Source organism: Nostoc sp. UIC 10630 (assembly GCF_010747425.1).
GTDB lineage: Bacteria > Cyanobacteriota > Cyanobacteriia > Cyanobacteriales > Nostocaceae > Nostoc.
On sequence record NZ_JAAGOG010000052.1, the window covers coordinates 1 to 42329 of the forward strand.

At 44.8% G+C, this 42329-nt stretch carries 19 protein-coding genes and 2 pseudogenes; 14 read left to right on the forward strand and 7 right to left on the reverse strand.

Features of this window, described 5'->3' with window-relative positions; genetic code table 11:
• Nucleotides 1–188: 188 nt before the first annotated feature.
• On the reverse strand, nt 189–458 hold the full coding sequence (locus G1O98_RS14755) for a hypothetical protein (protein WP_163929489.1): 270 nt from the start codon (nt 456–458) through the stop codon (nt 189–191).
• Nucleotides 455–1039 carry a TnsA endonuclease N-terminal domain-containing protein gene (locus G1O98_RS14760; RefSeq protein WP_345940556.1) on the reverse strand — a complete coding sequence of 195 codons (585 nt, stop codon included), beginning with the start codon at nt 1037–1039 and terminating at the stop codon, nt 455–457. The genes G1O98_RS14755 and G1O98_RS14760 overlap by 4 nt, the downstream gene beginning before the upstream one ends.
• Before the next feature lie 1067 nt (nt 1040–2106).
• On the opposite strand from G1O98_RS14760, the gene G1O98_RS14765 reads away from it, so the two are divergent.
• The 7 genes from G1O98_RS14765 (at nt 2107) to G1O98_RS14795 (ending at nt 31689) form a co-directional block, all read left to right on the forward strand.
• Nucleotides 2107–2916, forward strand: coding sequence for a peptidylprolyl isomerase (locus G1O98_RS14765; RefSeq protein WP_163929491.1), 810 nt, complete (start codon nt 2107–2109; stop codon nt 2914–2916).
• A gap of 315 nt (nt 2917–3231) precedes the next feature.
• On the forward strand, nt 3232–27228 hold the full coding sequence (locus tag G1O98_RS14770; protein ID WP_163929492.1) for a DUF4347 domain-containing protein: 23997 nt from the start codon (nt 3232–3234) through the stop codon (nt 27226–27228).
• Nucleotides 27229–27256: 28 nt separating this feature from the next.
• Nucleotides 27257–27976: a SapC family protein gene (locus G1O98_RS14775; RefSeq protein ID WP_163929493.1), complete on the forward strand. Its 720-nt coding sequence runs from the start codon at nt 27257–27259 to the stop codon at nt 27974–27976.
• The gene (locus tag G1O98_RS14780; protein WP_163929494.1) at nt 27973–29010 is read left to right on the forward strand and encodes a methyltransferase; all 1038 of its coding nucleotides are present in this window, start codon (nt 27973–27975) and stop codon (nt 29008–29010) included. The genes G1O98_RS14775 and G1O98_RS14780 overlap by 4 nt, the downstream gene beginning before the upstream one ends.
• Before the next feature lie 54 nt (nt 29011–29064).
• On the forward strand, nt 29065–29982 hold the full coding sequence (locus G1O98_RS14785) for a radical SAM protein (RefSeq protein ID WP_163929495.1): 918 nt from the start codon (nt 29065–29067) through the stop codon (nt 29980–29982).
• A gap of 7 nt (nt 29983–29989) precedes the next feature.
• On the forward strand, nt 29990–30811 hold the full coding sequence (locus G1O98_RS14790; RefSeq protein WP_163929496.1) for a hypothetical protein: 822 nt from the start codon (nt 29990–29992) through the stop codon (nt 30809–30811).
• Nucleotides 30808–31689, forward strand: a complete 882-nt coding sequence (locus G1O98_RS14795; protein WP_163929497.1) for a hypothetical protein — start codon at nt 30808–30810, stop codon at nt 31687–31689. Before G1O98_RS14790 ends, G1O98_RS14795 begins: the two co-directional genes overlap by 4 nt.
• 340 nt (nt 31690–32029) lie before the next feature.
• On the opposite strand, the gene G1O98_RS14800 is transcribed toward G1O98_RS14795, so the two are convergent.
• From G1O98_RS14800 to G1O98_RS14815, 4 genes and pseudogenes are all read right to left on the reverse strand, one after another.
• Entirely contained in the window at nt 32030–32509 is a 480-nt protein-coding gene (locus G1O98_RS14800; RefSeq protein ID WP_345940554.1) for a transposase, read from the reverse strand.
• A 98-nt stretch (nt 32510–32607) separates the two neighbouring features.
• Entirely contained in the window at nt 32608–32871 is a 264-nt protein-coding gene (locus tag G1O98_RS41130) for a winged helix-turn-helix domain-containing protein (RefSeq protein WP_345940555.1), read from the reverse strand.
• Between the two features lie 517 nt (nt 32872–33388).
• Nucleotides 33389–33564: pseudogene (locus G1O98_RS39990) on the reverse strand (glycosyltransferase family 4 protein); the annotation flags it as partial.
• Nucleotides 33565–33694: 130 nt separating this feature from the next.
• Nucleotides 33695–34807 carry a HAMP domain-containing sensor histidine kinase gene (locus G1O98_RS14815; RefSeq protein ID WP_163929498.1) on the reverse strand — a complete coding sequence of 371 codons (1113 nt, stop codon included), beginning with the start codon at nt 34805–34807 and terminating at the stop codon, nt 33695–33697.
• Nucleotides 34808–35440: 633 nt separating this feature from the next.
• On the opposite strand from G1O98_RS14815, the gene G1O98_RS14820 reads away from it, so the two are divergent.
• From G1O98_RS14820 to G1O98_RS14850, 7 genes and pseudogenes are all read left to right on the forward strand, one after another.
• Nucleotides 35441–35911: a hypothetical protein gene (locus G1O98_RS14820; protein WP_163929499.1), complete on the forward strand. Its 471-nt coding sequence runs from the start codon at nt 35441–35443 to the stop codon at nt 35909–35911.
• A gap of 728 nt (nt 35912–36639) precedes the next feature.
• The gene (locus tag G1O98_RS14825; RefSeq protein WP_163929500.1) at nt 36640–37509 is read left to right on the forward strand and encodes a hypothetical protein; all 870 of its coding nucleotides are present in this window, start codon (nt 36640–36642) and stop codon (nt 37507–37509) included.
• Between the two features lie 742 nt (nt 37510–38251).
• Nucleotides 38252–39100 carry a DUF6544 family protein gene (locus G1O98_RS14830; protein ID WP_163929501.1) on the forward strand — a complete coding sequence of 283 codons (849 nt, stop codon included), beginning with the start codon at nt 38252–38254 and terminating at the stop codon, nt 39098–39100.
• A 94-nt stretch (nt 39101–39194) separates the two neighbouring features.
• A complete protein-coding gene (locus tag G1O98_RS14835; protein ID WP_163929502.1) occupies nt 39195–39701 on the forward strand; it encodes a hypothetical protein in 507 nt (168 codons plus the stop codon).
• Nucleotides 39702–39820: 119 nt separating this feature from the next.
• Nucleotides 39821–40768 (forward strand): DnaJ C-terminal domain-containing protein, encoded by a 948-nt coding sequence (locus G1O98_RS14840; RefSeq protein WP_163929503.1) that lies wholly within the window; start codon nt 39821–39823, stop codon nt 40766–40768.
• Nucleotides 40765–41076 (forward strand): chaperone modulator CbpM, encoded by a 312-nt coding sequence (locus G1O98_RS14845; RefSeq protein ID WP_163929504.1) that lies wholly within the window; start codon nt 40765–40767, stop codon nt 41074–41076. Before G1O98_RS14840 ends, G1O98_RS14845 begins: the two co-directional genes overlap by 4 nt.
• Nucleotides 41073–41371 (forward strand): annotated as a pseudogene (locus G1O98_RS14850) (hypothetical protein); the annotation flags it as partial. The gene G1O98_RS14845 and the pseudogene G1O98_RS14850, both read left to right, overlap by 4 nt.
• 422 nt (nt 41372–41793) lie before the next feature.
• Here G1O98_RS14850 and G1O98_RS14855 read toward each other — a convergent pair.
• Entirely contained in the window at nt 41794–41997 is a 204-nt protein-coding gene (locus G1O98_RS14855; RefSeq protein WP_163929505.1) for a hypothetical protein, read from the reverse strand.
• Nucleotides 41998–42329 lie beyond the last annotated feature (332 nt).

Genomic DNA, 42329 nt, shown 5'->3' on the forward strand with positions numbered 1-42329 from the left:
CATTCAAAATACTACTTTTGATTTTCCGTCTCTTCAGATGTACGGAGCTTTTTCAAAAATCAAATACTAATCCTATATGAAGGGGGATGTTTATCTTCAATTTTTTCGGCAACTTGCTGGATAACTGGTGTCAGGGAAGCAGAAGTATATGTTGATATTTTTTGTTCTAAAATTGTTAAAACATATTTTTATTTGCGTTGAGCTTCCGCTTTCAGATGTTCAGGAATTTCCGAAAAATCTACTGCTTGCCAGGAATTAACAGTTTCAGTTTCGTCCGAATTTTGAAAAGTTAACTGACCAGTGAAGAAGTATTGGACTAATTCTTTTTCACTTAGCGAATTAATTTGACTAGTGGATTTTTCAAGTAACTTAAATTGGTTGCCTGCTTTCTCTTGGATAATGTACTCACGATTATGCAGCCACAAGTGAATTCCTTTTTGGAATCTGACTCTAGTCATTTTCCTTGCCTCCCCGCGAGATAGGCTTGTGAGGATAAATAAATAGGACTATTATCCTTTAGTTGAACCAATAAATCAGTTTTTAAAAATCCCCAAAAAATTAATTTCAATAAAATGGGTTTATCAATCCCTTGAGGCTGTAGATCCTTTATAGCTGTCGCTAGAGTAATTGCTGATTTTGAATAAAAATATTGATGACAAATAATCAGGTGTTGAAGTGTTAAAAGGATATTGGCATATCGATAGAGAAGTTTAACGTTATTTAACAGAGAGCCTCTGCTCATCATTTCATCAGTGATCATGGCAAATTCCCACCCACGAGACTTCAAAGTAGAAGCTATTACTGGAAATTTTTTGACATTTTTTTCATCATCAAGCCAAGTTGCTGGCTTAATTTCTACAATTTGTTGTTTTAACTGCCTTTGCACTAAAAAATCCGGGGTGTACCGCCGTACTTTGTCATCTAAAATGTAAGAAATTTTGAAGGGTTGAGTTTTGTAGGAGACGACATCTGGGTCAATTTCCAGAAGATACATATAATTTCTTTCATTCAGAGATTCGTACCAAACCAAAGAGCGCATCTTGAAGCTGAAGAATCTACCTATGTTTTTCTTCGTGCCTGTATTGGTAATTTTTCTTGCCAAGCTAGTCAAGTTGCGTTCCTAGGGGATTTTCAGTATTCCTGATGTTGAATGTTCCTAATTTCACATAAAGTCCAGTTAATTTCTGTGATTAGTTACACCATTTCACTTTATGTGCGAATTCGCTAGCTGCCTCAAACGCTTACCCCACAATCGATTTCACTTTATGCGCGAATCTCGGTGCCTGGAACCCCTATAACTTCGTTGTTCACATTTCATCTTATCTGCGAACCCACAAATTAGTCTGCGAACCGACAAATGTAAGCATAAGTTTGCCGGGGTGGCACGTTTATGGTTTCAAATGGACTTACGACAGCTTGAATTTTTGGGGTTTTTAAAAGACAATCTTGCTAGTTCAGGTATTTGAGAGTGCATAAGCTCCAAACTTTCGGCATGTTTATGCTTGATTTTTAGACTTTCGGCAACTTTATGGTTTCAAAACCAAATGCTTTGACTGCGTTAGCGAAGCTTAACGAAGTTATCGCGGAACGTTAAATCAAGCTTTGCGCTTGTCCTGCGGCAAGGTTATGCTTTCAAATGGACTTACGACAGTTGAAAGTTTTGGGGTTTTGAAAGGTTAGGCTTGTTATTTTAAGCATTTGAGAGTGCATAAGCTTTTATACAAATACAGAACTGCAAAATATGTTGCTGGTGGTTCAACTGCGATCGCATCAATTTCTGTCCCATTGTTCTCATTCTGGATTCGGCGACGGTAAAATGAGCGCTCTAACTTAGCTATGTTAGTTTTTGGATTTCAATTGCTGGCGATCGCCCAAATATGCTTGAAAAATCTACCTTTTATTTAGGGTTTTCTGCCAATATGCAAGTACTAGCTTGATCAAGCTATAAGTATTTTTTAATCTTCAGTCCTAAGTAATATTAAGTACAATATTTATTTTTACTGATGACCATGATATTCTAAATCTAATATAGAATTTTGCAGATATTAAAACCCAACAATATGCAATAACCTATGGACATACTTTGAGTAAATTGCGTGAGACTGAATGACAAACTTCGATGCTATCTGCTTTTTGACTGTAGACAGCCAACCTATGTCCTTGGGGCAAGTCTTCGGATATTTACAATTATTTGGCCGCCTACAACCTTTTGTTCAGGAATGTTTGCGCTACCGAGTGATATATCAAGAAATTCAGGCACGAGAAGAGTTGAGAGTCACTGTTTCTGACTTGGCACAAGCAGCGATCGATTTCCGACTGAGAAGCGGATTAACCGAACCTGAAAGTTTTGGACAGTGGTTGAAGAGTCAGGGGATTGATTACCCCACCTTTGAAAATCAACTAACCATCAGCTTGAAACTGGAAAAGTTAAAAGATCGACTATTTGAGTCAGAGAAACAGACTTATTTTAACGAACGCCGGCAAGATCTGGAGCAAAGCGATTTGTACTACATTGTCATCAAGGAAGAACACTTAGCTCACGATCTGAAAGAGCAAATCAAGTCAGGAAAAACTTTTGAGCAAATCGCACGAGAATATCCCTTAAATTCCGAGCAGAAAGTGCTGGTGAAGCGAGATGTACTACGGCGGGAAAAAATTCGGCAAGAAATCAAGACTGCCCTGGAAACAGCAACCCCAAAAGAGGTAGTTGGTCCGATTGTTATGGGCAAACGCTGGTGTATCTTTCAAATAGAACAAATTTTGCCTGCTGTTTTAGACGAGGATATTGCCAAAGAGCTACGGGAGGAGTTGTTTGAGCGATGGCTGGAAAGGAGACTACAACAACTCAAAGTAGAACCCGCCGACATTCCAAAAGATGACAAAGACGGAGTATTAGAACCCGTCTCAACCATTTAAAAATAAGTACTTAGACAGAATTAATTACACATATCGTTTTTCTGTTCCCTGTTTTCTGTTAGTTATATATATCGTTTTTCTGTTCCCTGTTTTCTGTTAGTTATATATATCGTTTTTCTGTTCCCTGTTTTCTGTTCCCTGTTCCCTATCTCTACGAAATGAATTTAATTTCGTCCAATTACTTAATTAGGGCGAAATACTTACACACAAATAGTTTCAAAAAATTTAAACAGCCAAACTCTCCTCACTCCTCCATCTTTAATTAAAGAAAAGATAGGAAATTGGGGAATTTAATCTTCAAGGAGAACAAAAACAATGGATGATACTCATGGTGGCATTGATTTAACACTTTCAAATCAATTACAGAATACTGGTGTAAATTTACCACCTGCTCCCTATGGACTGGAAGCAACGTCAAGCCTTCCTGGAGGAACATCTATTGTCGGAGTTGAATTACCTCCGGTTCTCCTTGAGCCTCAGGTAGATGCGATCGCCTTTAGTACTTTAGATAATTCAGCTTTAGTAGGTAATGACATCCTCACTGGCGCAAACAGTTCTCATGCCTTGTTAGTAGGCGGTGATTGGGAAAGCACGCCATTGAGTGTAGGTAAGCAGATTGTTTTTATCGATCCGAGTGTAGAAGATTATCAGAATTTGCTGGCTGGTGTGGCTGCGAATATCGAGATCGTCCTCTTGGATGGAAATCAAGACGGGGTTAGCCAGATGGGAGAATTTCTGGCGCAGCAGAATAATGTCTCAGCCGTTCATGTTGTCACTCATGGCCAACCTGGAATTGTACAATTGGGGACAACCCAGTTAAGTAGTGACAATTTAGCAGAGTATGGAAGTCAATTACAAGGATGGGCAGATGCTTTAGCTGAGGATGCAGACATTCTTTTCTATGGCTGTAACCTAGCTCAAGGTGCCCAAGGGAAAGCTTTTGTAGACGAATTGAGTTGGTTAACGGGGGCTGATGTTGCAGCATCAAACGATCTAACGGGTGCTGCATCCCGCGGAGGGGATTGGGATTTAGAAATCAACGAGGGAGAGATTGGAGCTCCAGTCGTTTTCGATAGCGCAACTTTGCAGACTTATGATGGATTATTGGCAGTAAGTGTCAGTCTGACAGGCAATACGGCGACGTTTACGGGAGATGGCAACAACGATTCCCTTTATCTGCGAGTTAATGCAAATAACCAGTTAGAGTTTAGTACCAATGGAACTAGCTTTTCCAACGATTTGAGTTCGTCTGGAGGCATTCAGCCTCTAGTTATCTCCTCCAATAGTCTAATCAATGTCAACTTAGCAGATGGTGCGGATAGCTTATATATCGATACATCTTTAAATAATGCCCTGACCAATTTTAACGCCAGCCTCAGCTTTATTGACACTCAGGGAAATGACAGCCTTTTCGGTTCAAACACTAACAACACTTGGACAATTACCAATCCCACGAACGCTATTGGTAATCTCAACAATGTCATCAATTTTTCTGGAATTGAAAATCTCTTGGGTGGTAGCGCGATCGATACTGTAATTACAGATGCTTTTAATACAGCCTGGAACAGAGTGAGTGGATCGCTAACTAACGCCTATAATATTGTTAGCACCGATATCAATAATGCTACGGGTATTGTCATTGATGAAATTGAGAGTGCGATCGGCGTTACAGGCAATGTCATCAATGACATTGAGACGTTCTTAAACAATCTGAGTAACGATTTAGTCAGTATTGGCTCTGATTTAACAGATTTTATTAATAACGGGATTGCTACTTTTGAGGGCTTACTGAACGGGATTGTCAATGCTTTCCTTACAGGTGCAAACTATGCCGAAGTTCTGTATACCAGTACCATTGAAGCAGCTAATCTGTTTATTGAGAATGTAATCACTAAGGCTAATAATGATTTTCTCTTCAGTAGCATCAATTCCGCCAATGTGACAATTCAAGCTAGTCCGATTCTGTCTGACGATCTGATTTTAGAAAGAATTGAACCGGGCGAGTTAAGAGTCAGAACGGTTACAAACAGCGACATTATTGACTTTAAAGACCCGACTGAATCTTTAACGATTAATCTCGGCTTAGGTGACGATAAAATAACCATTTCGCCGAACACTCCCCTGGAACTGAATGCTTCTTTAACCATTAACGGCGGATTCGGATTCGATCCCACTCTTCCCTTCGTCGATTATCTAGATGGCAACGATACAGTTATTTTCTCCGGCGACTTAAACCTTCCAGGCAAAAATTTGACCGTGCTGACGGAAAACATTACCGTTGACACAGGAGTAACCATCTCTACTCAGATAGCAGAAAAAGATTCTGGCATTATTGACTTGACGGGTACGATAGTTAACATTTCCTCGAATGCCAAACTCTTCACTAAGGCGATCACTGACAATAAAACCTCTGGCAAGATTTCTATAGCTGCCAATGTTAAGGACTTTTCCGGCGGAATTTCCCCCATTGATGTCTTCCCCAGCGAAGATGTGAGCGTTAATATCGCCTCGGGAGTACAGATCGAAGGCGGTGAGATTAGCATTACAGCTTCCAAGGAAAGCCAAACAGGTACTCTGCCGATCCTAATCGTCGCTGTCCAGTCGAAAGAAGCCAAGATTAATATTCAAGGAGCGACCATTAAAGGCGATTCCGTCAGCATTAATGCCAATGCCGCCGATGGCAATATCCTCAAAGACGATGCCACCTTAGTTAATAACTTAGCGATTCAACCAGCACTCAACCTATTAGATGTGGCGGGATTACTCTTAACGGCAATTGGCGCACCTGCGGTACTATCTGCTGTCTCCGTGTCGATACGTAAGTCTGAGGCATTGGTAAGCCTTACCGACACGCAAATTATCAGTGACGGCGATGTCAGTATCGGGACGGAAAACACTGTTAGTAGTGTTGCCTCCGCCGGAGGAGGATTAGAACCAGCTAAAAAAGGCAAGTATAAACCCAATGTCGATTCTTTCCCCTTCAGTGCCGGTTACAGTAAAGCAGAAGGTTCAGCACAAACCCTGCTGAGTGGGACAACCTCGATCCAAGCAGGCGGCAATGTGGAAATAGCATCTGCCGCCGAAACCACCGCCGAAGTAGGTGCTAGCACCGCCGTCAATTCCTCTCTCAAGGCAAAAGGCACAACAACGATTAAAAACCCTACTCAAGCTTTTGGGGTTAGCGTTGCTGTAACAGAGTCGAGTACCACTTCTAAAGCAATTATTGGCGAAAATGTCTCAATTATTGCCGATGGCAATGTGAAAGTGGGGGCGACGGGAGAATCTAACCTCAAATCAAAATCGGGAGTAGCCGTTTTTATTGATGGTAGTGGGGCGCTGGGAGTAGCTGTTGGTTCTGATAAAGTAGATATTCAATCGATCGTCAATGGCAAAATTACTGCTGGATCGGTACAACAACAAGGCGTAGATTTAACTACTAACGTTAATACTGCCAACGACACGATTACCCTTGCTAATCACGGGCTGCAAACTGGGGATGAATTGTTGTATATCGCCGCCGATCCCAAAAATCCTGATACCTCTTTAAGTGCGATCGGCGGACTGGTAAGCGGGCAAACCTATAAGGTAATTGTCATCGATGAAAATACTCTGAAGTTAACTCAAGGCGATACCATTCCCCTCAATGCCAGTCGTTCTGTTGGTGTCAATCCCGACGCAACCCAAACTCTAAATCGTCGCAATATCGTCAGTTTTGACCCCGCAACTAATGTTAATGCTGCTACTAACACCATTACCATTGCCGGACATCAATTTACTAACGGTCAAGAAGTGGATTATTGGCTTGGTAACGAAGATGCGGAACAGATTTCGGGATTGTCTAACCAAGATACCTACGCAGTCGTTAATGTTAACGGAAATTCCTTCCAGCTAGCCGTTTTGGACGATACCCTACCAGGCGCAACCAACCAAACCGTCATCCTGAATGGGAAAACCTACTACATTCTTGATTTAGAACTACCCAGTAAAACTAACAGCGTCTTTAGCTTCGATCCTACGGGAACGACGCTGGTTCCTGCCAACACTACCATCGACTCCACTACCGATGAAATTATCTTCAGCAGTGCTAACAGTTTCTCCACGGGACAAAAGGTAAGATATTCCAATGGCGGCGGTAGTAATATTGGTGGTTTGAGCAATAATACTGATTATTACGTCATCCGCGTCTCTGGATCTAACGATCGCATTAAACTAGCCACCAGCTACGAAAATGCGATTAATGGCGTATTTATTAATAACCTGAGTGGTACGGGCGTAACGGGAACTTCCCACAGCTTTACAGGACAGCATCAACACATCTTGGCGTTTGAAGAAACTGCCCTTTCCTTCAAACCTAGCGAAGCCGTAAATAACGACGATGGCACGATTACCTTTAACCAAGATCACGGTTGGCAGACAGGGGATGCAGTAGTTTATCGCACCGATTCCACAGTTAAAAAAGAAGCAGGGATGACGCGGTTCTCCAACTTTGCCCTAGCCGATGCCACCCTTAGCTTCGACCCCACCAGCAGCGTTGAAGAAGAACCCAGTATTGATGTTGCCAATAATCTGATTTTCTTCAATGAAATCCACAATTTTGTCACCGGACAAGGGGTGAGATACTCCAACGGTGGCGGTAGTAATCTTGGCGGGTTGAGCAATAATACCGACTATTTCGTTATTAATTCTGGCGATAATAACATTCAACTGGCAACAACCCGCGCTAATGCCTTAGCCGGAGTAGCGATCGACCTTACTAGTGCTGGAACCGGGACATCCCACAGTTTCCTTACCAACGCCGTCGATCTCGCTGATAATCTTTTTGTTGTTGAAAATCACGACTTCCAAACAGGGCAGAAAGTCACCTACGTCACCGATGGCGGTAATGCAGTTAGCGGTTTAACTAACCAAACCGAATACTATGTCATCCGCATTAACGAAAACATCTTTAAACTGGCAACTTCTCGTGCCAATGCCTCGGCGGGAGTAGCGATCGACCTGACTGGTGTTGGTACGGGTACTTCCCACACCTTCAAGACGGATGTATTTGTCTCTCTATTTGACGCATCCCGCACTGTACCTGTTGTTGATACAGTCCAAGATACCCTAGAACTGAAGAATCACGGACTGACTAATGGCGAACGAGTTACCTACTACAGTAGCGATGGCGATCCCATTCCCGGATTGACCGATAGTAGCGAATATATCGTTATTGTCGTTGATGCTAACCACATTCAATTTGCCGATACCGATCCTAATACTCCTCTAGCAGCTTTACAGCTAGGTAACGGCTCATCCACTGGTATCAGTCTGCAATATTTAACCACCGAGAGTAAGACTATCGAGTTCGATCCTTCTATCGTTCCCGTCCTCGAAGGTACTACCGACACCACGATTTTGATGTACCAACATGGATTTAAGACAGGCGATCGCATTAGCTATCTTACAGGTGGAGGTACATCTGTCGGTGGCTTAATCGATGGTAAAGAATACATTGTTAACCGCGTTGATGACGATAATTTCCAACTTGCCGACCCCAATAGTCCCAATACGCCGATCGCCATGACGGCAGGAGTAGCTACGGGGGAAAATCACGGTTTCGAGCGAGTTTCGCGGGTAACCAAAGGCGATTTGCCCCTAGATGGTTTAACCAGTAATGATATTTACTATGTCGTGAAAGTAGACGATCGCACCATTCGCCTCACCGACTCCCCCATAACAGCGCAAGCGGCTTTACCCATCGATCTCACTTTAGCTGCTGGACAAACAGGAATTCATACCTTCGCCGTACCTGGTGAATCTCCCGGCATTTCAATTGTAGCGGAATTAGAATCTGATAACCGTACTATTACTGAATCAACTATTGGCGGCATTCCTACCCTCACCGATTACCTGGCAGGAACCGTCGCTCCCGAACCCAAAGCCGTTAAAGGACTAATCGCGGGAGCAAGTGCCTATCTCAAACCGGCGAAGGGTTCTACTTTTAGTATTAACGCTGCCGTTGCTGTCAATTCCTTTGACCATAACGTAATAGCACAAGCTGGCTCGACTGCCGTTTTAAAATCAGATGCCGACATTAACATCACAGCTTCAGCAGAACAGGGAGTACAAACCAATGCCCAAGGTGGGGTTTCTAATGAAGTTCCAGGCACTGGCGGTAAGGTAGTCTCTGGTTCAGTGGCAATTGCAGTCGGAAACTACGATACGACCGTCAAAGCGATAGTGGAGAGTGGAGCCAAGCTAGATGCCAGCAAAGCCATCTCAGTGACTTCGGATATCAGCTATCCTCTGTTGGTCGATTCTCTGCCCTTTAGTAGCGATCGCTTTGACCCTGGCGATCCTGACGACGGCAGCATTCAAGACGAACTCGCCAATCTTTTCAATGGCAGATTCGGACTCGATAACATGATGAACACTTGGGCTGTCACCAAAAATAAAGCCGCCGCAGGACAGGCCGCCAAATTCAGCATTGCGGGTTCGATCGGTGTCTCTAGCTATCTCAATCGCTCAGAAGCAATTATTAAGTCGGGTGCATTAATCAATCAAGATACCCTGTTCCAAAATGGCGACCAATCCGTCGAAGTTGCTGCTAATACGACGATGGAATTAATTAACATCGCCGGGATTATCCAATTCGATGTCAAACCCGAACCAGGTGCGATCGCCCTAGCAATTAAAGCCAAGAGTTCCCCCTTCTCCCTGTTCGGCAATGAAGCAGGGCTAGCAGGAGTCGGCGGCTCACTTTTAATTCAAACCCTAGAGAATCATACGATCGCCCTGATTGGAGATGGGGCTAAGATTTTTACTGGCGACGACGGATTGACTGTCAGTGCGACGGAAAATGTATTCTCCGTAGATTTATCACAAACAGGTGGCAATTCCGGTCAATTTGGTATCAGTGGCAGTCTATCCTTTGCCAACCAAAATAGCGAAACCATCGCCCAAATTGACAGTGGTGCGACAGTAGTAGGTGGGGATATCTCGGTAACTGCGACAAGTACTGCCGACCATTACAACATCGTCGGTGCAGTGCAGTTAGCCAAGAGTGTCGGTATTGGAGTCAGTATCGGTAGTACCGCCGTCACGCGGGATACAGCAGCCATTATCGGCAAACGCCGCACCGACAGCGACCAAAGTGTAGGAACGAACGGCACTAACTTTAATGTCTCTAGTATTGATGTAAAAGCAACTAATACAGGCAAAATCTGGGGTATTGGGGTCGCTGGAGCAGTTGTTTCCGATATTCCCGTACTATCTATTCCTTCACAACCAGCCCTTCCCTCCACTATCGGAGTAGGGATTTCTGGGGTAATTGCCTTCAACCGCATTACCGACAGTACCCAGGCATACATCAACGATAGCGGACTGTTTAATGTTAATGGCGGAAAGATTGCCGTCAAGAGCGAAGATCGTACAGGAATTTTCTCCATTAGTGGTGCAGCCACCCTGGTCAAAGCAGGAACAATCTCAGCCGGGATTGCTGGCTCTTTCAGTGTCAATGAACTGAACATGAAGACAGAAGCCTCGATTACTGGTGCAACCATTCAACAAGCCAATGACCTAACAGTAGAAGCCTTGCGCGATGGCAGTGTCTTTGCCTTCACTATCGGTGTTGCCGTTGCTGCCGCCGTGCCGACAACGGGTGGTTTAGCTGGGGCGGGAACGGTTGCCCTATCGCTATCGGACAATAAGATTACTAGCACAACCCGCAGCTACTTAAATGGCGTTGATGTTACCGTACCTGGAGAGATTACCCTCACTGCTCAAGATATTTCCGTCATTGAAGCGATCGCAGTAGGCGGTGCGGGTTCCGGTGCGGCTGGTGTAGGCGGTGCATCAGGCGCACTAGCTGTGGCAGGAGGAGTCACCACCAATACCATCGATAACACCGTCGAATCATTTATTAAAGATAGTGGCGGTAGTAAGAAGGTTCAGGCGACTTTAGTCGCCCTAACTGCTAGCGATGATTCGACCATTCGAGCAGTAGCAGGCGGCTTTGCCATTGCCATCGCTACGGGTGCAGGCGGTGCCAAGGGAGCAGGTGCAATCGGTTTAGGCATTGCCAACAACAAGATTGGCAAAGGAAACGGTCACGCTGTTAGAGCCTATATCGATAATTCCGTTGTCATCGCCGAAGAAGATGTAATTCTGAAGGCCATTTCCACGGCAACGATTGAAGCCCTCGCAATGGGCGGTGCAGGAGCAGGTGCTGGCGGTGCGGGTGGTGGAGTTACAGGCGCACTGGCGGGTGCGGGTGCGGGGACGGAGAATGTCATTCAAATTGCCATCGAAGCCAGTATTAAAAATAACAGTACTGTCACAGCAAATAATGGTGATGTTTCCCTCACAGCAACCGATAGTTCTATCATTAAAGCCGATGCTGGTGGTATAGCAATTGCGATCGCAGCCAGTTTGGGTGCCGGTGCGAAGGGAGCAGCATCCATCGGGGCAGCAGTTGCTACGAATACAGTTAATAACAGCGTTAAGGCTCTGATAGACGGCTCGACAGTAACAGCCCAAAGCGATGTAATTCTGAGTGCTACCTCGACAGCCGCGATCGACGCTCTCGCCCTTGGTGGTGCTGGTGCTGGTGCTGGCGGTGCGGGTGCAGGACTTACAGGCGCGTTGGCAGGTGCAGGCGCGGGCACGATTAATAACATTAACCTCAGTATCGAAGCCAGCATTAAAAATAACAGTACCGTCACGGCAAACAACGGCGATGTTACCCTGACGGCAAACGATAATTCTAAGATTAAAGCCGATGCGGGTGGTGTGGCAGTTGCGATTGCTGCTAATTTAGGTGGCGGGGCGACGGGATCGGGTGCGATCGGGGCAGCAGTCTCTACTAATACAGTCAATAACAGTATTAAGGCTCTGATCGACGACTCGACAGTAACAGCCCAAAGCGATGTAATTCTGAATGCTACCTCGACAGCCGAGATCGACGCTTTCGCCCTTGGAGGTGCGGGCGCAGGTGCTGGCAGTGCGGGTGCGGGACTGACAGGTGCGTTGGCGGGCGCAGGCGCGGGTACGATTAATACCATTAACCTGGAAATCGAAGCCAGTATTAAGAATACCAGTACGGTAGATGCAGATACAGGTATCGTTACTCTCACTGCCCTCGATACTTCTCAGATTAAAGCCGATGCAGGCGGTGTCGCGGTGGCGATCGCCGCAAGTGCAGGTGCTGGTGCGGCTGGATCGGGTGCGATCGGTGCGGCACTGGCTAATAATACCGTCAGTAATACGGTAGTTGCCTTTGTTGATAATTCTTTAGTCACGGCGGCGGGAGATGTCAATCTGACGGCTACGGCTAAATCGCAAACCGATGAGACCTTCGATTTTGCCACGGCTGCCGTTAATGCCACGAATAATACGATTACCTACACGAATCATGGACTGAAGACAGGCGATCGCGTTATTTATCGCAATCTCGGCAATGCGGGGCAACAATTGGGCGGACTGGAAGACGGCCAAAGCTATTTTGTCATTAAAGTTGATGACAACACGATTAAGTTGATGGCAACTAATGCCGAAACAACCGCCAGCGAGCCAGCCGCGATCGATCTGACAACTGGTACGGCAGGAACGAATCACCGCTTAGAAACCCTCAAACCGAGAATTCAGGCATTAGCGATCGCTGGAGCCGCAGCCGGGGCGGGAACAGCCACAGGAGCAGGTTTAGCAGGTTCGGGAGCGGGAGCGCAAGCGGATAATACGATTAACAACATCGTTGAGGCATATATTAAGGGCAGTGAAAATGTCACTGCGGGTGATTCCGTTAACGTCATAGCCAGCGATGACTCTACGATTCAAGCAGATTCAGGCGGCTTTGCTGTAGCAATTGGGGCAACGGCGACGGGCGCGGCGGGTGCACTCTCGATTGGGGCTTCTTTGTCCGATAACACCATTGGGGATTCTGGGATTAAGCTGGCCAATCACGGCTATAACACGGGCGATGCCGTCGTTTATAACGGCACTGACGATGCGATCGGCGGTTTGGTTAAAGGACAGACTTACTACGTTATTAAACTGGATGATAACCGCATTCAACTCGCCACGACGCAAAACGAAGCCACAGGTAGCGATAACGGCACGCCGAACGATACTAGCGACGATATTTTAGTCAAACCGATTATCCTCGATCGCACCGTAGCCGGAGCCAGCCATAGCTTCACCAAAGGCGGCGCAGTCAAGAATTTTGCCCAAGAAGATGTCTTCCAAAGCTTAGTTCGAGCCACAATTACCGATTCAACTGTCACAGCAGCCAATGATGTGATTCTCAGTGCGATTTCAGCAGCACAAATTGATGCCCTAGCGATAGGGGGTGCAGCATCAGGAGCAGGCACAGGGGCAGGATTAGCTGGAGCTTTAGCGGGTGCAGGGGCTGGTTCTGCTAATACCATCGCTCAGGTGATTATTGCCAGCATTGAAAATAACAGCGATGTCACAGCAAACAACGGCGATGTTGACCTACTGTCAGTAGATACTTCCAGAATCAAAGCTGATGCGGGCGGTGTGGCGATATCCGTTGCAGTTAGTCTAGCAGGTGCAGCAGGTGCCGCATCAATAGGACTTGCCATCAGTGAGAACAACATTGGCAATACTACCAAAGCGTTTATTGATCGCTCCACAGTAGATGCCCAAAGCGATGTCGATCTCGATGCCAACTCTACGGCGGAAATTAATGCCTTTACCTTTGGGGGAGCAGGCGCTCTCAGTGTCAGTGGGGCAGGAGTTGCGGGTGCGGCTTCGGGAGCCGGTGCTGGTTCAACTAACACCATTGCCAATGCGATCGAGGCTTATATCCTCGATAGTCCTAGTGTCACAGCCAATCTAGGTTCAATCAGCCTGAGTGCTACCGACAAGTCTGAGATTACCGCAACTGCCCACGGTGGTAGCGTAGCCTTGTCCGGCAGTGGCACTGCCAGCGTTTCCGTTAGTATCGCCGCAGTTGATGCTAATAATACCCTCAGCAACCAAGTCCGCAGCTTGATTGACAATTCCACTGTTGAAGCACTCAAAGGTACTGTTGAGATCCTCGCCAAGAGTGATGCCAACATTGACTCCGAAGCCGTTGCTGCCTCCGTTGGCGGTGCAATTTCTCTATTTAGCGGCGGTTTTTCAGGTGCGGGAGCAGGTGCTACCAACATCATTAGCAATACGATTGAAGCGGCAATTAAAGACAATAGTAATGTAAGAACCCTTAACACTCTGCGGGTAGCGGCTACCGATAATTCAGCTATCTCCTCCGATGTCGGTGCTGGTTCTTTAGCCTTTGGTGCTGTTGGCGGATCGATCGGCGTTTCTTTGACCGATAACACTATTAATAATAATGTCAGGGCATTTGTCGATGGTTTGGTGACGGTAACTAACGGCAATGTCGAGATTACGGCTGATTCCACCGCCACTGCCAACAGTTTTGCCATTGCCACCTCGATCGCGGCTAGTGTTGGCGGGGGCTTTGCCGGGGCAGGTAGCGATGCCCAGACGACTATCGGCGGTACAGTGGAAGCTTATTTAGGTACGGCGGGAAGGTTAAACCTCAGTGCTATTGCTGGTGATGCGATCGTCAAGGCAACCTCCAACCAAACTACCGAAACTAAAGCCATCGGAGTTGCCGTCAGTACTGGTTTTGTCGGTGCTGCCGTTGGTGTTACCTTAGCTGATACCACCTTCAATGGGACTACCAGAGCTTACAGCCAAGGCAATGTCCCGATAGCCAACGATCTAACAGTAGAGGCGAAGAATATTGGTACTGCCAAGACAGAAACCTTTGCCCTTTCCGCCGCCCTCGGCTTCATCTTTAATGTCAGCGGTACAGGTACAACAGCCTCAGCAAATATTACCCCCACAGTAACGGCTTATGTAGTCGTTCCTACTGCTGGGACAATGCTGACAGGCGATCTCAGCGTTAAAGCTGTGTCGGAGTTAGCAGCTGATGCTAAAGCTCAAGGTGTTGCCGCCTCTACTGGCGCGGGAATTGGTTCTTCTCAAGCAACTGTGACAGTGGCTGCCAATCTCGATGCCTACGTGGGCGGTAAGATTAATGCCAGAAATTTGGCGATTATCGCTAATTTACAGGGAGAAAAAGCTCAAGCCTTTGCCTCTGGCTCGTCGGGCGGACTATTGTTAGGTGTAGATTCTACTAGCACCAGTGTTATCAATAACAGCAGCACTCAAAGCTACGTTCTCGATAACGCCAACCTGAATATTAATAACGCCACCAATGTCACGGCAATTAGTACGACTAACCAAAAAGCTGAATCTAATAGTGCTGCTGGCGGCATTATTGCCGTAGGAGTCAGTAAGTCTAACGTCTTAACTAACACCAATACTGAAGCCTATTTCGGCTCGGGAGTCAGACTGATTGGGGGAACATTGAATATTTCGGCGGTGGGAGCAGATACCAATTTAGCCCTGACCACAGCTGGTAGCGGTGGTATTGCGGCGGGAACGAGTGCCAGTGCCGCCACTTCCAATGCCAGTACCACGATCGCCAAGATTAAAGACGATTCATCGGGCAATAGCAGCAACACCATCGACATCGATTTGAGTAGTCGAGGCGAGGGAACTCTGACGATAGGGGCAAAACACACCGCCAACTTCGATAACCAACTAAAAACAGGCGCAGGTGGCGTAATCGCTGGTAGCGGCGCGACAAATAATAATCAAGTTATCTCCGCCGTTGAATCAGGAGTTGGCAATAATGTCAACATTAAGGCAAAAGATATCGCAATCGATGCCATCAATCGAGTCAGGAAGAACTTGGTAGGTGGTGCGGAAAATCTTAAGGGAACGACGGGCGGTTTAGCGAGTGGTGCGGGTGCTGATAGCGAGACTACTCTCAGCTTAAGTACCTTAACCAACGTGGGTAATAACGCCGTTCTGACAGTAGTAGGCAATACCGCAAGTAACGATACCATCACCTTGCGATCGCTCAACGATATTAATATCACCGATAAAGTCACCCTAACTACAGGTGGAGCGGTATCGGGTGCGGATGCGTCGGCTACAGTTCGCAGCTTAAGCGACCTAGCTAAGGTAGCAGTGGGTACAGGTGCGACCCTGCAAAGCACGGGCGGTATCGATATCTCCGCCAGAGGACAGGGCGATGTCAAGCTTCAGGTGAATGCAGAAACCTATGGTATTGGTACGGTAGCGATCGCCAATTCCAAAATCGATCTCAAACCTACCAACGAGATTGCGATCGGCAGTAATGCCAAGATCCGCGCAGGTGGCAACCTTAACTTATCGGCAGGAACAGATACAAACTTTAACCGCGATTCCTATACCCTCGAATCCCGCACCGATACCTTTGCTGGTAGTGCCATTCCCATCGCATCCATCAATGCCGAAGCCTACTTACTACAGGAGAATAAGATTACCGTTGCGTCAGGAGCCATCTTAGAAACTGCACGGGATGCCAAACTCCATGCCGAACGAGACGGATTTGCCAATTTGATTGCCCAAGCTAAAGCGGTGAACTGGCTCAACGCTTTGGGGAATGCCATTGATAAATTAACAGGCGGTGGCGGTGTCGAGCAGTATGAAGGATTCTCCAAGAGTGAGGCTCATGGTACTGTGCAAGTCGATGGTACGGTACGGACAGGCATTAACCGCAATCTCACCCTAGAACTCAACGCTTGGGATCGCAATAGTGGTACGATTACCAACTTTACTAAGAGCGATGGTATCGACTTTAGCGTCACCCTAGAAAAAGTTCAGTCCAATCTCGAAAAAGCTTTAGAACAAGCCAAAGCTGAATTAATTAAGTACGGGGATACTAACGCCACCCTCAAGACCTTCTATGAGAGTGAAATTGCCCGCATTCAAGCAGCATTGCAAGCAGAAGGGCTATTACAAACAGGCGGCCCCAACGGTCTAATCAATCGAGTAGAACAATATGCGATTACCGTCACCGTCGATCCGATCTTGGCTCAGGCAGGGACGATTGATATTCGTAGCGACCAACTCCAAGGCAACGGTGTCTTTGATGCTCCCGGCGATGCCAGCGTTAATATTCTCAACCATACACCCGCTTTCATTAAGATTCTCGGTATTACTATCCCAGAACAGAATGGCGGTCTATTCCTGAATGGTGTTGAGGTATCGGCAGTTGGTTCTTTAAGTGCTATTAAAGGCGAAATTAATGCCGAAAACAGCCGCAATGCAACCAAAGATAACCAAAGCAATCTTAGCGGTGAATCCTTAGTGGTGGCGGGAGTTGCTGCCTTCTCCAGCATTACGGGTGGTGGTTCTGCCAATGAACCCCTCATCCAAGTCATCAACGATTTCGATGTCACTTCCATTACTAACGATATTTATCCTTGGCCCGATATTACAGTACTGGGAGATATTGAGAATTTAGGTGGTGATTTGGTTCTAAGAACCCTTGCTAGTGGACAAGGAGACATTACCGTTAAAGGTCGCATCCGCGTAAAAGATTCAACCATCGAAGCGGGTGGTAGCGCTACGTTCGATCTCCCTGGAGAAGGTACATCCTTCCCCGTTGCGGGTGAAGACTATGCAAAATGGCTGTCGGTGACTGGTGGGGCTAAACCGCCTGGAAATGGAGGGATAACACAAGCGAATCAAGCAGGAATTGAAAGCATTCTTAACCAAATTCCTACTAATGTGAGTTTGTATGGCGATCGCATCTTTATTAATGCCGAATATGTCAACATTAACGGCATTATTCAAAGTGGTAAGTCCGATTACGAACTCACTTTAAGTGCGGCGACGATTCAAGAAATTGATGATCTTCTCAAAGCTGGCACAACAGGCATTGTCACCCTCAAGACCATTACCAATAAAGACTTCTTGGTTCGTTACGATGTGGGCAATAACCAAATCATCTTAGAAGAACTGCGGGTGAGTGGTGGTTCAATTGATATTACAGGACACATTCTTAACTCCGCTAACGGCGAAATCAAGCTCCTTGGTGGCTACGGTAAAATCAACGTCACTAATAACACACCTTATGACCTAGTAATTAAGCGTCTAGATGTTTCTCAACGCGGGGCTGGAACCTTAGTTCTCAAAGATAAGGCTAAGGGAACGAGTGCTAATCCCTTCGTTACTATTTATCAGAAGACCGCCAATGGCGTAACCATTACTACGGATAATGGCTCAGGGCCAGTTGTTTCCCAAGGCAGCAATAATTCAACCTACAACCCCGCCTCTGGCTGGCGTTATGGTTGGTCAATTGGCGAAGAAACCCGCACGCGGACGACGACAACTTATGGCAATTCCTCTTGGCTCGGTATCGATGCCCTAGCTGCCGATCCTGCTAACGTTGTAGGTACGCCCGAAGTCGAAAACATCACTGAGCCTGAGCTACTACCAGAAGGGTCTTATTACTTCTTAGATGTTAACAATACGACCCGCTATGACTTTGTAACCCAAACAAAACAGATTGCCCAAAGAACCTATACCGGAGACAGTTGGACAGAAAGTACTTGGTACGGGACGAAAACCTACTATCAACAGGTTATTAGCGAAACTAGAAATCAAAACGTTTATACTCACACCATCGAAGCCGATCGCGCCATTAAGATTAACTTTATCGGCTATGACGAAGGGGCTATCTCAGTACAGTCTCAAGGAAATATTCTCCTTGATGGCCCGATCCTTAACCCCACTGGCACAACTAGCCTTTCTTCCGATAAATCCATCAAGCAGGGCAGCGATAATGGCTATGTTGGCGGTCGTCGTGTCGAACTGACTGCGGACACAGGAATAGGCTCTGAGCAAGCGATTCAGACGGATGTTGCTAATGGAGCTGCCGCTAGTTTAAAAGCAACAACGAGCGATGGTACAATCCAACTCTCGGAAATAGTTGGCGATTTGGCAGTCGATCAAATTACCGCCGGCGGTGGCAAGGATGTCACGGTAACGGCGCAAGGAGGAATTAACAAAGTTAATCAAGGACTGATTAGCGGCGGCTCGATTACCCTCAACGCTCTCGGTGGCAACATTGGCGCGAGTGGTCAATCCATCGTCCTCGAATCCGGTACAACCCTGAAAGATAAAGTGAATATCACCGCCACAGGCGATATTTTCTTGAAAGAGCAAACGGGCGATCTACGGGTTGAGAAGATTGAGACGATTGGTAATGTCACCGTTGAAGTCAATCAGGGTAGCATCGTCGATGTCAATCAAGAAGCACAAAGGGACGATCGCACCATTAACGAACTCAGAGCAGGCATTTGGACTGATTTACAACTGACCGCCGGAACGGGAGCGCAGGCGAAGATTGACGAGACAATTAATGCCTTTGCCGCAAGTAAAGAGCAGGAATATAACACCTACTGGCAATACCGCAATACCCAAGCTAACCCCTCGGTTTACGACAGCAACCACCAAGTCACGCTGACGGATGTAGAAGAAACATTCTATAAAAACTTCTACCATAACGAGGGAAGTGGACAAGGGTTAAGTGATGATGCGGCACTCGATCAGTTCGTCCTGAATGCCATTACCACCCTAGAAAATTCCCGCACTCTCCAATACCATACCCTTCATGCTCAGTACGGACAGTTTGGTAATACCTTTAATGACAACTTCACCTATACCTTAACGGCAGAAGAAGATGCAGCCTTGAGGGGCAGTATTAAGGTCTGGACGGAAGAAGAGTTGATCTACACGCTCAGTGCGGGTTTACTCAAAGCTGTATCCGATACTCAGGTCAGCATCGAAGACCCCAATATCATTGGCAACAATGTCACCCTAATTACCTCCGGAGGGGTTGGTAAGAGCGATGGTCAAACCGTCATCGATCTCACAGTTCAACCCGTGCAACTGACAAGCGACGATCGCATTAAGTTGGCAGCAGCAGAACGAGACGATCTCGTTTACCTGGGTGGAGATCCGGTGACAACAACGGTTAACTTTACCAATAATGACTCGGCAGATACTATTACCCGTACAGATACTGGGAGTTGGATTACTGATGGTTTCCAAGCGGGGATGTATATCTTCATCGAAGGCAACTCTACCAATGCCACCGATGACGAGCAATATTACCAGATTGCTAGTGTCACCGCTACTATTATCACTTTAACTGCCTCTGCTAGTCTCCGTACTGAGTTCAGCGTGAGTGTAACCATTGCTCCAGTTGTCTTAGACCCATCGGCGGCGGGTGCTGTGGTAACAGCAGTCATCATTAAAGAGCGCGAGGATATTGATGTTGATGCGCTGGGAGATATTAATGTTACGGCTCAAAAGGATGTCTTCTTAGGCTCGGAACTCAATATTAACCTCAATCAAATCCAAGCACAGGAACAGGTGCGGATTAAGACCAGACAAAGTATTGTTAATGGCGGTTCTGCCGACCTGATTAATGTCATCAGCAGCGAACTGATCCTAGAAGCAGGACAAGGTTCAATTGGTACAGCAAGCGATCGCCTTGACATCAATCTCACTCCCACCGGAACGCTTACTGCTCGTGCCAATAGTGACGTTTACATCTCGGAAACGTCAGGCAATATGAACTTAGAAGGCGTATTCTCGAAGACAGGTGGCGTATATCTAGAGGCACAGGGTTCAATTCTTGATGCGCTCAACCACGACTTTACCAAGATCCAGGCGAATCGCGTCGAACTTACCGCAGGCGCAGCGATCGGGGAAAATGGCGATAATTTGGAAATTGATGTCGTCGGTACGGGAACTTTAACAGCGACGGCGCAAAACAATATTTGGATTGCGGAAACCTTTGGCGATCTCAATATTCGTAACGTTCTCTCTCGCGCTGGAGATGTAAATTTACAAGCGCAACTCTCGATTTTGGATGCCGTTGACTTGAATAATCCTCTCGATCCTAATTTGGGAGACGATACCACTGTCCCTGCAAGCAAGCCAAAAGCCGATATTATCGCTAATAACATTTCCCTAACAGCAGTTTTCGGCGGTATTGGTTTGAGTGGTAACGACCTCGATATTAATAGTGCCTTCTCTGCTGCGGGAACGCTAACAGCATCCAGTGGATTCGCCAATATCTACATCATTGAAACCGCAGGCGACCTCAGTCTCAATCAGGTAGGCACGGGTGCGGGTGCAACTGCCTTTATCACTGTACCGGGTGGCAGCATCCTTGACGGTAATTCAGACCCGAATGGCTTTAATGTCATCTCTGGTAAGACCTTCCTCGTCGCCTCTCAGAATATTGGGGCAGCAAATCGGGCAATTACAACTGAAATTGGCAATATTGAAGCTAAATCAACCGCAGGCAGCACTTGGGTAAGTAATACGGGTGCGCTGACCATAGGTGGAGTTGTAGATTCAACCGACCCAGGTATGGTCGCAGGTGGATCGATTAACTTGACTGCTTCTAGTCCGATTACTGTAACCGAAAATCAACAAGCAGGTGCAGAGATTATAGTCTGGGCTACAGATGATAATAACGATAGCGATGTCGATGGAACTGCTACACCCGCAGATGACGATGCTGATTTCTTAATTGTCAAGAGTGGTATCACCATTGAAAGCACGGGTTCCTACGTCAGGTTACTAGCAGGTGACGATCTCACCGTTGAAGAAGGAGCAATTGTTAAAGCAGCCGATTATGTAGAGTTGTACGGCGACTACCAAGGTGCTGTGGATGCTTCTGGCAGTAAGATTCAGGTACTAGGTACAGTTGAAGCTAACACGCGCATTGACTTCTACGGTGATGCAAATAGCGATCGCTTCCTGTTAGACGGCAGTCTCATTGCTCCGGTGGTTAATCTTAATGCTGGTGCAGCAGACGATGAAATTGTGACATTAAGTACGATTACGGCTACAAACAGTATCAATTTCTTTGGTCAAGCAGGTGAAGACGAGATTAAACTGTGGGCCAATCTCAGTGCAACCGAAATAACTATTGATGCGGGTTCAGAAAACGATATAATTCTGCTCAATCCAGAGAATACTGAAGGAAATGCCCTAACTTTAACAGGTCATACCCGTGTCTTAGGTGGCACTGGTACAGACTTTATCCAAGTCTTCGAGTTACCATCCTTAGATAAAGCAAGTCGCATTCTCCCTGGTCGCAATACCCCCGGTCGTGACACCCTTGATTTAGACGGACAAGGCGACGCAGACGCATACGAAGTTCATATTACGGGTACTGACACTGATTACATCATCAACGTCTTTGATACAGGCGTTACGGGTGCAGATACCCTAACGATTTTTGGTACTGAGACGGCAGATAATTTACTCATGCGTGCCAGCGATCGCGAATTTGTTGATGGCGGTGTCGCTTTTGTCGCAGCACTGCATGGCGATCCGACAACGGATGTCGAACGGATTAACTACAACAAGAATCTCGAACAGTTAACCGTTGATACTCAAGGTGGCGATGACCAAATTACCTTAGATGATAACTGGACTCAAACTACGGTCAAGGGCGGTTTGGGCAATGATAGCTTCCAAGTTGGTCAAGTCTTCAAGACGGAACGGGATGCCGGCAATGCTAATTTAGCCTTTGAAGACGAATTTGCTACTACCCAGACTACTCGCGGTTTCCTCAGTAATGGAGTTAGCTTTGCTACCACTATTAAAGGGGAAGCAGGTGAAGATACCTTTGTCGTCTTCCGTAATACAGCCACCCTGGATCTCTTTGGCGGTGAAGATGACGACCTATTCGTAATTCGCTCCTTTGCCGAAGAAGGTTCTAGCGATAGTGCTGTCGATACGGGAGCAGGTGCGGATACCGTAGAATACGTGATGAATGCAGCGCTCAATATTAGTGGCGGTGCTGGTATTGATACCCTGCGAGTTATTGGTACGGAGTTTGGCGATAATTTCCTAGTTACCGCAAACGGTATCTTCGGTGCGGGTCGCAGCATCACTTACAATGAGATTGAAATTCTCGAAATCGATGGTGCTGAAGGCGATGACAAGTTCTTCGTCCTCTCCACTAGCAATCTAGTGACAACCAAACTCTTCGGCGGTTTAGGTAGCGATAGCTTTAGCATCGGCGGTGACAGTGCGGCAGTAGTAGGTGCAGATGGGGCGTTAGTTGCTCAAGCAGGAACCCACAAACTAGATAGCATTGCTGGTGCCTTATTTATTGATGGATTCTCTGGTCAAGGTTCTGCGGGTGGTTTAGGCGATCCTGTGATTCTACCTGGTGAAACTAATCAACGGCCAGCAACGGGCAATGTCCTCGCTTATAATGGCACGGGAGCAGCTTCGGCAATTGATAACCTCACGGTAGAAACGAGCGATCTGCAAGCATTTATCGCTGCTAATCCGGCGATCGCAGATATATCTGCTTTGGTCGGTCGCACCCTGGAAATTAGTAAGGGTAAAGGTATTAATCGCTTCTGGTTAATAGTTGGTGTTGCAGCAGGTTCTCTCCCCGGTCAAACTGTACTCACCTTACAAAACGCCAGCTTACCCGCATCTGAGTGGGAATTGCCCGACAGTAATAGCGAGTTTGCCATTACTAATCTCTCGCCGAACTTCTTTGTCAATGAGAACAACAGTCGCGATACCGTTACTGTATTTAACGATGGCAGCACAGCTAATGGAGTGGGAACGCTGAGTGCTTCAACCCTAACCGGATTTGGCATGAATCCTGATGGTATTAATTATGGCGGTTTAGAAGTTGTCGAATTGTTATTAGGACAGGGAGACGAAGAACTAACGGTTACAGGCACAGCAGATGGCGCGATTACCTCCGTACATGGAGGCGGTGGCAATGACAAGATTACCGTAAGCGATCGCGGCGGCACAGATGCACGAGGATTAGATGCGCCCTTAGCGATCTTTGGCGATACCTCCGCAGATGGTAGTCGTTATTCAGGCACAGGAACCACAATTCAACCTGGACTTGCTTGGAACTTCAACAACCCAGGCAACGATACCATTGATGCTTCCCTTTCTTCTGATAACGTGGTTATCTACGGTGGTGCAGGGAATGATAGTATTCGCGGTTCTCAAGCAGGCGACCAAATCGCTGGCGGTTCTGGCAACGATAACATTCAAGGGGAAGCCGGAAACGATATTATTTACGGCGATTCTGGTTTCAATGTTGACCTAGTTGGACGCACTCTCAGCATTCCTACAACTGAAACGGCTGGTCAAGATGCGATCGCTGGCAATGCAGGCCATGATATCATCTTTGGCGACCACGGAATCGTAACTCAGACTGCCGCAACACCCAAACTTCTCAGCACCGATAACGTCCAACGCATCGAAACCACGAATGCGTCTGGTGCTGCAAACGACAATATTCAGGGTAATACAGGCAACGATCGGATTCTCGGCGGTGCTGGTGCTGACAATATTACTGGGGATGATAACGCAGATATTCTGATTGGGGATAATGGGGTAATCGACTTTGTGATTAACGATAGCAATCTCGCTACCGTCGATATCATCCAAACCACTAACGCAACCATAGGAAGTGCTGATGTAATTTCTGGTAATGCAGGAGATGACACCATCTTAGGTGGTGCTTTGGGCGATAGCATTGATGGCGGTACTGAAAATAACCTCATCTTGGGCGATAACGGGGCAATTACTTGTACTAACGGCGCAGTCAGCCAAATTGCCTCCACTGATTTCGCTCTAGGTGGCGATGACTCAATTACTACTACCACAGGTGCAGACATAATTGTTGGTGGTATTGGCAGTGATGTGATTAGCGCCGCAGACGGCAATAATATTGTTCTGGGAGACAATGGCACTATCTCGATTGCGGCTAACGCACTTTCCCTCATTGATACCACAGCCCCAGAAGTCGGTGGCAATGATGTAATTAGCACTGGTGCAAATAACGATATCGTACTAGCGGGTAATGGTAATGATACCGTTACGGCAGGTGATGGACAAAACCTAGTCATTGGCGATAACGGCACTGCCACCTACGCAGCAGGTGTGTTACAGCGTCTGGAAACCACCGATCCTACTCTTGGCGGTAATGACAGCATTACTACAGGCGAGGGTGAAGACATCGTTTTAGCTGGTATAGGTGGCGACACGGTTACTACTAACAGCGCAAACGATATTGTCCTGGGTGATAACGGTATCGTAGATTATGTAGGAACTGATGGCAATGCAGCCGATATTGACATAATTACCACCACTAACCCGAATAATGGCGGGAACGATAATATCTCAACGGGTGCTGGCAATGACTTTGTACTAGCAGGAACGGGTGCTGATACAGTCTCTAGCGGTACTGGTAACGATCTGATCTTCGGCGATCATGGTGAAGTCAGGGGCGATATTAATGCCAACGCACTGCCCTTAAATACCGCCAGCGATCCGTTTACCTTTACCTCCCTTAACACCCAAAATAGCGAAGCTGGTGGTAATGACAGCCTAGTAGGAGATGGTGGTGAAGATATCATTCTGGGCGGACAAGGCAATGACACTATCACAGGCAACGAAGGCGATGACGACATTTGGGGCGGTCACAACGTTGCTGGCGGTCAGGATGGCGATGATGTCATTGACGGTGGTGCGGGTAACGACGCGATCGCAGGTGACAATGCTAAGATTCTCCGCAAGGGTAACTCAATCAGCTCGCGCATCCGCACCCTCAGCAATGCCACTATTTACGATAGCAATGGCAACCCGTTAGTAACTCCCACCTCCCAAACTAATCCCACAGGGGTTAGCGAACGGGAAATCGTCCTTTACGACCACAGCGATACTCCACTACCGCAAACATCCGGCAATGATATGATTGCGGGTGGTGCTGATGATGATGTCATCTTCGGGCAGCTTGGGAATGATGCCATTCAGGGCGATGGTTCTACCTCCATCAATGTTTTAACAACAAGTCAATCAGTGGAAGACTTTGGTGGCGCAGGGACTGATGGCGATGACTATATCGAAGGCAATGGTGGCAATGACTCGATCTTTGGTAATCTCGGTCAGGACGATATCATTGGCGATAGTTCCAGTCTATTTGGTCTAATTAATCCTAGCGATCGCCCGACAGGAGTAGATATCATCTTTGGTGGTGCAGGAACACAAACTGCACGCAACCATCTAGGCAACTTATCGAGTCAAGGTCATGCCCTGGATGCAGATGTTATTTTGGGTGATAACGGCATAATTTATCGTCTAGTTGGCACAAATGGTAGAGCTACAGGTAACTTCATCACCTTTACCTACGATAACTACGACCCAACTCTCAAAATTATCCCCAGGGCAGTCCGCTTGCTAGATTATACTCCTGGTGACACTGGCACAAGTGATCGCGGTTTTGCTGACATCATCTCTGGTGAAGGTGGTGACGATCAAATTCACGGAATGGCGGGCAACGATGTCTTGTTCGGTAACGGTCAAGACGACGATATCTTTGGTGAAGATGGCGCAGATCGTCTCTATGGTGGTGCTGGGGAAGATGGGATAGTCGGCGATAATGGCATGATTCGTACTAGCCGCAACGGTTCGACCGAAACACTTTACGGATTAACAACCCCGAATCTCCAAGTGACCTTCTCGGCCTCCAACGAAGTTGGTGCAGTTGAGTACATTACGGGCCGCTTGACTAAGGCATTTGTTTCCCTCGCCTGGACACAGGGTGGTAATGATGTTATATATGGCGGATTAGGAGATGACTTTATTCACGGTGGTGCTGGTGATGATGCCATATCGGGTGCAGAGGCTTTAGCCGCCTTCCATAACGCCGATCCAGTCACTAATCTCAACCCACTGGGCTACAATGCTACCACTCGCAAGTTAGCCGCCTATGATGCGAATAACCCCTTTGCTAAGATTAATGGTTTCCTGCTGAATTTCGAGGCTACTGATAATGCAGGTGTCAAGATTGAAGATGGAAAAGACCGTATATTTGGCGATCTGGGTAACGACTGGCTGGTTGGTGGTACAGGTAAAGACCGTCTCTTTGGTGGTTTAGGAGACGACTTAATGAACGCTGATGATAACTTAGATACCAATGGTGGGCTGAACAACCAACCAGATGCGCCAGCCTATGCTGACCCCGATTTCATCTATGGTGGCGGTGGATTAGATGTCTTGATTGGCAACACTGGAGGCGATCGCTTAATTGACTGGAATGGTGAATTTAACAGTTACTTCGTTCCCTTCAGTCAATTTGGTGAGCCGACAGTGAATCGGATACCTAATAATAATTGGAAGAACTTTGTCACCAATCTTGGTCGAACCAGTGGCGCAGACCAATCCCTGACAGAACCTAATGGCGAAGTAGGAGTTGTTGATACTGACACTGGCTCACCCCGCGATCCTCAACCCGGTACTCAATCAGGTAATATCGATACTAATGGAAGTAAAGAAAATGATACAGGTATTCTACCGAATAATGCCGGAAGTACTCCTGGGGCGTAAATCTGACAAAAAGCAAAGGACTTGAAAAGTGAACAAGCAACTACTAATCTACGAACAGACAACGCCCATTACCCAGGAAAGACATGGCAACTGGTCAGTCAAAACAGGCACAGACTACAGTTTTGCACGACAGATCAATTCAGTCCCCTTAATGGCGGTGGAGTTTCCCAAAGCAGTGACAGAATATGCCATTGTGTTTACGGAGACAGAAACATCGGTGATGGCAGTGGCTATCTTGGGAATTAAAGAGCAGGAAAACCTTTACCTCACAGAAAAAGGAGATTGGCAAGCAAAATATATTCCCGCTTTTATCCGACGTTATCCGTTTGTATTTTCTAGTAATGACGAGGGAAATACTTTTACACTTTGCATTGATGAAGGGTTTGCTGGGTGTAATCAAGAAGGACGTGGCGAGCGACTTTTTGATACCGAAGGAGCACAAACCCAATATCTAGAAAGTGTTCTGGCATTTCTCAAAGAATTCCAGATGCAACATCAGCGCACACAACTCTTTTGCAATAAGCTCAAAGCACTAGATTTGCTCGAACCAATGAGGGCCAAGTTTACCCTAGATACAGGCGAGCAATCATCTTTAGCAGGTTTTATGGCAGTTAACCGCAATCGCTTAAATCAGCTTTCGGGGGAGCAGCTTGTAGACCTTTTACAGACAAATGAACTGGAATTGCTCTACTTACATCTACAATCAATGCGTAATTTCAACACAATGGTGGAACGAATTGCACAATGAATACCCAAAATGCACTCGCCTACCTCTGCGTTGATGATTTTATTAATACATTCGTCAAGGCGCAAGTACTAAAAAGTGCTTTTGAAATCGGAGCAATCGACTATTTACAGCAAAATCAACCTTGTACGCTGGATACTCTCGAACGCAAACTTCTAAGCGATCGCACGGGAATAGCCTTATTGCTCGATTTACTCAAGATCAATGGGGCAATCGAAGAAGACAACGGTCAGATCCAACTCAGTTCCCAATTTGCGATCGCTTTACAGTATCGCGATTTGCTGCAAGTTAAACTTGACTTCGCCAATTGGATTGCGCCTGACTTTGCCAACCACTTCACCTTATTACTGGAAAATTCACGCCAATTCATGGAGCGATCGCGCCTCTTCGATCTGTTTGGCTATCACCGATGTTTTGAACCAACTTCTGAAAACTATGAATTAACAAAGCGTTGGCTGCGAATCACCACAACCCTAACCAAGTATGAGGCACAGGTATGTTTGCAATATCATGACTTTAGCCAGTACAAACGCATTCTGGATATTGGCGGTAATAGTGGTGAATTTGTCCTACAAATCTGCAAGCAACACCCAAAGCTACTAGCAACGGTGATTGATTTACCTCTGGTTTGCGATCTCGGTCAAGCTCACATAGCACAAGAACCAGAAGCTAACAGAATCAACTTTATCAAAGGAAATGCCTTAGTAGATTCTTTGTCCACAGAATTTAATCTAATTACTTTTAAATCCATACTTCACGATTGGCCAGAAGAAGCATCTGAGCAATTCATTGCCAATGCCAGTAAATCCCTAGCACCTGGCGGCACATTACTGATCTTTGAAAGAGGGAAAATAGAATTGACAGATAAACCCTTGCCTTATTCTTTACTTCCTATGCTCCTCTTATTTCGTTATTTTCGTTCTCCCTTAGTTTACCAAAGACAATTAAAGGCTCAAGGGTTTGAGGAGATCACTATCCAATCAATTAACCTGGAAATGCCATTCTTTCTCATCGTCGCCAAGAAAAGCAAAGTTTAATCAAAACATAAAACATTATAATCTTTTATCTCAAAACTATTAATCTGGAAACTTATGGGATATTTTGACCCCAAACAATATGTCGAATTCACCATGCACTTTCGCTGCAACCTCAAATGCGAACATTGCATGATTGAAGGGACAATGGATTGGCTCAAACCGGAATCGATGGAACGCTTTCAGGAAATCCTGAGCTATAATCAGCAACACCGATGCTGGAAGGGTGCAATCTTTACAGGCTCGGAAATTACCCTCAGTTCAAACTTACCAGATTTAGCTCGCATGGCTCGCCAGAACGGATTCGAGCATGTTCGCATCCAAACTAACGGCATCCGTCTAGCAGACGAGAATTATTGCCGGGAATTAGTAGAGGCGGGTATCGATGAATACTTTGTTAGTGTCATGGCAGCAGATGCCGAAACCCACGATGCGATCGCACTTGTTAGGGGAGCTTTTGCGAAGATGATGCGCGGATTAGAAAATTTAGATGCCTATGAGAATGTATTCCTATTAACAAATACAGTCATAACCAAGCGTAGTTACCGTGACTTGCCTAGAATAGTAGATTGTTTAGCACACCTACGCAGATTGGTACAAATGGATTTTTGGAATTACTGGCCGATGAATGAAACGGATGAAAAAGACCTGATAGTTCCGTATACAGAGATACTTCCTTTTCTCAAGGAAGCGATCGCCAAAGCTTGGCAAAAAGGTCTGGCGATAGAAGTCAAAAACTTTCCAGAGTGTCTTTTAGGAGAGTATAGCAAAGCTTTAAACAACGATCAACCCAAGCTTTTTATTGATGATGCTTTTTGGACAGAGTTCATGCGTAACGGTTTTTTTCAGTGTATTCACCGAGAAAAATGTGGTTCTCGTCAGTGTCTTGGACTGAATACAGCCTACATCAAAAAGTTCGGCTGGCAGGAAGATATTCTCTCTCCTCTGCCAATACAAACTCCATTCCTAGCCTAAAAGGACAGTGCATTTTCCCAATCCCCATACAGAATCAACAGTTGCATCGGCGCAAAAGCTTTTAGAACTGATTACGAATCTCAAAGTTCCCTACGGCTATGAGCAATCATTGAGAATTTGTCAGCAAACCCTGCTTGCAGATCGCTTCCTCTTGAGTATCAGCAAACGATCGCTGGGAGATAACCCTCATGGAAGACTTCTAGATTTATGTTCTGATTTGGCTATGCCTGAGGAGTTTCTAGCGTCAAGCAAACAGCATTTAGACTTGACAAAATTTGTCCATTTTGGCTTTGAGGAAAATCACAACAAAAGTCTCTACAAAGTTTATCTAGAATTGGACAATCATGAGGATACTAATAATCGCGATCGCATGCTTTTGCATTTAAGCTTTAAGTGGAATCCTTTAAAGAAATCTGACAAGATTATTACTAAATACTACCGATATCCTGCTCTATCAGTCCAGGATATTGTTAACAAGCTCTCACAGATCTATCCGGATAATGCACATTCAGAATCCCTTGCTATTAGTAATATTATTCTCGAAATTGCTGCTAACCGTTCAGGTGATAATGGACTAAGTTATCTAGAAATAATAGAAGAAAATAACTCTAGAAAATCCTACGATCTCAACATTTATCCAGCAAAACTCCGAGTGCGGGAAATACAACAGATTCTCGTCAGAATGTTCCGTTACTATTCCATTTCCGAAAATTTGTTTTTGCCTCATTATACTCAAATTAAAGACAAGTTCTTGGGACATATCGCCGGTGGAATACACCGTGATGGTCAGAATTTCTTCAACATTTATTATGGACTTGAAGGCAGATGATGTTAAGAAAGCTAGATGAGGATGACTTTGAGTATACGACTGCTCAAGATAAATATTTTAATTACTGTTTATGGCCATATATGCCAGTAGCTACAGTAGAAAATAAGTTACGCCCCGTCAATTTACTGTTTCATTCCTTTCAAATCGTAGGAGTTGACGAGCGGGCTTTTCAAATTGTTCAATCTATTCGTGAGGCAATTGGACTATTTCAAACAGTCTGGGGTATCAAATGGCTAGGAAATCGCTTGGTTTGGGAATTTTATTTCTACGATTATCAAAGACGAGAAAGAAATATCTCGATGCAGCGAGTTTTAGAGGTGATCGCTCCGTACATTGATTGCGATGTTTCACCAAGGGATAGTTTTCCCTATTTCATGTTTTCCCTAGATATTGACCAAGAACTTGTTTCTGGTACTCGTAAACTAGAAACAATTAATATGTATATTGGCAACCCAGGGAGTACAGTTTCTTCAGGAATTGCCTATGCGATCGGCGATCGCCAAACCCAGTTGGAAAACTTCTACTTTTTTTTCAATGCAGCGCAACAACTCTCCGATGTCGCATCAAAAATCTGTTGTTCTGCTCATATTGACTGTCAGCAAATCGATATCCACCAGATTCTCTGGCCAGAACTACAAAACTGCCAAACAATCTGTCTAGCAAACAAGCAACAATGCGACACAGTTTATTTCTCTGGTATTAATGTAGATCAGTTGCTCATCTTTTTGACAAAACTGGGCTATCCGACTAAAATCATCGAGTTTGTCAAGATTAACAGGGCAAAGCTCAGTCATTTACTGTATGATGTGGGCTTCGACTATAGGGCAGAAAAAGAAAATATTGTAATTCTTAAAAGTGGTTACTACGGTATATTTTGATGCTTATGGAATTTGACTTGAATGTACAATGCAACTATAACTTTGACTTGGTGCAAAGATAGTTTACAAAGGTTGCTCAGGCGATTGCCTTAGTTCCGGATTAATTCGAGAAGCTATCCACGCGCAGATATCGCCAGACATCAGAAGACTTGTCCGAAATATTAACTTAGGAAAAGAAAAATGGTAAAACGTTTAAGTAAGTGTCTATCATTTTTCTGTATTAGTTATGATTTTTGATTATATCCAGAAGTATCCACACCAAACGAAACAAATTCTAGGGATTAGTTACGAGCAGTTGCAATCACTGTTAAATTGTGCCATAAATCGTTATACCAATTCTCTATGAAGATGCATAGAATAAAGCTTCGTGAAATAGAGCTTCAAGAATGAAGTCATAACAGGTCAAAAAGGAGATTAACTCGGAAGACATTTGAGCTAGCTCATGTTGAACCCGTTGGCGCAATTCTTGTAAATTTGAGAAATTCTCACCCTTGAACTGACGCTTAATAAACTGCCATAATCTTTCAATTGGGTTGAGTTGAGGACTATGAGATGGTTGAAAAATAGGGATGAGATTTTCAGGCCAAGCCAGTGCCAAAGCTTGATGAGCAGAAGCTTGATCCATTTGCATTAAAGCCATATCATCACCCAATTCAAGAGAAAGGGCATCAATAAATTTTTGAAAATTCTCACTATCGAGATGAGGATATTCCCGACAAAAATGCCATCCTGCCAACGGTTCGACCACCCCATACAGCCAGAACGCTTTTCTTGGCCACTGTACACTGACTATGGGTTTCACACCACGAGCCGTAATCACTCGCCCAGTTTCTGTTTTTAGCCCTAGTCTGGTTTCATCCTGACACAGGTAACGCAGTCGCTTGCCAATGCCTTAAAGGTTTTGCAAAGTTAGTAAAGCTAGAGGAATGTTTTTTTAAACAGACTCACTGCTTCTTCATTTTGCTCTTTACTAACAGGTCTAGGTACTTTGAGTGTTGCCTTGAGTTGATAGCGTACTAAGCGATAGATCGTTTTATATTTGACTTGCAGATGAAATTCCTGCTCCAACCACTCCACAATTTGACCATAACTGCTAAAACCCTGTGGGCATTCCAGTCTTGCTACCAGCTTTTTGAGGATTTCTTCTGGAATTTTAGGTGTTGCTCCTGGGGCAGTTTTCACCTCTAGAAGTTTTTCTAGTCCCCCTTGTCGATACCTTTGTAACCATCTTGTTAATGTTGAACCATCTCTACCTAGCCTTTGACTTAATTCCTTGTGCTGCGTTACTTGTCTTGTTTTTATCTACCACAGCATTTGTAAACGTTCTTTTTCAAAGGCGGTGCGAGCTTTCTTGAGACTTTTGGATAAATACTCTGCACTCTCGCTTATGTCTAGATTGAAAGACCTTCTCATTGTTTGCTTGTACTGTTTTATCTTCCATATTCTCTATTCTACATTTCTATGCAGCCTCATATAGAATTGGTATGAACACCCATCAAACTTAAATGATTTAATTGCACAAGCACTACATCTCATTCCTCAAAACTATACAACTAGTTATATTATCGAAAAGGCTTTTCTAGCTAAATATCTTCGCTCCGGGCTGAAAAAAATAAATAATAACCACTGCAACAATTAAGTTGAGTAGCTGCGTGCGGTCTTTTCTATCTGATAGCAGATTTTAATGATGATGTCGCTCCTTGTCTGGAGATATACGACCTAGAAATGCAAGAGAGAGTGGATATTTTGGTTGAGCAGTCAACTCATAACTAATAACATCTATAACGTTGTTAAATAGTTGAGTCCTAACCTTGGTTCCCGTTGTGCTTTGGAAATACTAACGTATAGTTGATTTTTAGCAAGTCTAAACATTTTGGTAGTGGTAAATATGTAGTGATAATAGAGATTTAGTAACTAAAATTATTTCTTTTTAGCTTTGGATAAAAAGACTAGAAAAATAGTTGGAGTTTACATAAGCGAGCGCAGCGAAGATGGAGCTAGAGGATTATGTAGTGGGGAGAGGGGAGGAAGCTTTGGGTAAATCAATTGAGAAGACACATCCTTGATAGGGGATATCCCGAACTGAGAGTACACCCTTGTTTAGGGACACGGCGCGTCGTGAAATTGTAAGCCCAATCCCCAATCCTGATCTATCTGTTCCCATCTGAGAAAAAGCCTTAAAAAGTTCTTCCACCTCACCAGGCGGGAGTCCTCCACATTGATCCTCTATTTCAATCAAAACACGCCCACCTACAGCCTTACCGCGTATCCATACAATCCCACCCTGCTTCGTAAACTTAATGGCATTTTGAACCAGATTCGATAAGGCAGATATTATTAGGTGACGATCTATTAAAACCTCCAATTCCGGCGCTACCTCAACACACACCTTAATTGATTTCGCACTTGCTTCAAACCATGCAGTAGCCTCAACTTCACTGACTAGGTGAATAACTCGACATCTCTGATATTGTCGGGTTGATTCGTTCCGCAGTCGCACCTCAACAAGTGAACGATCAATAATGTCTCTCATACGCCTATGGGCATTTTCAAGAATACGAGATGTACTTCCATTGGTTCCGACTTTCCCTGTAATTATAAGGTGGGAAGCTAAAGTAGCGGAGGTCAAAGCATTTCGCAACTCATGTGCTAGAAATCCCAGACGTAGAACCTCATCCCGCTCTGCATTCTCGCGCTGACCTCGATTAAACTCTGTAACCGCTTCAGCGATAGCGATATCGAGGCAGAAATTTAATCGATTGAATTCACGAGGGGATGTTGTTTGATTAGTATTCTCCTGAATATACTCAGTGATAGCTTGACAAATAGCGCCGTAGCCATGAACAACCTGAGAAATGCTGTAGCCAAGTTTTAACGACTCCTTCCCCCGGCGCTCTGCTGCGGCTCTGTGAAGACTTTCTATAGAATTGTTATTTGCTTTCCCAGATTCATCTATATCAGCATCAGCACGTAATACCTGAATGAGTTCATCGTAGAACACAGGTAATCCTCTTTCCATTTCGTCGCTCGAACTCATGGAATCAGCAAGACGCGCGATCTTTTTTGAACATAAGGCGAGAATTTCGTCACGTTCTTCTAAGAGAAATTCATGTAACATAGTTAATTGCCCACATTCTAAATCATGTCCCTAACCGCTATGTAGTCGAAGGGGTACAGGAATTATCCAGTATCCTCAAAAGCCGCTACTCTTCCCTTTACAGGAGCAGATACAGATAGAAACAGTGGTTCACGGTAGTATTCTGCATATTCTACGCGAAAACGCTGATTGGCTAAGTCGCCAAATCCGAAATCTGTCTCTTGTTGGGTCAGTTATGCTCCCTATTCTGATTTAATTACTTCATACTCTTGGGTAACAATACTGAAGCAGTAATTAATGTAACGGCAGCAAGAAATACGTTTACAAATTTCATAATTTTTTGATCGCGAATCTACTAACCAGATTTACTGTGACATTCTGCTGTTGGAAATCAAGGTTGAATTGTGTCTGACTTGTATAAGTTGTACTGAAAGCCTTCAAATCGTTACAAAAATCTCAAATTTAGTTGCTTCAAATTAGGATTCAGAGAGTACTATGGATATCTGAGGGTGGCAGCTATTAAGCTCTCCAACACAATAATTAAAATGGAAAGCTTAAAAGCACTCTCTCGCTACAATATCCTTGCTACTCTATTCTTATTCTGTTAGCTACCCAAACTCGAATTACTGAAAAATAATGGGAGTGCAAAACAGTATGGTAATCAAACATCAAGAAAAAATTATTACCCTTTGGATCGTTTTCTTGTTGGGACTTCTCTTTCACAGTCAGTTGGGATTAATGCCTCTTTTTCACGGTCTTGGTGTAGCTGACTCCCACGCACAAAGCATAGCAGAAGTTGCCCCGATTATGTGGTTAATGTTGGGCTTTTTTGTGTTCCCGATAGCTGCGATCATTGCTACTGTGTTTACTGACTCGAGTCGCTACCGAAGCATTCACTTTGGTTTAACCATATTATATACCGTACTAAATTTTTGCCATCTTGTTGCAGATTCAGTGGTGCAACCGATCGCTTGGTATCAGGTTGTGCTTATGCTGATTTTGTTCATCATCGGTCTGTTACTCAACCTTGTTTCCTTCCAGTGGATGAAAGTTCGTCTGGTTAAGAGACCTCCAAAGAATAAATTATTCCAAAAAGAACAAGAAACAGAATTTATTCAAGAATAATGATATATGGGTAGAGGCATACAGATTTATACTTCTACTACAGTCAATTTATATGTTGTAAATATTTTTTTTTAATGGAATTACACCATACGAGAGATAAACGCTCAAAAATTATTAAATAAAGGTTAAAAATAAAATATCTTAGTAAAACTTGTACAACTTATACACTAATCAAACGCTTGATTAAACATGATCTCTAATCTTAGAGTGTCATACTAACCTTTATCAACAAATTGACAAAGGTTAGTCAAATATATGCTTAATAAAGCTTTATTAACAACTCCTCGCAAATTCAGTATATCTACAACAATTAGTCAATCGATGATGAGTAAGCATTTTTGCCCTAACTGTTCAGACATTTTACTCCGTCATGTACGTTTGGGAGAACTTTACTGGCGCTGTAGTTACTGCTATCAGGAAATGCCCGTTTAGAAAGCGGGGGTAGTACGCTAACGTGCCATCAGCACTACCACTGACCGCCTCTGAGCAAGATATTCTTGAGATGCAATTAAGGGTGCAGTTTTCAAATCGGAGAAATCTTGAGGAGATAGCAAAGCAGTATCTACAATTTAATGCCAGCATCTTGAAACGAGAAGACTTGATTTTGACTGAACTTTATAATAACTCATCTAAAAATGGGGTTACAACGATCCGGCGAAATTGTTCGTAATATCATCTCCGGTTAATCTCAGATGTCGATGTTCTTGTTGTTCAGGAGGATAAAATCTATGAAATGGCAACAATTAATTCTGGTTTTTATAGCCAGTATTTGTTTAATATTTGCAGGCAATGCCCTGGCGCAGACTGATATTAATATTAACAATACCAACCTGATTCGCTTTGGTGGAAGCGTAACTGTACCAGAGAATCAAGTTGTTGAAAACGCCCTGGCTTTTGGAGGGAGTGTTACGGTATCACCTAATGCCAGAGTTTTGAAAACTGCGATCGCTTTTGGTGGGGATGTCATCCTAAAAAAAGGAGTGCGGGTAGATGGTGATGCTTACTCCTTTGGCGGCAAAATCGTACAGGAAGAAGGTGCGATCGTTAGTGGTGAACGTACCACATTCAGCGATCAACATGGGATGATGCATGGTTCCGATCGAGTCAGAATTAGCTTCTTCGCTCAATATTTCTTCAATGCCATTTTTAGAATTAGTGCCGCCGTAGTAGCAGCTATTCTCGGACTGATTATTTTGCATACCAGCCCACAGTTCCTACCGAACTTGGCTACAAAATTGCGTCAGCACCCTAGTTTGACTGGTTTATGGGGAATGGGGGCGATTGTCGCCATTCTCTTTTTCAGCGTGTTCCTGGCGATTACGCTTATTGGTATTCCCTTGATTCCACTACTAAGTCTGACTGCGCTCGTCACTTCTCTAGTCGGATCATTAGGCGTGGCACTTTTTGTCGGTCAACGCCTAGTCAGTAATCGCAATTGGTCTTTACAGCAGCAGTTCTTGGTGGGTTTGGCGATCCTAACGGTTCTGACACTAATTCCATTTTTTGGAGGGTTAGTAGTTTTCTTAGTTAATCTGTTTGGCTTGGGTGTCATCTTGCTGTGGAAATTTGGTAGAGAAAAACCTCAAATAGCTACTTAAATCAGCTATCTAAACTGCAAATTATGAATGCGTTAGCGTAGCTCACCGTAGGTATCGCCCTCATTCTATTTGCAATAGCAGAGATGACATTGTTTGTAGCGATCGCTCGGCTAGAAAAGAGTCGGACGATCGCACCGATCAACTAATTTCTTTACTTTAGCAACGCCTTCGTGCGATCACCATTTGTCGTCGCTTTATCTGTATTCGGTGTCATCACTGCTGCGATCGTCGTTGTTGGCAAAGTTGCTGGTTGTCAAATCGTCTAATTTTATTTTGGTGCCATACTCAATTTTATCTTGTTCAAAATTGATTTTCAGAACATTTATATCATATTCAATCAATTCATTCAGGAAATAAAACAACCATCCGTTACACTAAAACTTATATGGAAAATGAAACAAAATTGACGCTAATTAAAGTCATTCACACGTTGATATGGGTATTCTTCAACTTTGTGATTTTCTATATGCTTTATGCTGCCATCACCAATAAACTCGAACTCTGGCTCTGGATTGGTTATGGATTTGTATTTCTAGAAGGGCTAACCCTACTAACGTTTAAATTACACTGCCCATTAAATCTGCTTGCCCGAAAATATTCAAATTCCAAAAAGGACAACTTTGATATTTATCTTCCAAGTTGGTTAGCCAAATATACTAAGTTAATCTATACATCTATTTTCATAATCATTCTTATCATAACAATCTATCAAATTCTGAATTAACAACCATAGGTAAGCATCATGTGTATAAAATGGATTGCAATGATTGGTGTTTTAATCATAGTCTGCCTCGGACTTGCTGCGATCTATGGTAGCTATCGCTGGCAGTCAAACACTGAGAACTTACGAGCCAAATTAATAAATGGACGGCGAACAATTAAGCCCCAAATCTATGAGCAAAAAGAAATTGAAGGCTTACCAGAACCCGTACAGCGATTTTTTCGGACAGTACTCAAGGATGGACAACCGATTGTGGCTGTGGTCAAGCTCTCTCAGCAAGGACAGTTCAATCTGAATGAAACGGAAGCCAAGTGGAATCCGTTTACTGCCAGTCAACTTGTGATGACTCAACGCCTCGGTTTTGATTGGGATGCACGCATCCAGATGGCTCCAGGAGTTAATGCCTTTGTTCATGATACCTATCTCTTAGGAGAAGGTAACTTACACGCATCATTACTTGGTCTTTTTACGGTTGCAAAAATACACAGTACGCCTGAAGCAAACCAAGGTGAATTATTGCGGTTCTTTGCTGAGGCAACTTGGTATCCTACTGCCCTATTACCGAGTCAGGGTGTGCGCTGGGAAGCGATTGATGATACCTCTGCTCGCGCTACTTTGACGGATGGTGCAACCACTGTTTCCCTAGTGTTTCAGTTTAATGCTGAAGGGGCGATCGCTACTTGTCGGGCTGAGGCTCGTTATCGTGACAAGCTGACTGCTATGCCTTGGGTTGGTCGATTCTGGGAATATTCAGTTTGTAATGGGATGCTTATTCCCTTAGAAGGCGAGGTGGGATGGGAGTATCCAGAAGGCACTCGGCTTTATTTTAAAGGAAGAACTACAGAGATTCACTATGAGTTCGCGTCTTGATGGACTGCAATCGAAACAAACATCATATTTGCACTTTTAATGTTGTTCTCATCTTATCTTGAATAGCCGAGTAACTCTGTATAGAATCCACCTGATGAAAAAAGCATCTTTTTTAACACAACCCTTGTTTTTATTAGGAATATCTTTATTTATTTATATAATGGCACTTAGCTTGCCAGCACTAACTTTTGAGATAATCGAACCCAAGACAATACACACAGGTTCAACTTATATCATGAAGGGGATTGAAGTTACGATTGGGGGAATACTTGGATTGTTATTTCTTCAAGCGCCGGCTATTGGCTGGTTGGCTAATCCACTTTATTGGTATTCCTGTAATTTTTTCGTCCAAAAGAAATACAAGTTCTCAATAGCTTCTGCTTTTTGTTCAATTATTGTAGGTTTTACAGGCACAATTTCAACATATTGGTTTGCGTTACCTAATGGTAGTAATCCTGATAGTCAGCCTCTATTAATTAAGTTACTTCCTGGTTTCTGGTTATGGCTTGCGGCTCCTGCTTTTGTGATGATTATTGCTAGTGGCTTTACTTATACAAAACACAAGAATCGCCTTCAAATAAAAAGTGTGAAGCTTCCCTAGACTTCGTGAGAGCAATTGTTAGCATGATTGAATTGGAAATTATCTCTAACTGAAAATACACCCACCGAAAAAAACCTGCAATTCTCCTAAATTGCCGCTACGTGAACAAGAGGTAACTGATGCCAACTACAACAGATTTTAAAGACTACTATGCCATTTTGGGAGTAAGCAAAACCGCAAAGACTGAAGAAATCAAACGGACTTACCGCAAACTTGCCCGCAAATATCATCCTGACCTCAATCCTGGAGATAAAGACGCAGAAACAAAGTTCAAAGAACTCAATGAAGCGAATGAGGTATTATCTGATCCAGAGAAGCGGCAGAAGTACGATCGCTTTGGTCAGCACTGGAATCACCCTGGTTACACTGAAGCGCCACCACCCAGTAGTTCTACTAATGTTGGTACAACCGACTTCGATCAGTATGGCGACTTTGATTCGTTTATCAACGATCTGCTGGGTCGAACGAGAGGTAAAACCTCCACTGGTGGTTTTGATGATTTTAATGGGGGATTTCGTTCTCAAGCTCCTGCACCAGATACTGAAGCTGTGATCGCACTCACATTTTCCGAAGCATTTCACGGTGTCCAAAAGCGTTTGCAACTCGACGACGAAACGATCAACGTCCGTATTCCCGCAGGTGCAAAACCAGGCAGTCGAATTCGGCTCAAGGGTAAAGGTCGTCCTAGTCCGTTCTCTCAACAGCGCGGCGATTTGTATTTAACTATCGAAGTGTTAACCCATCCCTTCTATCGATTTGAAGGCAATAACCTTGTTTGTGACATTCCAATTCGCCCTGATGAAGCGGTTTTAGGGGCAGAAATCAGCGTGCCTACCCCCGATGGTAGCGTGATGATGAAAGTTCCTAAAGGGGTGCGATCGGGGCAATCGCTCAGACTACGCGGTAAAGGCTGGACATTGCCAAAAGGGGGACGAGGTGATTTATTTGCCAAACTTCAGATTGTCACCCCGCAAGACCTGAGTGCGATCGAGCAAGAATACTACGAAAAAATCCAGGCAAACACTAGCTTTAACCCACGTACCCAATTAGAGGAGATAAAATTATGACCTTCAGCCTTTCAAAAACCGTAGTTTCACTCGAAGGCGAACAACTTTACAGCTTTGAATATGCTGCATTAATCACTAAGACTTCGATTACCCTGGTGAGGTTTTACGTTGAGTTAGGCGTAATTGAACCCATTGGTGATTTACTGCATTCCCGCGAGATTGCGCGAATTGCTCAGATTCAACGCTTGCGTCGAGATTTGGGGCTGAACTTAGTCGGAGCGGCAATGGTGTTAGATATGACGAGTGAAATCGCTCAATTACGGGCACAGCTAAAAGTCTATCAGTCTCATTCATCGAACTCGTTATGAGCTATCTGAACCAATGGTCAGAGCTTGCATTAGATTATGAGCGCAGCGAAGTGCTGCAACAGTTGGAAGATTGGCTAGAAACGCCGATGCTGGTGCTGGGCTTTGCTTGGTTGGTTGGGACTTTTTATCGTTGAGCTAGTTTGGGGGCTGAATCCTCTATTAGAAGCGAGTCTCTTTCAGAAAGGCTTGTCTGCGACACGCTCCCGCGTTCGCCAACGCTGCTATCATTTGGATCGCCTTTATCGTAGATTTTGGGATCAAATTTCTCCTCGCTCTTCGCAGAATTTCTTATCTTTGACATAACTGGTTGACTGCTTTTTCACTATTTATTCCAGCGCTGCGATGTCCACTGGACTACTTACCAGTTCCGCTAATGGGGACTTGAAATCATCCCTTTTCCCCCCAGCGCTAATATGGTCGTGCATTTTTATTGTCAGCTTTACACAGCAAAGATTTTGAAAGTTAAGTGGCGGCTAAGGACAGCCTCGTTAATTTCACCCCTACTTATTAGTCTTTGGCATTGCACGAATGGCACGCTTGTAAAGGGAAAATCATTAAGGCAGCTCTTGTGCAGAGGAGCAGAGGAGCAGGGGAGAAAGAAGAAGTTTAAGGTATACGAACGGATATTTAAAAATTCCCCTCTGCACCCCTGCACCTCTGCAATCCTTACGCTGCAAACCCTTTAGCTTAACAAGCGTGCCATTCGGCATTGCACTGTCAAGAGTTTTCGCCAATTCTAAGTTCCTGTTTGGAACGCTTGAGTGCTTCAAATAAGACCTGAATCTGGGTATAAGCCTCTTTCTGGGAAATTGTACCTTGGTTGCTTAATCCATAGATGTCGCTAATCTGGTGCGTAAATTCCTTTACATTAGCGTTAAAAACGAGGTTATCTAGGGTAAATTCTCCCTTATAGCTATTCATAAACTCTTGCCCTAAAGATAATTAAAAAGACTGATTTATTAAACAGAATTCAGGAGTCAGGAGTCAGAATTCAGCAATGTTTTCTGTGCGACACTTCGACAGGCTCAGTGCATCGCTGGCGGATAGCGCAGCGTAAAGCCTTCTCTTCGAGAGGCTTGTCTGCGACACGCTCCGCGAACGCCAACGGCATGGCTTCGCTTAGAGCGAGTCTGCGAGCGTCTGAATAATTGGGTTTAAGACCCCCACCAAATTGAAAATTTGGTGGTGCAACAATTCAGTGGCGGGTCTGAATCCCCGACTGATAGCGTTCGCGTTGGCGAAGCGTCTCGTAG

Bases quoted from the DNA above. Each gene is read 5' to 3' on its own strand.
- G1O98_RS14755 (WP_163929489.1), bottom strand. From the start codon at position 458: ATGACTAGAGTCAGATTCCAAAAAGGAATTCACTTGTGGCTGCATAAT.
- G1O98_RS14760 (WP_345940556.1), bottom strand. From the start codon at position 1,039: ATGCGCTCTTTGGTTTGGTACGAATCTCTGAATGAAAGAAATTATATG.
- G1O98_RS14765 (WP_163929491.1), top strand. From the start codon at position 2,107: ATGACAAACTTCGATGCTATCTGCTTTTTGACTGTAGACAGCCAACCT.
- G1O98_RS14770 (WP_163929492.1), top strand. From the start codon at position 3,232: ATGGATGATACTCATGGTGGCATTGATTTAACACTTTCAAATCAATTA.
- G1O98_RS14780 (WP_163929494.1), top strand. From the start codon at position 27,973: ATGAATACCCAAAATGCACTCGCCTACCTCTGCGTTGATGATTTTATT.
- G1O98_RS14785 (WP_163929495.1), top strand. From the start codon at position 29,065: ATGGGATATTTTGACCCCAAACAATATGTCGAATTCACCATGCACTTT.
- G1O98_RS14795 (WP_163929497.1), top strand. From the start codon at position 30,808: ATGATGTTAAGAAAGCTAGATGAGGATGACTTTGAGTATACGACTGCT.
- G1O98_RS14815 (WP_163929498.1), bottom strand. From the start codon at position 34,807: ATGTTACATGAATTTCTCTTAGAAGAACGTGACGAAATTCTCGCCTTA.
- G1O98_RS14820 (WP_163929499.1), top strand. From the start codon at position 35,441: ATGGTAATCAAACATCAAGAAAAAATTATTACCCTTTGGATCGTTTTC.
- G1O98_RS14825 (WP_163929500.1), top strand. From the start codon at position 36,640: ATGAAATGGCAACAATTAATTCTGGTTTTTATAGCCAGTATTTGTTTA.
- G1O98_RS14830 (WP_163929501.1), top strand. From the start codon at position 38,252: ATGTGTATAAAATGGATTGCAATGATTGGTGTTTTAATCATAGTCTGC.
- G1O98_RS14835 (WP_163929502.1), top strand. From the start codon at position 39,195: ATGAAAAAAGCATCTTTTTTAACACAACCCTTGTTTTTATTAGGAATA.
- G1O98_RS14840 (WP_163929503.1), top strand. From the start codon at position 39,821: ATGCCAACTACAACAGATTTTAAAGACTACTATGCCATTTTGGGAGTA.
- G1O98_RS14845 (WP_163929504.1), top strand. From the start codon at position 40,765: ATGACCTTCAGCCTTTCAAAAACCGTAGTTTCACTCGAAGGCGAACAA.
- G1O98_RS14855 (WP_163929505.1), bottom strand. From the start codon at position 41,997: ATGAATAGCTATAAGGGAGAATTTACCCTAGATAACCTCGTTTTTAAC.